The sequence below is a fragment of the Lactobacillus sp. wkB10 genome (genome assembly GCF_000760615.1).
In the GTDB taxonomy this organism is placed as follows: domain Bacteria; phylum Bacillota; class Bacilli; order Lactobacillales; family Lactobacillaceae; genus Lactobacillus; species Lactobacillus huangpiensis.
The window spans coordinates 1-57,671 of sequence record NZ_JRJB01000014.1; the positions used below are offsets into that span (position 1 = coordinate 1).

Annotated in this window: 55 protein-coding genes, 2 tRNA genes, 1 pseudogene and 1 riboswitch (1 of these 59 running past the window's edge); of the genes and pseudogenes, 10 read left to right on the forward strand and 48 right to left on the reverse strand. The window is 34.5% G+C overall.

Translation table 11 applies throughout. The features are described 5' to 3' along the window. Positions 1 to 784: 784 nt before the first annotated feature. The gene (locus LACWKB10_RS08895; RefSeq protein WP_034981405.1) at positions 785 to 1,483 is read left to right on the forward strand and encodes a hypothetical protein; all 699 of its coding nucleotides are present in this window, start codon (positions 785 to 787) and stop codon (positions 1,481 to 1,483) included. A 1,239-nt stretch (positions 1,484 to 2,722) separates the two neighbouring features. Here LACWKB10_RS08895 and LACWKB10_RS08900 read toward each other — a convergent pair. The 3 genes from LACWKB10_RS08900 to LACWKB10_RS08910 form a co-directional block, all read right to left on the reverse strand. After that, a complete protein-coding gene (locus tag LACWKB10_RS08900) occupies positions 2,723 to 2,914 on the reverse strand; it encodes a hypothetical protein (RefSeq protein WP_034981408.1) in 192 nt (63 codons plus the stop codon). 338 nt (positions 2,915 to 3,252) lie between these two features. Beyond that, a tRNA-Pro gene (locus tag LACWKB10_RS08905) sits at positions 3,253 to 3,326 on the reverse strand. A gap of 44 nt (positions 3,327 to 3,370) precedes the next feature. After that, positions 3,371 to 3,442: transfer RNA gene (locus LACWKB10_RS08910), tRNA-Gly, on the reverse strand. Positions 3,443 to 3,636: 194 nt separating this feature from the next. Here LACWKB10_RS08910 and LACWKB10_RS10225 point away from each other — a divergent pair. Further along, entirely contained in the window at positions 3,637 to 3,810 is a 174-nt protein-coding gene (locus tag LACWKB10_RS10225; protein WP_161779317.1) for a hypothetical protein, read from the forward strand. 54 nt (positions 3,811 to 3,864) lie between these two features. After that, complete coding sequence (locus tag LACWKB10_RS10415; protein WP_369792496.1) at positions 3,865 to 4,098, forward strand: DUF2785 domain-containing protein; 234 nt, start codon at positions 3,865 to 3,867, stop codon at positions 4,096 to 4,098. A 33-nt stretch (positions 4,099 to 4,131) separates the two neighbouring features. Here the strand turns inward: LACWKB10_RS10415 and lysS are convergent, their stop codons facing one another. The 12 genes from lysS to pth form a co-directional block, all read right to left on the reverse strand. Continuing rightward, on the reverse strand, positions 4,132 to 5,673 hold the full coding sequence (gene lysS, locus LACWKB10_RS08920) for a lysine--tRNA ligase (protein WP_034981411.1): 1,542 nt from the start codon (positions 5,671 to 5,673) through the stop codon (positions 4,132 to 4,134). 17 nt (positions 5,674 to 5,690) lie between these two features. Further along, a complete protein-coding gene (dusB, locus tag LACWKB10_RS08925; protein WP_034981413.1) occupies positions 5,691 to 6,710 on the reverse strand; it encodes a tRNA dihydrouridine synthase DusB in 1,020 nt (339 codons plus the stop codon). Positions 6,711 to 6,823: 113 nt separating this feature from the next. Next, a complete protein-coding gene (locus LACWKB10_RS08930; RefSeq protein WP_034981416.1) occupies positions 6,824 to 7,450 on the reverse strand; it encodes a histidine phosphatase family protein in 627 nt (208 codons plus the stop codon). Positions 7,451 to 7,566: 116 nt separating this feature from the next. Beyond that, complete coding sequence (locus tag LACWKB10_RS08935; RefSeq protein WP_081945385.1) at positions 7,567 to 9,147, reverse strand: ABC transporter ATP-binding protein; 1,581 nt, start codon at positions 9,145 to 9,147, stop codon at positions 7,567 to 7,569. Between the two features lie 63 nt (positions 9,148 to 9,210). Continuing rightward, positions 9,211 to 10,089 carry an Hsp33 family molecular chaperone HslO gene (hslO, locus tag LACWKB10_RS08940; RefSeq protein WP_034981421.1) on the reverse strand — a complete coding sequence of 293 codons (879 nt, stop codon included), beginning with the start codon at positions 10,087 to 10,089 and terminating at the stop codon, positions 9,211 to 9,213. Between the two features lie 119 nt (positions 10,090 to 10,208). Continuing rightward, positions 10,209 to 12,395: an ATP-dependent zinc metalloprotease FtsH gene (gene ftsH / locus LACWKB10_RS08945; protein ID WP_034981423.1), complete on the reverse strand. Its 2,187-nt coding sequence runs from the start codon at positions 12,393 to 12,395 to the stop codon at positions 10,209 to 10,211. Positions 12,396 to 12,481: 86 nt separating this feature from the next. After that, positions 12,482 to 13,738 (reverse strand): tRNA lysidine(34) synthetase TilS, encoded by a 1,257-nt coding sequence (gene tilS, locus LACWKB10_RS08950; protein WP_034981425.1) that lies wholly within the window; start codon positions 13,736 to 13,738, stop codon positions 12,482 to 12,484. Continuing rightward, positions 13,728 to 14,093: a S1 RNA-binding domain-containing protein gene (locus LACWKB10_RS08955; protein ID WP_034981428.1), complete on the reverse strand. Its 366-nt coding sequence runs from the start codon at positions 14,091 to 14,093 to the stop codon at positions 13,728 to 13,730. Before LACWKB10_RS08955 ends, tilS begins: the two co-directional genes overlap by 11 nt. Continuing rightward, complete coding sequence (locus LACWKB10_RS08960) at positions 14,093 to 14,470, reverse strand: septum formation initiator family protein (RefSeq protein ID WP_034981521.1); 378 nt, start codon at positions 14,468 to 14,470, stop codon at positions 14,093 to 14,095. Before LACWKB10_RS08960 ends, LACWKB10_RS08955 begins: the two co-directional genes overlap by 1 nt. Before the next feature lie 74 nt (positions 14,471 to 14,544). Then, entirely contained in the window at positions 14,545 to 14,787 is a 243-nt protein-coding gene (locus LACWKB10_RS08965) for an RNA-binding S4 domain-containing protein (protein WP_034981430.1), read from the reverse strand. 10 nt (positions 14,788 to 14,797) lie between these two features. Then, the gene (gene mfd, locus LACWKB10_RS08970) at positions 14,798 to 18,292 is read right to left on the reverse strand and encodes a transcription-repair coupling factor (RefSeq protein ID WP_034981433.1); all 3,495 of its coding nucleotides are present in this window, start codon (positions 18,290 to 18,292) and stop codon (positions 14,798 to 14,800) included. 2 nt (positions 18,293 to 18,294) lie between these two features. Beyond that, the gene (pth, locus tag LACWKB10_RS08975) at positions 18,295 to 18,861 is read right to left on the reverse strand and encodes an aminoacyl-tRNA hydrolase (RefSeq protein ID WP_034981436.1); all 567 of its coding nucleotides are present in this window, start codon (positions 18,859 to 18,861) and stop codon (positions 18,295 to 18,297) included. Positions 18,862 to 19,084: 223 nt separating this feature from the next. Here pth and cbpA point away from each other — a divergent pair, with 223 nt between their 5' ends. Next, positions 19,085 to 19,792: a cyclic di-AMP binding protein CbpA gene (gene cbpA, locus LACWKB10_RS08980; RefSeq protein ID WP_034981438.1), complete on the forward strand. Its 708-nt coding sequence runs from the start codon at positions 19,085 to 19,087 to the stop codon at positions 19,790 to 19,792. A 57-nt stretch (positions 19,793 to 19,849) separates the two neighbouring features. On the opposite strand, the gene alr is transcribed toward cbpA, so the two are convergent. The 11 genes from alr to rbsK all read right to left on the reverse strand — a co-directional run bounded on the left by alr (position 19,850) and on the right by rbsK (position 30,025). After that, positions 19,850 to 20,977, reverse strand: coding sequence for an alanine racemase (gene alr, locus LACWKB10_RS08985; RefSeq protein ID WP_034981440.1), 1,128 nt, complete (start codon positions 20,975 to 20,977; stop codon positions 19,850 to 19,852). A 1-nt stretch (position 20,978) separates the two neighbouring features. Beyond that, entirely contained in the window at positions 20,979 to 21,332 is a 354-nt protein-coding gene (acpS, locus tag LACWKB10_RS08990; RefSeq protein WP_034981441.1) for a holo-ACP synthase, read from the reverse strand. A gap of 78 nt (positions 21,333 to 21,410) precedes the next feature. After that, positions 21,411 to 22,892, reverse strand: a complete 1,482-nt coding sequence (locus tag LACWKB10_RS08995; protein WP_034981443.1) for a DEAD/DEAH box helicase — start codon at positions 22,890 to 22,892, stop codon at positions 21,411 to 21,413. A gap of 10 nt (positions 22,893 to 22,902) precedes the next feature. Continuing rightward, on the reverse strand, positions 22,903 to 24,270 hold the full coding sequence (gene murF / locus LACWKB10_RS09000; protein WP_034981444.1) for a UDP-N-acetylmuramoyl-tripeptide--D-alanyl-D-alanine ligase: 1,368 nt from the start codon (positions 24,268 to 24,270) through the stop codon (positions 22,903 to 22,905). Between the two features lie 131 nt (positions 24,271 to 24,401). Then, positions 24,402 to 24,650 (reverse strand): type B 50S ribosomal protein L31, encoded by a 249-nt coding sequence (locus LACWKB10_RS09005; protein WP_034981446.1) that lies wholly within the window; start codon positions 24,648 to 24,650, stop codon positions 24,402 to 24,404. Positions 24,651 to 24,765: 115 nt separating this feature from the next. Further along, entirely contained in the window at positions 24,766 to 25,611 is an 846-nt protein-coding gene (locus tag LACWKB10_RS09010) for a transporter substrate-binding domain-containing protein (protein WP_034981447.1), read from the reverse strand. 10 nt (positions 25,612 to 25,621) lie between these two features. Continuing rightward, the gene (locus tag LACWKB10_RS09015; protein ID WP_034981449.1) at positions 25,622 to 26,362 is read right to left on the reverse strand and encodes an amino acid ABC transporter ATP-binding protein; all 741 of its coding nucleotides are present in this window, start codon (positions 26,360 to 26,362) and stop codon (positions 25,622 to 25,624) included. 5 nt (positions 26,363 to 26,367) lie between these two features. Next, positions 26,368 to 27,045 carry an amino acid ABC transporter permease gene (locus tag LACWKB10_RS09020; protein ID WP_034981451.1) on the reverse strand — a complete coding sequence of 226 codons (678 nt, stop codon included), beginning with the start codon at positions 27,043 to 27,045 and terminating at the stop codon, positions 26,368 to 26,370. Then, positions 27,026 to 27,685 (reverse strand): amino acid ABC transporter permease, encoded by a 660-nt coding sequence (locus tag LACWKB10_RS09025; protein WP_034981453.1) that lies wholly within the window; start codon positions 27,683 to 27,685, stop codon positions 27,026 to 27,028. Before LACWKB10_RS09025 ends, LACWKB10_RS09020 begins: the two co-directional genes overlap by 20 nt. A gap of 366 nt (positions 27,686 to 28,051) precedes the next feature. Continuing rightward, positions 28,052 to 28,960 carry an L-lactate dehydrogenase gene (locus LACWKB10_RS09030; protein ID WP_034981455.1) on the reverse strand — a complete coding sequence of 303 codons (909 nt, stop codon included), beginning with the start codon at positions 28,958 to 28,960 and terminating at the stop codon, positions 28,052 to 28,054. Positions 28,961 to 29,110: 150 nt separating this feature from the next. Continuing rightward, complete coding sequence (gene rbsK / locus LACWKB10_RS09035; RefSeq protein WP_034981458.1) at positions 29,111 to 30,025, reverse strand: ribokinase; 915 nt, start codon at positions 30,023 to 30,025, stop codon at positions 29,111 to 29,113. Between the two features lie 387 nt (positions 30,026 to 30,412). Between rbsK and LACWKB10_RS09040 the strand changes: the two genes are divergently transcribed. Further along, positions 30,413 to 31,720 carry an APC family permease gene (locus LACWKB10_RS09040; RefSeq protein ID WP_034981461.1) on the forward strand — a complete coding sequence of 436 codons (1,308 nt, stop codon included), beginning with the start codon at positions 30,413 to 30,415 and terminating at the stop codon, positions 31,718 to 31,720. A 25-nt stretch (positions 31,721 to 31,745) separates the two neighbouring features. Here LACWKB10_RS09040 and LACWKB10_RS09045 read toward each other — a convergent pair whose 3' ends face one another. Further along, positions 31,746 to 32,660 (reverse strand): LysR family transcriptional regulator, encoded by a 915-nt coding sequence (locus LACWKB10_RS09045; RefSeq protein WP_034981464.1) that lies wholly within the window; start codon positions 32,658 to 32,660, stop codon positions 31,746 to 31,748. Positions 32,661 to 32,770: 110 nt separating this feature from the next. On the opposite strand from LACWKB10_RS09045, the gene LACWKB10_RS09050 reads away from it, so the two are divergent. Beyond that, positions 32,771 to 34,225 (forward strand): FAD-dependent oxidoreductase, encoded by a 1,455-nt coding sequence (locus tag LACWKB10_RS09050; protein WP_034981467.1) that lies wholly within the window; start codon positions 32,771 to 32,773, stop codon positions 34,223 to 34,225. Between the two features lie 157 nt (positions 34,226 to 34,382). Here the strand turns inward: LACWKB10_RS09050 and LACWKB10_RS09055 are convergent, their stop codons facing one another. The 7 genes from LACWKB10_RS09055 to LACWKB10_RS09085 are packed head-to-tail and all read right to left on the reverse strand — an operon-like array spanning position 34,383 to position 40,637. Beyond that, the gene (locus LACWKB10_RS09055; RefSeq protein ID WP_034981470.1) at positions 34,383 to 34,853 is read right to left on the reverse strand and encodes a hypothetical protein; all 471 of its coding nucleotides are present in this window, start codon (positions 34,851 to 34,853) and stop codon (positions 34,383 to 34,385) included. Positions 34,854 to 34,877: 24 nt separating this feature from the next. Further along, positions 34,878 to 36,953 carry a glucose-specific PTS transporter subunit IIBC gene (ptsG, locus tag LACWKB10_RS09060; protein ID WP_052060377.1) on the reverse strand — a complete coding sequence of 692 codons (2,076 nt, stop codon included), beginning with the start codon at positions 36,951 to 36,953 and terminating at the stop codon, positions 34,878 to 34,880. A gap of 22 nt (positions 36,954 to 36,975) precedes the next feature. After that, positions 36,976 to 37,944, reverse strand: a complete 969-nt coding sequence (locus tag LACWKB10_RS09065) for a dihydroxyacetone kinase subunit DhaK (protein ID WP_034981473.1) — start codon at positions 37,942 to 37,944, stop codon at positions 36,976 to 36,978. A gap of 1 nt (position 37,945) precedes the next feature. After that, positions 37,946 to 38,587: a dihydroxyacetone kinase subunit DhaL gene (gene dhaL / locus LACWKB10_RS09070; protein ID WP_034981476.1), complete on the reverse strand. Its 642-nt coding sequence runs from the start codon at positions 38,585 to 38,587 to the stop codon at positions 37,946 to 37,948. A gap of 12 nt (positions 38,588 to 38,599) precedes the next feature. Next, positions 38,600 to 39,169, reverse strand: a complete 570-nt coding sequence (gene hxlB, locus LACWKB10_RS09075) for a 6-phospho-3-hexuloisomerase (RefSeq protein WP_052060378.1) — start codon at positions 39,167 to 39,169, stop codon at positions 38,600 to 38,602. Positions 39,170 to 39,174: 5 nt separating this feature from the next. Further along, positions 39,175 to 39,807 carry a 3-hexulose-6-phosphate synthase gene (hxlA, locus tag LACWKB10_RS09080; RefSeq protein ID WP_034981480.1) on the reverse strand — a complete coding sequence of 211 codons (633 nt, stop codon included), beginning with the start codon at positions 39,805 to 39,807 and terminating at the stop codon, positions 39,175 to 39,177. A 2-nt stretch (positions 39,808 to 39,809) separates the two neighbouring features. Beyond that, complete coding sequence (locus LACWKB10_RS09085; RefSeq protein WP_034981487.1) at positions 39,810 to 40,637, reverse strand: glucose-6-phosphate isomerase family protein; 828 nt, start codon at positions 40,635 to 40,637, stop codon at positions 39,810 to 39,812. Positions 40,638 to 40,852: 215 nt separating this feature from the next. Here LACWKB10_RS09085 and LACWKB10_RS09090 point away from each other — a divergent pair, with 215 nt between their 5' ends. Further along, positions 40,853 to 41,602 carry a DeoR/GlpR family DNA-binding transcription regulator gene (locus LACWKB10_RS09090; protein ID WP_034981489.1) on the forward strand — a complete coding sequence of 250 codons (750 nt, stop codon included), beginning with the start codon at positions 40,853 to 40,855 and terminating at the stop codon, positions 41,600 to 41,602. 163 nt (positions 41,603 to 41,765) lie between these two features. On the opposite strand, the gene LACWKB10_RS09095 is transcribed toward LACWKB10_RS09090, so the two are convergent. The 10 genes and pseudogenes from LACWKB10_RS09095 to guaA all read right to left on the reverse strand — a co-directional run bounded on the left by LACWKB10_RS09095 (position 41,766) and on the right by guaA (position 51,163). Beyond that, complete coding sequence (locus tag LACWKB10_RS09095; RefSeq protein WP_034981501.1) at positions 41,766 to 42,155, reverse strand: DUF3021 family protein; 390 nt, start codon at positions 42,153 to 42,155, stop codon at positions 41,766 to 41,768. Position 42,156: 1 nt separating this feature from the next. Beyond that, a complete protein-coding gene (locus LACWKB10_RS09100; protein WP_034981503.1) occupies positions 42,157 to 42,609 on the reverse strand; it encodes a LytTR family DNA-binding domain-containing protein in 453 nt (150 codons plus the stop codon). 1 nt (position 42,610) lies between these two features. Continuing rightward, positions 42,611 to 43,456: a hypothetical protein gene (locus LACWKB10_RS09105; RefSeq protein WP_034981504.1), complete on the reverse strand. Its 846-nt coding sequence runs from the start codon at positions 43,454 to 43,456 to the stop codon at positions 42,611 to 42,613. Beyond that, positions 43,457 to 44,311 (reverse strand): ABC transporter ATP-binding protein, encoded by an 855-nt coding sequence (locus LACWKB10_RS09110; protein ID WP_034981506.1) that lies wholly within the window; start codon positions 44,309 to 44,311, stop codon positions 43,457 to 43,459. 169 nt (positions 44,312 to 44,480) lie between these two features. Next, positions 44,481 to 44,666: pseudogene (locus LACWKB10_RS10320) on the reverse strand (ABC transporter ATP-binding protein); the annotation flags it as partial. A 150-nt stretch (positions 44,667 to 44,816) separates the two neighbouring features. Then, positions 44,817 to 45,164, reverse strand: coding sequence for a hypothetical protein (locus LACWKB10_RS09115; RefSeq protein WP_052060379.1), 348 nt, complete (start codon positions 45,162 to 45,164; stop codon positions 44,817 to 44,819). A 119-nt stretch (positions 45,165 to 45,283) separates the two neighbouring features. Beyond that, a complete protein-coding gene (locus LACWKB10_RS09120; RefSeq protein WP_034981507.1) occupies positions 45,284 to 47,293 on the reverse strand; it encodes an AAA family ATPase in 2,010 nt (669 codons plus the stop codon). Positions 47,294 to 47,371: 78 nt separating this feature from the next. Further along, positions 47,372 to 48,082, reverse strand: coding sequence for an acetolactate decarboxylase (gene budA / locus LACWKB10_RS09125; protein WP_034981508.1), 711 nt, complete (start codon positions 48,080 to 48,082; stop codon positions 47,372 to 47,374). 291 nt (positions 48,083 to 48,373) lie between these two features. Further along, on the reverse strand, positions 48,374 to 49,456 hold the full coding sequence (locus tag LACWKB10_RS09130; RefSeq protein ID WP_081945387.1) for a hypothetical protein: 1,083 nt from the start codon (positions 49,454 to 49,456) through the stop codon (positions 48,374 to 48,376). Positions 49,457 to 49,612: 156 nt separating this feature from the next. Beyond that, the gene (gene guaA / locus LACWKB10_RS09135; RefSeq protein ID WP_081945389.1) at positions 49,613 to 51,163 is read right to left on the reverse strand and encodes a glutamine-hydrolyzing GMP synthase; all 1,551 of its coding nucleotides are present in this window, start codon (positions 51,161 to 51,163) and stop codon (positions 49,613 to 49,615) included. Positions 51,164 to 51,353: 190 nt separating this feature from the next. Then, a riboswitch (purine riboswitch) is annotated at positions 51,354 to 51,451 on the forward strand. Between the two features lie 80 nt (positions 51,452 to 51,531). On the opposite strand from guaA, the gene LACWKB10_RS09140 reads away from it, so the two are divergent. Then, positions 51,532 to 52,110: a xanthine phosphoribosyltransferase gene (locus LACWKB10_RS09140; RefSeq protein ID WP_034981511.1), complete on the forward strand. Its 579-nt coding sequence runs from the start codon at positions 51,532 to 51,534 to the stop codon at positions 52,108 to 52,110. Then, positions 52,110 to 53,423 carry a nucleobase:cation symporter-2 family protein gene (locus LACWKB10_RS09145; protein ID WP_034981512.1) on the forward strand — a complete coding sequence of 438 codons (1,314 nt, stop codon included), beginning with the start codon at positions 52,110 to 52,112 and terminating at the stop codon, positions 53,421 to 53,423. The genes LACWKB10_RS09140 and LACWKB10_RS09145 overlap by 1 nt, the downstream gene beginning before the upstream one ends. 73 nt (positions 53,424 to 53,496) lie before the next feature. On the opposite strand, the gene LACWKB10_RS09150 is transcribed toward LACWKB10_RS09145, so the two are convergent. Both LACWKB10_RS09150 and LACWKB10_RS09155 read right to left on the reverse strand, forming a co-directional pair. Beyond that, on the reverse strand, positions 53,497 to 54,381 hold the full coding sequence (locus LACWKB10_RS09150) for a phosphotransferase (protein WP_152560591.1): 885 nt from the start codon (positions 54,379 to 54,381) through the stop codon (positions 53,497 to 53,499). Positions 54,382 to 54,940: 559 nt separating this feature from the next. Further along, positions 54,941 to 55,111, reverse strand: a complete 171-nt coding sequence (locus LACWKB10_RS09155; RefSeq protein WP_255358056.1) for a helix-turn-helix transcriptional regulator — start codon at positions 55,109 to 55,111, stop codon at positions 54,941 to 54,943. Positions 55,112 to 55,314: 203 nt separating this feature from the next. On the opposite strand from LACWKB10_RS09155, the gene LACWKB10_RS09160 reads away from it, so the two are divergent. Next, positions 55,315 to 56,730 (forward strand): C69 family dipeptidase, encoded by a 1,416-nt coding sequence (locus LACWKB10_RS09160; RefSeq protein WP_034981514.1) that lies wholly within the window; start codon positions 55,315 to 55,317, stop codon positions 56,728 to 56,730. Positions 56,731 to 56,847: 117 nt separating this feature from the next. Here LACWKB10_RS09160 and LACWKB10_RS09165 read toward each other — a convergent pair whose 3' ends face one another. Further along, on the reverse strand, positions 56,848 to 57,561 hold the full coding sequence (locus LACWKB10_RS09165; protein WP_034981516.1) for a GntR family transcriptional regulator: 714 nt from the start codon (positions 57,559 to 57,561) through the stop codon (positions 56,848 to 56,850). A gap of 32 nt (positions 57,562 to 57,593) precedes the next feature. Continuing rightward, positions 57,594 to 57,671 carry the 3' end of an SIS domain-containing protein gene (locus LACWKB10_RS09170; RefSeq protein WP_034981517.1) on the reverse strand. The gene runs 1,014 nt beyond the window's last position, so 78 of the gene's 1,092 nt are visible here — the last part of the coding sequence; its start codon lies beyond the right edge, outside the window — the gene reads right to left on this strand; its stop codon occupies positions 57,594 to 57,596.

The window sequence follows — 57,671 nt, forward strand, 5'->3', positions numbered from 1 at the left end:
CCTAAATGGCTTAATAATTACGGAAAACATGTAAAAAAACGAAGTTTTATTTGACGAAAAGTTCAGCCTTAAATAATTAAGCCCTTAGGGATTTTATAGATAAGTAGTTATGCTAACAACTGCTAACCATATTCATGATTTACTTAGCTGTGTAACCAAAACAGGTACACAGCTTATAGCATTGCAAAGAATGATATAAAGAGAATGATAGACTTTTTCATACAATGAATAATACAAGTCATGAGTGTATTAGCTGCAAAATTTTAGGGTGCGCTTTTGCACATCTTTTTATTTATAAGAATTCCTATACAATAGTCGTTTTCCTGATTTCATTTGCACCCTAAATGCTGGAAAATGCTTGCTTTTTTATTCAATAATCATGATTTATTCCAATATTCACCACCGCTACTTCTTTATATAGGAGAAACGTCTCGTTTAATTTCATTATTATCATTGATAAATAGGTTAAATATATTTCTAGGGATGCTCTAAGTGGCTCAGACCCACTTAGAAAATCCGTTATGGCTGTGACCCATTTCAAAATCGTTTCAAACGATTTGTTTTATAGATATACCTATAACCATCCATTTTTGAATTGGTTATGATAACTCCTTTCTTAAATATCTATCAAAATATTACTTTGGTTCCTGTATAATTACTTTCGAGGTGATTAAAATGAACAATGTAGAAAACGAAACAATTTTTAGAAATTTTTTTACGTATTTACATGCTGATAATGATAATCAAAAAGAGCTTTCTAATTTTATAAAAAGATAACTATAGTGTGTTAACAAATCATCTTACGCTTATGTACAGCATAGTAGCTAGTGATTTATATTGGTCTTCTAATTTAGTATCATATTTTTATATTCATGATTCAAAAGATACTTTTAAACAAAAAATGATTTTTATTAATAATAACTATCAAGAACTGTATTATGCTTTAGTAATCTGCAGTACTATATTATATTCTGCTAACGCTAAAGAAATGATTGACCATCTTGATACAAATGAAGTAGAGCTATCTAAAAAATACAAAAAATTAGAGAAAAAACAGTCTTCACTATCTGAAAACATTGACGATCAAAAGAAAATAATTGAAAGCCAAAAAGAAATAATTAATAAACAAAAAAATAGTCTAAATAAAACTACTACGAAAATAGATAATATCTATTCGGAATTTGTAGCAATTCTAGGTATCTTCACAGCTATAACATTTGCCATCTTCGGTGGAATGAATCTACTTACTGATTTATTTAAAAATATTGGTAGTACACCAGCTTCATTGGGTCAAACTCTAATTCTTGCCGCAATATTTGGCTTAATTATGTGGGGAATTATTGAGTTGCTATTTTATTGGATTTCGAAAATCAAAGGAATAACAGACAGCACAAAAGATAAAAATAAAAAATATTTTAATTGGATTGCAATGAGCGTCCTAACAGTGATATTAATTTTAGGGATATTGTTATTTATAAAATAATCAAATAGTTTGCAGTGACAAAACACGCTATATATCGACATTTTTGATAGTTTTTGTTAAATAAATACCCAGTAAATGCTAGTATTAATTTCTTTAATCAATCATAGTTACAACTACACTTGTAATCTTCTGTTTTTAATCATTCAAAACGATTTAGGAGCAAACTAAAACTCTACATAGTTGTCTATAATAGTTGGGAACCTGAACATCTTTCCTAAGGTCATCTTAAGGCTTCCCAATCCATTCTTGGACTTCATAGTCAAAGCGCAATTTTACACTACGACCTATCATTGAACACTAACTTGTTTTTTAGCATTTAAACATATTTAGTAAGTAGCTAAGAATTCAATCATAAATCATGGTCGCTTTTTATGCTAATAAATGCTAACCTTATTCAAAGTTTGCTGTTAGCTCCTTCAAACTAATGGACGTTAGGTAGACAAAGTTTCCATTAAAATAAAAAATTATGAATGCTTCAATGATAAAATTTTTGTGTGCAATGTGTGCACACATTTTTATTATAAAAAGGCTTATACATCAGTATTTATGATGAATTAGTATGCAGTAAAAATGTTGGAAAATGTTCGCTTTTTATTCAGAAGTCGTAGCAAATTATTACTATTAATATTCATTTCTTTTTATGCCTGATCCACATTTGGTTCGGGAAGCAAAATAAGTTAAACAATCTATATTTTATTTCAATTGCAATAACTACCATGAAAGCGCTAGGACAATCCAACTTTGGTTTCTCCCTATTGATTAAAAAGGGATGCCCATTTCGTTCACCCTTCTGAATAAAGCATAAAAAAGTGTGCAGTTTTCAAAAAAGTGTGCAGTAACAGAATACGCTATATATCAGCATTTTTGACAGTTTTTGTTAAATAAATATCCTAGTAAATGCTAGTATTTGCTAGGATTACTTCTTTTTAACAAGTTGAAATGGTCGCCTAATAGTAGATTAAAAACCTGAAAAAACTTGAACACTTTTCCAAAATCAAACTTTTCAGTCTAAATAAAAAGCTGTAGTACATAGAATGGTACTGCAGCTTATTTTATAAACTTAAATGACGGGTTTAGATTCATTTCCTTTTGGATTTTAGCAAAATTTTCCATAAACTCATCAATTGCTATGTGCTTTAAATCGTAATAACGTGATTGTTTGTAACCAACATCCCTCATTACTACATGATTAGGTTTATCAAATATATACACTCCAGTTAAGATTTTTCTTGATTTATCTTAACAAGCATTAATTGCTTTAACAACACATGTGGTAATGTTCTTAGCGTATTCAATTCTATTGTTAGTTTTAATGCCTTTAAATCTATCTATGGGACCTTTTACTAAATCAGCTTTATGTTGCCCTGAACGAGCTGTAAAGACGCTGAAATCACGTTTAAGAAAAGTTCTTACATCTTCTTTATATTCCATTTTATGTTTCTCTTTTTGGTTAACACTTTATTTTTAACTACAGTTTGCAGTTCTATCCAAAATATGAAGTCTTTTTTACTAGTACTACTGTTTAATTTAACATTTCTTAAACAACTTTCAATTTACTAGTCATCCCTTTAAATTACCTATGTATCAGCATTTTTTCTTCTATTTTAGCTAAATATCTAAGATTAGCCCACTTACACGTCTGCTTAAAATATGAAGTCTAATATGAAGTTTTTTAGCTCATTTTGAGCTAGTTTCAGAAAATTCGAAAAAACAAAAATGCCTTTATACCAGCGTTTAAGCCATCTGATATAAAGGCAAAATCTCATTTATCGGGAAAACAGGATTCGAACCTGCGACCTCTACGTCCCGAACGTAGCGCTCTACCAAGCTGAGCTATTTCCCGTTTATTAAAAAAACTCACCAAAAGCGGTGAGTCTTTTTCTTGAGAGCGGAAGACGGGATTCGAACCCGCGACCCCCACCATGGCAAGGTGATGTTCTACCACTGAACTACTTCCGCAAGACAAATATTATTATAGCAAACCAATCTAAATTTGCAACCTTTTTTATTAAAAAAATCGCTGAAATGAGCATCCTAGCAGGAAAACTGACCTTGTGAGAATTTCTAAAACATAATTTCTGATAAGTGATACTATTCTGTTATACACAGATATTAAATTTTAGAGTCATTAACGTAGAAAAGAGGCTACAAAATTGCAAAAAGAACTGGAAAAACTGGTTAATTTAAATTCTGGAAAAATCACTTTTAAAGATAGTCAAATCGACTATATGTTGCAAAATATCGGAAATCTTAATCCACATCTTCGAGATGACGTTATTTATACACTCTTTGCTCGTGTTTTTTTTGAAAATTCCCTTACTTTATAGCAGAAAGCAAAGATTGTTACCAGTTTTATTAATTCAAAAAGTCTGTTTAAGGGAATCGAACAGCCAGAAAATGATTTAGTTTTTCTCAGAACATTCAGTGCATTACTGGGTTCTTTAATTATAGAGGATGATAAAAAGCATTCTATTTTAGATACAACTGAACGAAATACTATTTTTAATTGGAATATTTGCTATTTGAAGGCAGAAAAAGCCCTTCGCGGATATGTTAAAGATAATTTCCTTAAAAAAATCGTTGACTATAACAAATACATGGGATTTTCAATTTAAACAAAAAATAAGACCAAATTAATGGTCTTATTTTTAATTACTCTTTTTCTTCAAATCTTCTTTAACTTCCCGATCAATGTCTTCGACCCTCTCAGGACGCATAGTTGGGAATAAAAGCACATCCCTAATAGCAGGCGCATCAGTCAGAAGCATCACAAGACGGTCAATTCCGATACCCAATCCACCTGTTGGCGGCATGCCGTACTCCATAGCACGCAAATAATCTTCATCAATCATATCAGCTTCATCGTTTCCGGCTTCACGTTCTGCCATTTGCGCTTCAAAACGTTCACGCTGGTCATCCGGATCATTTAATTCAGAAAAGGCATTACCATATTCTTCGCCCATGATGTAGATTTCAAAACGATCAGTGAAGCGTGGATCATCGGCATTTTTCTTAGCCAATGGTGAAATTTCAACTGGATGACCATAAACAAATGTTGGGTCAACAATTGTTTCTTCACAATACTTCTCAAAGAAAGCATTGATGATATGACCCACTTTCCAGAAGCTTTCAACCTTAATATCGTGGTCTTCAGCAATCTTAGTAGCTTCTTCAACGCTCATCTTTTGCCAAAAATCAACGCCAGTCTTCTCTTTAATCATATCTACCATATGAACGCGACGGAAAGGTTTGCCCAAATCAATGTTTGTACCCTGATAAGTAACTTTACCATCTTCTGATACGACTTTGGCAGCCGCACGAATAATGCCTTCGGCTTCATCCATAACATCATGGAAATCCCAATAAGCACAGTAAGTCTCAAGTTCTGTGAATTCAGGGTTATGGTGAGTATCAATACCTTCATTCCTGAAAACACGGCCGATTTCATAAACTCTTTCCATGTCACCAACGATCAAACGTTTCAACGGCAGTTCAAGGGCAATTCTCATATAAAGGTTAATATCTAAAGCGTTATGATGAGTAATAAATGGACGAGCTTCTGCACCACCTGGAATATTATGCAAAACAGGCGTTTCAACTTCCAAAAAGTCCTTACTGTTCAAATAATCACGGATAGCTTGGATAATTTTAGTTCGATTTACAAAACGCTCGTAACTTTCACGGTTGGTAATTAAATCAAGATAGCGTTGGCGATAAATTTGTTCAACATCTTTCAAGCCGTGATATTTTTCAGGTAAAGGACGCAAAGCTTTTGATAAAAAGGTGACATGTGTAGCACGGATTGTCAATTCGCCCGTGTCAGTTTTCATAACTTCACCGTCAATACCTAAGAAATCACCGATATCTGACTTCTTGAAAATCTTGTAGTTATCTTCGCCAACAATATCTTTACGAACATAAATCTGTACTTTACCTGTGCGATCATATAAATCAGCGAATCCAACTTTGCCCTTACCTCTTTTAGCCAGCATTCTACCTGCTATTTTAGTCTTAGGCAATTCTTCATTCAGTTCATCTTTGTCATCTTGAGCGTATTTTTCATTCAATGACCGAGCTAAATCTTGTCGATCAAACTTTCTCATTCCAAAAGGTTCGATGCCATTTTCTCTTAATTCATCTAATTTTTGGCGTCGAACAATTAATTGGTCATTCATTTCATTTTTAGCCAATTATACTTCCTCCATTATTATTTAACTTCACTTCTGGCAGCCTTTTGCTTTTGTCTTTTTTCATAGTCTTCAACAAAATTATCAAGCAAATCATAAACTTCTTGTGCTGTCCAAACCTCATTTATTTTAGCACGAGTACGTGCAGAGCGGGGAACTCCCTTTAAATAATAGGCAGCTTGTTGACGAAATTCAGGTACAGCAATTTTTTCCCCTTTTAATTCAACCAAACCTCTAAGTTGGTGTTTGGCAGTTGCTACACGTTCACGCACTGTTTGTGGTGCAAGTTTCTCTCCGGTTTCCAAATAATGCACCATGTTTTTAATAATCCAAGGATTTCCTAATGCCGCACGGCCAACCATAACTGCAGTTGATCCGATTTCATCAAGTGCCTTCTTTGCCAGTTCTGGTGTCGCAACATCGCCATTGGCAACAAAAGGAATATCAAGCACTTGAGCCACATCATGCAAAGTTTCCCAATCAGCTTCCCCCATGTACATTTGCTTACGGGTTCTGCCATGCATTGCGATCATGCTGGCACCTGCTTCTTGAGCAGCTAAAGCATTTTCAACTGCAAAAATATGCTTGCGATCCCAGCCAATACGCATTTTTACAGAAACTGGCTTTTGCACATTTTGTACAACTTTATGCACCATTTGGTAAATTTTATTAGAATCAAGGAGCCATTTAGAACCTGCATCTGTTTTAGTAACCTTGGGAACCGGACATCCCATGTTAATATCAATAATATCTGCAGCAGTATGCTGGTCAATATATTGTGCTGCTTCAAGTAATGTATCCTCAGTTCCACCGAATATTTGAATACTCATAGGATGTTCTCGCGGATCAACTTTCATCATTGACATAGTTTTCTTATTACGATAAATGATGCCATGATCCGAGATCATTTCACAAACAACTAACCCAGCCCCAAATTCCTTACAAATCATTCTAAAAGCAGAATTTGAAACTCCAGCCATTGGAGCAACCACAACACGATTGGGAATAGTTATATCACGAATTTTCCAACTATTATCCACTAAATCACCCTTTCAAAACACCATATTATCTTAACAAAAAGGATTCTATAAGCAAAATTCATGGTACTTTTCGTAATAAAAAGTTAACCCTTGATATCTGTATAAATCTTTAATTACTTTTCGATAAAAAATTCACCAGGTGCAACTCTATTATAATAACGCAAAAACGGTTTTTTGCTAGCTTCATCAACTGAAATGTTAATTACTCCAGCATTTTGTATTTCACCAACCAAAGTTATTTTGGGAATGCCTAAAACATTCTGAACCAGTGAACGAGAAGCTGTTCCGTGAAAGACCAATAAAACTGACTCGTCTTTGTGATTATTAATTAAGTCATGCCAGAAATCCATTAATCTATCTGCTAAATGCTGGTATGTTTCTCCTGAACAATAATCACTATAATTTTCTTTAAAATAGCCTAATTCATCAAATACTTGAGGATATTTTTTGATTATATTTTGAACATCTTGACCATCCCAGTTGCCGTAATTCATTTCAGATAATCGGTCATCAACAATTATTTCATGCTTGCTCTGGTTTAAAATTTCTGCAGTTTCAAGTGCTCTTTTTAAGGGGCTGCTATATACACAATCAATTTTATTAATGTCAAAACTGTCTCTTAAATTTTCAGCCTGTTTTTTACCTTTTTCATTCAGTGGTAGATTTGTTCCTGACCCGTTAATACCAAAAGTTTTATTAGTATCTGTTTGGCCGTGACGAACAATATACACATTCAGCATTTAATTTTCTCCTTTACTTTTCATTCATCTCTTTCATTATAGCAAAATTGGTACTGACCGCATCTTTAATCTTAAAAAAGCCTAAAAACTATAATTTTATTTGGTTGATACTTAAATTAGTCTTTTTTTAGATTAACAACTTCATCATAATATTTCAATTCTGCAAAACGGTGTACAACACTAATTATTGTGACATTAGGCAAATATTTCTTTATCATTCGGTAAACAATAGCAATAGTATTTTCATCTAAATTACTAGTAAATTCATCTAACAGTAATATTTGCGGTTTCGAGATGATTGCCCTTAAAAATAAAATTTTTTGTTTTTCGCCACCAGAAATTTTATTTTTAATATCTCCAGGTGTTTTGACCGTCAAGTCCTTTTCAGTATGAATTAACGTATTTAAATTGACTTCTTCAATCAATTTAAATACTTCCTTAACGGCAACTTTATTATTTGGATAACAAATATTTGCCATAATTGAGCGGTTAAATAATTGTGTACTTTGAGGCAAATACATTAAATCCGGCTGCTTAGCAAAAGGCAAAATAATTTGCCCAGATTGTGGTTGATAAAAACCAGTCAAGAGTTTAAGCATAGTACTTTTACCAGTTCCATTTGGTCCTACTAATGCGGTCATTTTTCCTTTTTTAAACTTTAAATCCAAATCCTTAAAAATGTCTTGCTTATTTTTATAGGAATAGCTGATATGTTTAAAATCAATCGTTTTTCCATTTGGATCAAACCAAAAAGCCGATAAATCGCCAGCCGTCTTTTTCCCATATTCCAGTTCAGACAGTCCTGAACTAATTCTGTTTAAAAATTCTTCAATTGCCAAGTATTGAGTACCAAAACCAGATAAATTAACAATAGAGTACAACAGAATCAGTATCAAAGAAAGTGCTTGACTTTCTTTAGTACCAATCAGAAATTGACCTAAAATCGTAATAATACAGGCCAAAATGACAATTAAAAATTGCTGAAATAGAGATGCCCGATTTGTAATACCTTGAACTTTTGTAAAAGTCTTTTGTTCATTATTCAAAATTTTATCCATATTCTGTTCTTCAAAGTTTTTAGAATTAGTGGATAAAATTGTTTCAATGTTACTGTAATAATCAATGATATATTCATTGACTTTAGAAGAACTTTTCAATGATGCAGCAACGTTATCCCTATTTTTTCGCGCCATCCACACCGAAATCAACATATAACCAACAAAGAATAATAAATACAAAATACCAACAAAGATATTTTGCATACTCAACATTATGGTATACATGATGAGCATAACAAACATTTGCACCACAACTCCTAAGCTGGACTGCTCCAACTCCCGACATGCAAATGAAACATCCTTGATATAGCTTTGAACCTTTCCTACCGGTTTATCCGAAAAGTAGCTGAAAGGCTTATCAACAACAGATTCCCATAAAATTTGTTTAGATAATTTTCTCACCGCTTGAATAAATGTATTATTGCAACTATTTATCAATGGCATCATCATTAGTGAAACTGCAAGAGCAAGGACTAATAATATTTGAAACTTTTTGTTTAAATGTGGCCGAAATAATTCAGTAATCAAATAAGGTTGTGCAAAATACACTGCATAACTGACAAAAAGGAACACGCAAAAAACCGCTATTTTTAGTATTCCAATTCTGTCAATTATTTGTCGTATGTATTTCCAAATCATTTTTCAACCCAATATATAATTTAAAATCAATAAAACTGCATTCTAGTGGCAAAATAAACAATATTAATCAGACTTTTTAGACAAAATTGCTTTTAATTCTTCTTCAGAATAATGGTACTTATTGCCACAAAAACTACAAGTCAGCTCTGCTCCGTGATCTTCTTTTATCATGATTTCTATTTGACTTTTTTTCATTGTTCCTAAAATCTTACCATACTTTTCTTTAGAACAATCACACTTGAAAGCAACTTCATCTTTTTCTAAAATCTTACAGTCATCGCCTAAAATCATGGTTGCTAATTTTTCAGGAGTCAGGCCATCCAGAAAGGCTGTAGAAAGTGCTGGTAAATTGTTGATTCTATCAATTGTTTTCGTAATTAATTGGTCTGAAGCACCAGGCAATGCTTGAAGCATGAATCCACTTGCTTCTCCGATAGTATTATTAGGGTTGACAAATACAGATAAACCAACAGCTGAAGGTATTTGTTCTGATTTTGTTAAATAATAGGCAATATCTTCAGCAATTTCACCAGAAACAATAGGTACTTGACCCGTATATGGCTCCTTTAAGCCCAAGTCTTTAGTAACTTCAAGCCAACCTTCGCCAACTGCTTTTTTAACATCAATATGACCATTCTTTTTTGGAGGTAATGCAATGTGAGGATTTTTAACATAACCCTTAACAGTTAAATCTGATTTAGCTGTCACAATTGTGGAGCCCACGGGTCCATTACCTAATAGTCTGATGGTCAGCTCCTCCTTATCGGTAAGCTCTGCGCCAGCTAGTAAAACTCCTGCTAGTAAACTACGTCCAAGAACAGCAGAAGAAGCTGGCCAAGTATCATGACGAGTTTGTGCCTCTTGAACCAAATCTTTGGCAGTTATTGTTAAAAGACGTAAATTTTTCGATTTATCAATTGCTTTGATTAAATAATCATTCATTTTATTCTCCTAAAAAAATAGAGCCTAATCGTAGGCTCTATTAAATATTACTCTTGAGGATGATCATTTTCACTAGGTGACTGATCAGTATCATTAGAATTTTGCTTTCCCGTAGAATCTTAGTTTTTAGATTCTGAAGAATTTAACTCATGCTCTTTTTCTTCTTTATCTAGCTCTGACTCTTTTGGAAATTCATTCTTTTCTGGATTCTCAGGATTGCTTTCCTCTGCTTCCTCATTCTTTTGTGCAGGTGATTCTAAAGAATTATCTCTTTCCTCCTGTGCTTTTTCAGAATTTACGATATTCTTTTTCTGAGAATGATTCTCTTTCTTTTCAGCAGCAGCTTTAGCCTCCTCATAAGTTGAAGCTTTCGATTCGCTAGGATATTCCTGCTCAGTTTTTTCTGGCATCTTGCCTGTAGTGTAGAGGGACATAATCTGTTTCTCATCTAGAGTTTCATACTTAAGCAAAGCTTCAGCAATAATGCGATGTTTTTCGCGATTATTTTTCACAATCTCAACTGCTTTGGTATGAGCTTCATCAAGTAGATTCTTAACTGCTTCGTCAATTTTGGCAGAGGTTGCTTCACTATAAGGTTTAAAACCATATGGATTGGTTTCTCCTTCTTTTTCCAACTCTACCATACCCAATGAGTCCGTCATTCCGTAGTTGACTACCATACTGTGAGCAATTTGTGTTGCCTGTTCGAAGTCGTTAGAAGCACCAGTTGACTGATCACCTACGACAACTTCCTCACCGGCACGGCCACCCATCAAACCAACGATTTGTTCCATTAACTGTTTCTTGGTTAACAAGAATTGATCATCCTTAGGCAGCATCAAGTTATAACCACCTGTCCTGCCATGAGGCACGATAGTTACTTTACGCACCGTTCTTGAATCACTTAAAACTAACCCACAAATAGAGTGACCTGCTTCATGGAAGGCAACTCGACGCCGTTCTTTTTGAGAAATCAAGCTATTTCTCTTGGCAGGACCGGCAATAACACGATCTTCAGCTTCATCCAGATCTGCAGCAGTAATATTTGTACCATTGCGTCTTGCTGCAAGAAGAGCAGCTTCATTAAGTAGGTTGGCCAAGTCTGCACCGACAAAACCTGGCGTTTGGCGAGCAATTTCCTTTAAGTCAACATCATCCGCCAAAGGCATATTCTTAGCATGAACACGTAAAATAGCTTCACGACCGCGAACATCAGGAGTTCCAACCAAGATTTTTCTGTCGAATCTACCAGGACGAAGCAAGGCTGGATCAAGGACATCGGAACGGTTAGTAGCTGCAATAACAATTACGCCTTCATTACCTTCAAAACCGTCCATCTCAACTAACAACTGATTTAAAGTTTGCTCACGTTCATCATTGCCACCGCCACTGGCATTGCCACCACGTCTACGACCAATGGCATCAATTTCGTCAATGAAAATAATACTTGGAGCATTTTTCTTAGCATTAGTAAATAAGTCACGTACACGACTAGCACCAACACCAACAAACATTTCAACAAAGTCAGAACCCGAAATTGAGAAGAAAGGTACATTTGCTTCTCCTGCTACGGCACGAGCAAGCAACGTTTTACCAGTACCCGGAGGACCCTCAAGTAAAACTCCAGACGGAATTTTAGCACCGAGTTTAGTAAATTTAGCTGGATTCTTTAAGAATTCTACTACTTCTACTAATTCTTGCTTCTCTTCTTCTTCACCAGCAACATCAGAAAAACGAACTTTATTTTTCTTTGGATCCTCAGGTTTAACGTGAGATCGCCCAAAGTTCATGATGCCACCGTTGCCGCTACGACCACCGCCACTTTGACTGACCATCATCCAAAGCATAACGATGAAGAGAATTGTCGGCACAAGCATCACAATTGTAGAAATCCAGTTCCCAGACTGTGACTCCCCTTGAGTCGTCATCTTAGTGCCACTCTTTTGAGCTAATTCTTGCACATTAGATACACTTGAATCGTTTTGCAACATTGTAGTCGAAAAACGCGATACTTTTGATCCTGAATTGCCGTTAAAAAAGTCAAAACTGTTTTTTGACTGGCTTTTGCTTTCCTGTGTTTCCTTATAACTACCTGAAACAGTATAAACACCATTTGCAGGCTGAACGTTAAAATTCTTAACTTTTCCCTTGCGCAAATTACTGACAAATTCAGAGTAGCTAATATTTTCACTGCTACCAGAATTATCTGATCCACCAAGTGCCCAGTTGATTCCCCCTAATAGTAAGAGGAAAACAACTATATAGAAAAGACCATTTGAAAACAGCCGATTCCGGTTATTTTTCATAAAAAACCTCCACAAAGTTTCTAGAGATATACGAATAAAAGTTTATCACAAATTTAGGTTGTGCTCTAATAATTTAAAATTTCTTATTAAATGTCTTCGTACAAAAAGTAATTCGTATCATTTGAATTGACCAGCTGATTAGAATACGTTCTTTCAATAAAAACGACTTTATCACCAGCATAAATAGTTAAGCAATAGGGTCGTAATATATTTGGAATACTACTTTGAGCGAATTTCTTCTTACTCTTTGTATGATTGCCATTTTTCAGTAACAATTTCGTCCCAGGTCTGATTGGACCTGCCCAAATTTGTTTTTTATTTTCTGCAACAAATTGACCAATTAATTTTTTGGACTTTTCTGGCTTTAGTGAAATCAAAAATTTACGATTATTAAATGAAAATTTTTGTCCCAAATTGACTTTTTGGAATATCGGTAAAGAAGGTAATTTATTAAAAAGATAAAAAAAGCCTTGATACACAATTAAGGTGAAATTGGCTAAATTCTTATTAACACGTTCATGCCATTTTTGCCAAATAAAGTTTTGCCAAAAAGCACATTTTTCATCACTGGACAAACCTTCTAATGCGTTTGTTTGCAAACGGTATGCTATACCTAAAAAAGGTTCCGGTTGCTGCAATTGAGCAAAACTTTTATTTGCTATTGCAGTTAACAAACTAACTTGTTCACTAAACCTAAGAGCATTTTGACCTACTTGCTTGTTTTCAGTTTTAAGCAATGGGATTACATGGTGGCGCAACTTATTCCGCAGAGTGTCATCTTCGTAGTTAGTCTTGTCAATCACGTAAGATATTTGTCGTTTCTGGTCGTATAACAATAAGTCATCTTTTTTCTTACTTAAAAGTGGCCTTAATAAAGTCATGCCTTGAACTTTGCCAACTGCCCTTAAACTATTCATTTCGTTAGGATTTCCAGAGCGTATAAACTTGAGCAAAATATTCTCAAGCAAATCATCCATATGATGTGCTGTTAATAAGTAATCTCCCTGATTTTGCTGCATTACGTTTACCAAAAAATTATAGCGATATTTCCTGGCAGCAGCTTCTATCCCAGTCACAGGATGTAAATTTTGAGGCCAAATTCCATTAACTGACTGAATGCTTTTATTCAAGCAGTATGCAGAGATCACTTTTTCCTCTTCCAAAGAATCAGACCTGAGTTTGTGGTCTAAATGGGCTGATATCAGCTTAAAATGATATCGTTTCTTTATTTGATAAAGCAGATCAAGCAGAGCTAAAGAATCTGGTCCTCCGCTAACTGCAACAACAAGGGTTTTACCGGTTAATGGCAAATGATTTTCTTTAAAAAAGTTATCAATTTGCATAACTAATCAAATCTTTTTCTAATTTTTTTATTTCTTTTTTAGCATCAGATACTGTTTTAGACAATACTCTAGTAAAATCAGCTTTTTTAGTGTCTGAAAAAGAATTAGTATGATCAATTAAATCGGGGTCATTAACTCTCATTTTAGAGAGTCCAATTTTACCTTTATAGTTATGAATAATTACTAGTCGTATCTGTTCACCAATATGATAATTGCCTTTTTCACGTAGCCAATTATTGCCAAAATCACTATGGTGAACTAATCCTGTCTTATGATGAGAAAGCGTAACAAAAATGCCTAAGTCACTAATGTTATTAATAGTTCCTGTCACTCTCTGTCCAACTTGGTATTTCATTAATTATTATTTTTTCCTTCAGGTAAATTGTAAATTGTTTCGTTTGGTTTAGAATACAAAAATTTGAACCGCACTAGTTTAGCCACGTAATCAGGATCTTTCAAATCGTTTCTTTTTGTTATTAAAACCTGCTTTTGATTGTTTATTTTTTTAAGAGCCTTTTTAGAAGTTTGTACTTGACTATTAATATGCTCAGTTTGAGCATGAGTAACTCCAATTTGTATTCCTAAAAATGCAAAAATAGCCACAAAAACTGCGATAATACGATTGCGCCTAACACGATGTACTTCTTTTTCTCTTTTTTCCTGTTTACGTTTCAGACGAGCAACCTGCTCTTCCGGACTAAGTGAATTATATATACGTGGACCGTTCATAATTTTGACCTCTATTACCAGAACAAATACTATTTTAATTATAACAAGACCACTTATAAATGTCATTAAAGATAAAACTAATTTATCAATTCGTATAGTTCACTTGCTTCAGCTTTTTTCGTGGTTTCTTTAATAGCACAGACTTTTGCTTTGACTTCTTTCGAGCCATATCCAACTTCAATAATATCTCCAATCTTAACATCGTAGCTGGATTTTACCACATGGTCATTTACCTTGATTCGACCTTGATCTGCCATTTCTTTAGCTATTGGACGCCTTTTAACTAATCTTGAAACTTTTAAAAATTTATCAATTCTCATTTCTTTCTCCTTATTTTTGTATGATATCACTGACTGCTGACATAAATGTTACTAAATTAGCAAATAGTTGCCGGTGATTTATGTTTTCGGGTAATTCCAGCAATACAACTAGTCTCTTAACTGGAGAGAGACTGATTTTAACCTTATATGATACATGTTCTAAAGCTTTGAAAATATTTGGACCTTGCAATTCACTAGATGCCTCTTTAGCAAACTCAACTTTTACCTCATGATCATTAACTTTAGTTATATTTCGTGCTTGAGCCAAATCTGCTTCAGCTTTTAGTTGTGAAACAGCTAGCAGATTTTCAACTGGCTCAGGATAATTGCCAAAACGATCAATTAATTCATCTTGAATTTGTTCGATATCATCAGTACCAGCCGTTTTGATCTTTTTATAAAACTCTATTTTTTCCTCCTGGTCGCTAATGTAGTCATCAGGAATATATGCTTCGAGTCCTAAATTGATTTCAGCATTACTTTTTTTAACTTTCTTTTTACTTTTACGGTTTTTAATTGCATCAGACAGCATCTGAGAGTACAAATCGTAACCTACGCTGTCAATAAAGCCATGCTGCTGTGCACCTAACATATTGCCAGCTCCACGGATTGATAAATCTCGCATAGCAATTTTGAAACCGGAACCCAGTTCAGTAAAATCGCGAATAGCATCCAATCTTTTTTCACCGACTTCTGTTAATACTTTATTAGGCTGGTATAAAAAATAAGCATATGCTAAACGAGCACTGCGTCCGATTCTGCCACGCAATTGATAAAGCTGACTTAAACCATAGTGATCTGCATTTTCAATCAACATAGTATTGACATTAGGCATATCAATACCAGTTTCGATGATTGTTGTGGTAACTAAAATATCAAATTCTCTGTTTAAAAACCGATACAAAATATCTTCCATTTGATTTTTGCTCATACGGCCGTGGACACTAACAATTCTAGCACTTGGCATTAGATTCTCTAATTCTGTTACTACGTCATCAATGTCACCGATATGGTTATGCAGGTAAAAAACTTGACCACCGCGCGCAATTTCTCTCATACAAGCTTCCTTAATTACACTCGGTATTTGTTCCATCACGTAGGTTTGAATAGGATAACGATTGGATGGTGGAGTTTCCATGACTGACAAGTCTCTCACGCCAATCATTGACATGTGCAAAGTCCGTGGAATTGGTGTTGCAGTCAAGGTTAAAACATCAATATTTGCTTTTAGTTCTTTTAGCCTTTCTTTATGCTTCACGCCAAATCTTTGTTCTTCATCAACAATGAGCAACCCTAAGTCCTTAAATTTTACATCCTTTGAAAGCAACCGGTGCGTACCCACCACTAAGTCAATTTTGCCTTGTTTCAATCCTTCTGTTATCTTTTTAGCTTCAGCAGGTGTTTGAAAGCGAGAGAGAACAGCATAATTGACAGGAAAATTTTTAAACCTGTCCTGAATCGTTTCATAATGCTGTTGCGCCAAGATTGTTGTAGGTACTAAAAACGCCACTTGCTTGTTATCTTCTATTGCCTTAAATGCTGCTCTTAAAGCAACTTCTGTTTTTCCAAAGCCTACATCCCCCACAAGCAAACGATCCATCGGTTTTTCCTGCTCCATATCGTGCTTAATTTCTTTAATTGAGCGCAACTGATCAGGCGTTTCAACATAAGGAAAAGCATTTTCGAATTGTCGCTGCAGGTCATCGTCTTTCGAAAAAGCAAATCCCTTTTCTGATTCTCTTTTTGCATACAAATCAATTAAGTCATCGGCTATATCTTCAACTTTAGATTGGACCCTGCTTTTTGTCTTAGCCCACTCGCTACCGCCAAGTTTATTGACGTGTGGTCTCTTGCCCTCTGAAGAAACGTATTTTTGCACCAATTTTAGTTGATCTGCTGGAACAAATAACTGATCCCCGTGCTGGTAAGTAATGGTAATATAATCTCTTTTTACACCATTATTTTCTAAGGTCTTTATTCCCTCAAAACGTCCAATTCCGTGATTAACATGAACAACATAATCTCCTGGCTTTAGTTCAGTGTAACTCCGTAATCTTTGAGCATTCTCCATAGTTTTGATTCGTCGATTATGGTGAGTTACCTTATTAAAAAGTTCTCGCTCAGTTAAATAAACTAGGTTATTATTAGGGAAACTAAAGCCGCTAGCAAAACCGCCAACCTTAATTTGAGTTTGATTTTCCACTAAATTATTTGACTGTACGATGGGGACATCCATGCCAAACTCAGCCATTGTTTGGCTAATTTGATTGGCTCTTTTGCTGTTATCGGCTTGTAAAATTACTGTCTGATTTTTTTTCTGATATGACTCTATTTCCGACTTGATCAAAGGCATTTGGCTGAAAAATTGCTGAGGTTCTCTAGTCTGCCAATCAAATAACTGCCCTAGTTTTATACGGCCGATACTGCGCTGAAATAACGAAAAATAAATATGATTATGTTTGTCTTGTGACCAATTTTTATGAAAGTCACTGCGCAATTCTTGTCCCGGAATCATTGCTCCTGTTTTCAATTCATCGTCAATGAAACCTGCGTTTTGTTCATTGACACACTTAACAGACTGCTCAATTAAAGGCCAGTCATCCAGCATTACTATTCCTGAATCTGACAAGTAATCTAATAGATTTTTAGGTTCAGCTATTAAAAAATCTGCCAAAAAAGCGTAATTTTGCGGTAAAGACCCATTTTCCAAAGCATCTAAGGATTCTGAAAAATGATTATTAACATCTTTTTCAGGTGCAGGAGAATCTGCTATAGCTTTTCTTATCTTTTGTGCTGCTTGTTTGAAATTATTAGCTGAAAAAACTCGATCTTGGGCGGCAGTTACAACTAATTGGTCAATTTGCTTTTGACTACGTTGACTAGTTAAATCAAATTCCTTAATGGTATCAATTTCATCACCAAAAAATTCAATTCTAACAGGGTTTTCTCTATCAAGAGGATATATGTCTAAAATATCTCCTCGTAACGCAAACTCTCCTGGTTTAGCGACCAGATTTTCGCGGTGAAATCCTACTTGCACAAGCCAGCTAGTAAGTTCATCCAGGTCATATTCATTCTCTGGAACGAATTTGCGTCTTGCTTCCTTATATTTTTCCGGAGCAGACAACTTGTATTGCAATGCCTGTGGTGTGGCAACGATAATGCCCGGTTTTTGACTTAGTAAAAAATTAAGTGCTTGAATGCGGCTGCTTAATTCGTCAGGTGAAGTGACAGCAGTTTGAGTTGCAATTGATGCGTCAACAGGAAAAATTTGTATGCTCTCTTCAGGCATAATAGCATCTAATTCACTGTAAATTTTTTGCGCCTTATTTTCGTTTTCCTCAAGCAAAATTAACGGCTCATTCAAAGTCTTTACTATTTGGCATAAAAGCAAGTCAAAAGCACCGGCATTTGCTCCGGTGATTAAAGAATTTTTTACTTTGCTAATATTGGAAATAAAATTTATCAGATCATGATCTTTTTCTAAAATATTTGTTAAACGCATCTTTAATTATATTTGTTCATTAAATACTGTGAGCTTTTTCCAGCAATAAAGTCAGTTATAACTTCACTTGCTTTCATAAAAGCTTCATCCATCAACTTTTTTTGCTCAGTATTAAATTGTGATAAAACCCATGAAACGACGCTGGCTTCTGTAACATTATCTGGATGTCTAATACCAATTTTCAACCTGTTAAAGTCGTTAGTGCCCAGATCACGTATAATACTTTTAATACCATTATGACCTCCGGATTTGCCATTTGCACGTATGCGGATTTTCCCTAAAGGCATGTCCATATCGTCATGAATAATCAAAATATCCTGTGGATCCACTTTAAAAAAGTGGGCAAATTGCGCAACAGATCTTCCTGAATCATTCATAAAAGTTTGTGGTTCCAACAAGATAACATCAGTGCCAGCGATCTTTTGCTTCGTATACTTTCCTTCAAACTTTTCTCTTTCAAGGCTTAACTTATTTTCTTGTAAATAATGGTCTAAGGCCATAAAACCGGTATTATGTTTTGTTCCATCATATTTTTTACCTGGATTGCCTAGTCCTGCTATAATTTTCATCTAATTTCCCCTTATTTTTTTATCGTAATAATGATAGCACAATCAACAGATTTAATTTTTTCAAAGACTATTACACTTTGATTTCATTAGCCAATTTAGCTTTTTAAATTGTACTGCAAGTGCTAAAATCTATCTGAATAGTTATTTTCCTTTCATATTTATTTAATCCACTATCTTTTTATGATATAATTGTTGGGATTATTTTTACAACGGAGGCAGTTTCATGCTTATCAAATCTTTAGTTAGAAAAAAAGATTATTTAACTACAGTTAACGAACACGCTACGCTTGAAGAAGCATTAAAAATTCTGGAGGATTCTGGGTTTAGATGTGTACCGATTTTAGATGATACCGGCACTATTTTCCGCGGTAATATTTATAAAATGCACATTTACCGCCATAAATCTCAAGGTAAGGACATGAGCCTGCCAGTTACATATTTATTAAAAAATGCAACGAAAACTATCAAGGTTAATTCACCATTTTTTAAAGTTTTCTTCACAATTAAGGATTTACCTTACATTTCGGTTTTAGATGAAGAAAATAAATTTTATGGCATTCTAACTCACTCGAAATTACTTGGTATGTTATCAGAGGCTTGGAATATAAAAACAGGATCCTACGTACTCACTGTTTTAACTGATGACTCACAAGGAAATCTGGCAAAGATGACTAAAATCATCAGTAAGTTTTGTGCTATAGCTGGTGTAATGAGTCTTGACGCATCTACAGCCGGTGAAACAAACAATGCTGTGAGACGTATCTTATTTACATTACCGGCAGGACTTACTGAAGACACCTTAAAAGAAATTGTTAGGCGTCTTGAACGTAAAAGTTATGTTGTGGCTGAAATTGAGGATCTTCAAGCCGGGATGACACTTATGAGTGATGAAAATCCTGGTGTTTATATTAATCAAGAAGATAACAATTAAATATCACCATTATAAAAAGAGCACATCAGCTTGATGTGCTTTTTTGCTTGCCTATTACTAATTATAGTATTTTCGCGGCAAGCGATCATCCAGTAAACAGGCAACTTCATAATGAATGCTGTCAACATAATCTGCTGCTTTTTTGATACTGTTTGGTGCATCTGGATCATTTGAAATCAAAACAACTTTTGTTCCCACAGGCATTTCATAAGGCAATTGCACCATCAATTGATCCATGCACACTCGACCAACTATGGGACAATACTCAGAACCCACCTTAATTTTGAAGCCCTGAAATTTACGAATAAAGCCATCAGCATATCCAACTGGTACTGTACCAATAATTTGATCTTTATCAGCAATGTATGTAGAACCATAACCTACTCCCTGCCCTTTATGAATGGTATGGACCTGTACCAGCTCACTAACAAAGGACAGTGCCGGTTTTAATTTGATTACAGTCTCTAAATCAGGACTTGTCGGATTTGATGAAGGATTTAAGCCATAAATACCAATGCCAAAACGCACCAAATCACTGTGAACCTTCTTATCAAACACACTGGCTGCAGTGTTATCAACGTGAATCCACCTTGGCTTTAATTTCAACAAACTTTTAAAATGATCAAATCGGTCAACTTGACTCAAAAAGTATGAATCATCGCTGCTGTCTGCAGAAGCAAAATGTGTGAACATCCCTTCAACGTTGAAATTCGGATTATTCAATAAAAAATCGTTTGTAGCAATAAATTCTTCATCCTCGCTAAAGCCAATGCGTCCCATGCCAGAATCGACCGCCAGATGTATTTTTAATTGCAGATGGTTCTGACTTAGTTCTGATTCAGCTTCTTGCAGCCATTTTAAATCAGGAACTGCCAAAGAAATACCATTGACAGCTGCTAGCGAAGCATACTTTTCAGGAGTCACCCCCAAAACTAAAATTGGCTGGACTATCCCAGCTTGTCTTAATTCTATGGCTTCATCTAAAATAGCAACGCAAAACCCGCTGGCGCCGACTTTGACTGCTTCTCGAGCTATTCGTACTGCCCCATGACCATAGGCATTTGCTTTAACTACAGCAAACAACTTTTGTTCAGGTCTTAAATGTTTAATTTCTTCTTTGATATTCTGTCTGATTGCAGCTAAATCAACATATACTGCTGCAGGTCTATGAATTCCAGGAACCATTTTATTTCTCCAAAACAATTAATGTGACTATTTCATGTCTATCATGAGTAATACTGGGGAAAATCTTGCCGTTAAACTTAGTCGATGTTGTTATGGGGTGCCCTAATTCATCCCACAATGTTTCTATATCTTGCAAGCCTATACCTTTGCCAAATCCTGTTCCAATAGCTTTGACAAAGGATTCCTTGATAGAAAAGCGACCTCCCAAATATTCGGCTTTACGTCTGCCTGAGAGTTTTTGGTACTGCTCAAACTCCTTAGGAGTTAATACTTTACGAGCAAAATTATCTCCTTTAGCAATAATTTTTTCTACACGTTCAACTTCAACAGCATCAATACCGACTCCAACGATCATTTTGTTTTCCTCTTAATATCAAAAATATAATACTAAAAAAGAGTTGTAAATTGCCACAACTCTTTTTTAGTAAAAACGTTAACCTTTTTTATTTTTAATAACGAAGTTTTTGCCATTACCAGAACGTCGTGAATGCCCTCCACGGTAATTGCCACGCCCGCGACTGCGGTCGCCGCGATAGCCACCACGACTGTTTTTACCGCGACTATAACGGCCACGACCACCGCGACCACTACCTTTATAAGGAAGAGGTTTTTCAGAGCTAATTTTAACCTCTACATTCGAAGAGTCCTTAGACAAGTTCTTCAAAAAGGCAGACACCAAATCGACAGCTGAATAATTTTCCAACAATTCATTTGCGTCATCAGTATATTTTGTTAAATCCTCTTTCATTAGATCTTCAATCTTAGACTTAGCAACCTTAAGTTGACCACGCAAAGCCTGATCATCAGATGGCGGACGTAATGGCGTCATCTTTTTCTTAGTTAACTGCTCAATTGTCCTCATATAGCCAATTTCATTTGGCGTAACAAAAGTTATGGAACTGCCATTTTGACCAGCACGGCCTGTACGACCAATACGGTGAACATAAGAATCTGGATCTTGTGGTATATCGTAATTGTATACATGTGTTACACCTGAAATATCCAGACCACGTGCAGCTACATCAGTCGCCACTAAAATATCCAATTTTCCGGCACGGAATCTTTTTAACACAGTAATTCTACGTGCCTGTGATAAATCGCCATGAATCCCTGCGGCATTATAACCACGTGCCTGTAAGCCTCTGGTAACCTCGTCAACGCGCCGTTTGGTTCTGACAAAAACCACTGCCAAATCAGGACTTTCAACATCAATCAAGCGACACATGATGTCAAACTTTTCTGAATCTTTAGCACGCACAAAATACTGGTCAATTAAGTCAGCAGTCAATTCTTTAGTCTTAATGCGCACAATTTCAGGATTGTTCATGAATTTTTCACTAATATTCAAAATTGGTTTTGGCATTGTGGCACTAAATAATAAGGTCTGTTTACGGTTCTTAACGTAACTCAAAATACTTTCAATGTCTTGGATGAAACCCATGTCTAACATTTCATCAGCTTCATCTAAAACAATGGTATTAACATTTTCCAAATCAATCGTTTTACGTTTTAAATGATCAAGTAAACGTCCCGGTGTACCTACCAAAATTGCTGGTACATGATTTTTAAGAGAACGAATTTGACGACCAATATCGGCACCACCATAGACAACCTGAACTCGCGCATTCTCGTCACGACCAAGTCTGAAAAGCTCTTCTTGTGTTTGAATAGCTAGTTCACGAGTCGGTTCAATAATTAATGCCTGAATTACTTTATTGTGTTTATCTAAATTTTGCAAGATCGGTAAAGCAAAAGCTGCGGTTTTACCTGTACCTGTTTGAGCCTGCCCAATTACATCTTTGCCAGCTAAAGCTAAAGGAATAGTTTGTTCCTGAATTGGCGTAGCCTCCTCAAAGCCTGAACGCTTAATTGCCTTTAACAGCTCATCTTTTAATCCTAATTCTGAAAATTTCACAAAATTCTCCTTATCTAAGCCGTTCTACTACTTTTTCCAGGTGCATCCCATGCGAACCCTTCAAAACCACAATATCGTTCGGCTTTATATCATTTTTCAAGTCAGTAATCATATGTTGCATTTGATCTTGGGTATAATAATGCAAGTTTTCCGGTTTATAACTCTCTTTAAGTACAGCTGCTAAATTTTTCATCTCTGTACCAAATAAATAAACTTCATTAATTACCTGGGGGTCGAGACAATCTGCCAGACCAGCATGAAGTGCAGCCGACCTGTTTCCTAATTCTAACATATCACCCAGAACAGCGATTCGCCGACTACCTGCAGGTACCTGAATCTGACCAAAACTAGTTATCACAGCACGGACGGCAGTAGGATTAGAGTTATAAACATCGCTCATGATGTCTTCTCCAACGTCACCTTTTTCCCATTCCATTCTGTCAGCCGTCGGAGTAAATTTTTCCAAAGCAGTAGCTATTTCTTCATCACTTTCACCAAAGTGCCTGCCGACACAAAGAGCAGAAAGTGCATTAGAAACATTGTGTTTACCAATCATAGGTATAGTAAATTTATGATCAGAGTTATTAATCGTAAATGTAGCATGATGTTTGTAGCTGCGATAGCCCGTTGCATAAACTGTATCATTTTTTGCAAAACCAAAGGTAACTTTTGCCTGTGTTATTTTATCAGCTCTTTCACGCAGAAGTGATTCATCACCATTATATATTAGTTCGCCATCTTCACGTAAAAAATCAGTAATTTCCATTTTAGCATCGGCAATTCCTGCACGCGAACCTAAAAATTCAATGTGTGCTTCGCCAATCATGGTGATAACTGTAACGTCAGGATGGGTCAATTCACTTAGTTTATGCAATTGTCCCGCATGATCCATACCCATTTCTAAAACCAAGATTTCTGTATTTGGTTTCATGTCTAAAATAGTCATGGGTACGCCAATTTCATTATTGAAGTTGGCATCAGTTTTATGAACATTAAATCTCTTTGCTAAAACAGCTGCCGTCATATCTTTAGTAGTGGTTTTACCATTTGATCCGGTAATACCCACAACAGTAGGGTTAACTTTATTTAAATAATACTGTGCCAGTTCCTGCATGCTAGTTAACGGATCATCAACTTCTATAACTGCAATACTATCAGGTTTATTAGGATGATCCTTTTGCCACAATGTAGCACTTGCTCCGTTGCTAATTGCACTATTGATAAAATCATGACCGTCTCTATCGCCTTTTAGCGGTACAAATAAGCCGCCAGCAGCGATTTTTCTAGAATCGAAGGCAACAGAAGTAATAACGGTCTGATCATTGCCTTCACACTTTGAATTTATTGCTTTGGATATTTCTGCCAGTTGCATTTTCATCTTTTTATCTCCTAGCCGAAAAGAGTTTTTTGCTAAAGTAATAATTATACTCCTTATTTAGGTAGTATAACAATTATGCTTTACATAAAAAAGCAGCCCCAATGGGACTGCCTTCCACCAGATTGAAGATATTACTTGTTGTTCATGCCATACTTCTTGTTGAACTTTTCGATTCGACCATCGGCCTGAGCAAACTTTTGCTTGCCAGTGTAAAATGGGTGAGAATCTGAAGTGATTTCAACACGAACTAGTGGGTAAGTTTTACCTTCATAATCCACTGTTTCTTTTGGCTTTAATGTTGAACCAGCAACAAATTTAGCACCAGTTGCTGAATCCATAAAGACTACTTGTTGGTAATCTGGATGAATATCTTGTTTCATAATTATTACTCCTTTGCCATGACTCCTATTTCAAGTCATAGATTAATCGATTAACGTTTAATACCTTATCATTTTTGATAATAAAATTCAAGACTTATTTATTATAGCAGCTGCATCAATTTAAAACAATGTCGCTTGGCTTAACTTCTTTGCCAAAGTATGGTTTGAGTTCCTTATTATAATCATCAGTGAAGAATTTTTTATTTGCTAATTTAGTAATTTCTTTATTCGTCCAATTTAAAAGAGACTTATTACCCTTTTTGACCGCAGGAGAAATGAATTGATTAGGTCCGATGTTTTTAATTCCAACAGTGTAATTAGGATTCTTCTTTACCCAAGCATAAAGATATGAATTATCATCTGCTAAAGCAGCAGCACGTTTGTTTTTAAAAGCGTTGAATTGCTGCGTTTTAGAGTCAAATTTCAACAAGTCTACACCGCCCTTTTTGGTAAAGTAATTTTCTGCCGTTGTGCCCTTGTTGACAATCAAGTTTTTACCCTTTAGCTGAGAAGCGCTTGTAATTGGTGCATTCTTAGGAGAAATAACTCCAACTGATACCTTCATGTATGGCTTAGCAAAGTCAACAACTTGTTTACGCTCAGGTGTTTGTGTAAAGTTAGCTAAAACAATATCAGCTTTATTTGAATTAAGAGTATCTACGCGATTATTCGCATTAACCTGGGTAAATTTCACTTTTACACCCAAATCCTTAGCCATTTGACGTGCAAGACGGACATCATAACCAACACGGTTGCCATGATCATCAACCCAACCATAAGGAGGCAAATCACCAAATACGGCAACTCGTAAAACTCCCCGCTTTTTAATCGTAGTCACGCTGCTTTCATTGGCATTACTGCTATTATTTTTTGAGGACTTAATACCAAAAAATGCGGCAACTGCAATAATTAAAACTACTAAAACACCAATAATAATATTTCTGCTTTTATTTTTCTTCATTATTTACTCCTTAAAAGTCCATACTAGTCAAGAAATCTCGAGCACGATCTGTTTGGGGATGTTCAAAAAATTCTTTACCAGGTGTATTTTCCAAAATTTTTCCTTCTTCCAGAAATAAAACCTGATCTGCTATTTGGCGTGCAAAGTTCATTTCGTGGGTTACGATAATCATTGTCATATGATCAACACGGGATAAATCAGTCATAATTTGTAAAACTCCCCGAACCATTTCTGGATCAAGAGAAGCGGTAACCTCATCAAAAAGCATTACTTCTGGGTGCATTGCCAATGCTCTGACGATAGCAATTCTTTGTTTTTGTCCACCAGACAATTCACGAGGATAAGAATCAACGTATTTTTCCAATCCTACTCGTTTTAACAGCTGCAGAGCCTCTTTTTTGACTTCTTCTTCAGATCTTTTTTGTACTTTTACTGGTGCCAGCAAAACATTTTCGAGAACCGTAAAGTTAGGAAACAAATCATAACTTTGAAAAACCATGCCGATTTTTTGGCGTAAGGCCTGCCAATTTTTAGCATCAGTCTCAATCTTTTGTCCTTTAAAGTAAAGTGAGCCACTTTTAAAATCTTCCAAGCCGTTTAAGCATCTAATTAAAGTACTTTTACCAGAACCGGAAGGACCTAATAATGTCAGCACTTCACCTTGATGAAGCGTAAAACTAATATCATGTAAAGCTTGCCAATCACCATAAAACTTGTTTAGATGTTCAACTCGTAAAACTTCTTTTGTCATTTATCTCACCTGTCCTGCTTTGCTGCTAGCCGTTTAGACCATACTGATAATGGATAATCTATTATGAAATATAGAAAGAAAATCAGACCGTAAATCCAAAAAACAGCTGTCGGATATTTTTGGTTATTAGCTTCAATAATCTGTTGTCCAATCGCGATGACATCCATAATACTGATCATCATTAATAAAGAGGTAGTTTTAATAACTCTTGTAGCCAGATTAATAGTTGCTGGTAACTCAAGTTGCACGGCTTGGGGCAATAAAACATAGCGAAAAAGTTGTACTTTGCTCAAGCCCAAAGCTAAGCCTGATTCTTTTTGGGCAATAGGAACTGATTCTATCGCTCCACGAACTATATCACTAAACTCAGCAGCAACCCATAGGGCAAAGGCTAAAACTGCCATCCAACTGGCAGGCCAATTGATATGAAAACTGCGCGGTAAAATATAGTAGAACAAAAATAATAGTACGATCGTGGGAACTATCCTGAAGAATTCCAGATATAGCCGCAAAATAAACCGAATTATTTTATTGGGTAAAGTGCGCAATACACCAAGTAATGTACCTAAAACAAGACCAATAACCAGACTAACACCTGCAATCCAAACGGAAGTCCACAAGCCTTGCAAAATTCTGCTAAAGTTATTGCCTGCAAAGAAAACATTAATCGCCGAATGTGCCATAGCGTACCTTCCTTTCTAAATAATTTAAAAGTAAAATAATTGGAATTAAAATAATTGCGTAGGAAATCACCAAAATTAACAAATACTCATTTGTCCGGTAGTACATTCCAATTAGGTCCAGAGCTGTATTGGTTAATTCAGGAATAGCAATTACTGAAAAAATAGAAGTCTCTTTAATCAGGAATATAATATTTGCTGTTAAGGCAGGCATACTTAGCGCAAAGCCTTGCGGAAAGACAACATAACGAGCTAATTGCAGATTGTTCATCCCTAAAGCTTTACCGTCATCAATCTGTGTTGCACTGACACCGGCAAATCCACCAGTAAAGCCTTCAGCCATATAAGCTCCACCAAGAAACACCAGACCAATAATTCCACACGTTTGGGCTGACATTTTTAGTCCAATAACTGGAAAAGCATAGTACAGAAAAAACAATTGAATTAATAAAGGTGTATTTCTTGCTAACTCTACATAAGCTGTTATTAGTTGACTCAAAATTGGTACTTTAAAATATTGAATTAAACTGCAGAAAACTCCTACTACAATAGAAAGAATTATTCCAACAACAGACAACCAGATAGTCAGCTGAAAAGCTTTTGCAAAAATAGGCAAACTTTGATTAATAATTTGCCAGTTCATTTTTAACCCCCTCTGCAGTACTTAAAAGGACTCATAAGTCTGCTTATTTATCACTGTAGTTCTCCCAAAACAAAAGGCCTGCGAACACTTTATTCGCAGGTCCTAAATACTTATTATTTTAAATTAGAGCGCGAATAGTTGAGAAACAATTATTTGCAAATGTCCTACTGAAATAAATTTCTTTTCGATTCTTTGCATTTGTTTCATTAACTGCACTTCTTTCTAAAATAACTATCAGTGCCTCTTATGCTATTCTTTTACTTACTTTTTGTCAATAACTTTGCTTAATATTACTCTCATTTTCTATCTTCAGTTTAATTAAAAAACGCACTTGATCAAGTGCGTTTTATCTATTTGTTTGGTCTGTTAAGCTTGTGATTTTTCTTTAATTGCCTTAGCAGACTTCTGTAACAAGTTTTCCTCATTAGGAGTTAAATGCAAATCAATTTTGTGGACAATACCTTCACGCCCAACAATTGCGGGATAGGACATGTAAGTCCCATATTTTTCTTGATAACTTGAAACAGGTAATTCTGTCCGTGAATCTGTTAAAATAGCTCGCACAATTCTAACCGCAGCCGCCGAAACACCATAATTAGTATAATGCTTGCCCATAAATACATTTTGACCACCAAATCTGATTTCATCTTCCAGATCTTCAGGTTCCCACGATTCATTTTTAGCCAGTTCAATTAATGGCTGTTCAAATACTTTTACTGTTGACCAGGCTGTAAACTGAGTATCACCATGTTCACCTAATGCAAAACCACTCACAGAACGAGGATCAACTTTAAACTTTTTAGCAACAACTTTTTTCATTCTTGCTGTATCAAGTAAAGTACCAGTACCCAAAACATGTTCTTTTGGCAAACCAGTTAGTTGCTGGTATAGACTGGTTATTGCGTCTACAGGATTAGAAATAACAATCAGAATACCGTTGAAGCCACTATTTTTAATAGATTCAGTAATCGGGCTTAACTGTTTTTTATTATATTCAAGTTCTTGGAAACGATCACCTTTGGTTTCTAATGATATTTTTCCTAAAGTACTAATCACAATGTCAGCATCTTTCAACGCTTCGTAATCATTAACAATGATGTTGGTATGATATGGCAGGTTGGCCATTGCATCTTCAAAATCAATGGCATCAGCGTTTACCTTACCCTCATTTACATCGATCATTACCAAATCATCCACTAAATCTGAAATAATCAATTCATGGGCAACAGTACAACCAACGTGACCATCACCAATAATACCTATTTTTGTTGTCATAATAAGTGCCTTTCTTTTTAAACCTGTTAAAATATTTCAACAAACTTTTTGAATACATCATCATTATACTAAGATAAGACAGCAAAAAATACTCTAAAAACATTAAATAAAGCATTCTTAATTTCTGAAACTAAAATTCAAAATCAGACATTAGTTACCAAGTTTGATATCTTTTGCATAAGGAATTGAAGGTTGAGCACCATATTTTTGCACAGTAATTGATGAAGCTTTATTAGCAAAAAGAACTGCATTTCTTAAGTTAGAAAAATCTGGCTGCAATAAACTTGTCATTGCGCCAATAAAAGTATCTCCGGCAGCTGTAGTATCTACAGCCTTGACTTTAAAAGCCGGAACCAGTTCACTTTCATTTTGATAGTCGTAAAATGCTCCTTTAGCACCGATTGTGATAATAACTGTTTTTACGCCCTGATTATGTAATTTGACAGCAGCCATTTGAGCAGTTTTTTCATCAGTCACCTTAATTCCAGTGATGGTTTCAGCTTCTGTTTCGTTTGGGGTAATGATATCAGTAAGTTTTAACAAATCAGCAGGGATTTTAGCCATTCCTGGAGCTGGGTTTAAAATTGTTTTTACCCCTGCCTCATGAGCAATTTCAAAACCTTTAATTGTTGCAGCAAGTGGAGTCTCGAATTGAGCAATAAGGAAGTCAGAATTTTTAATCAAATCCTGATTCTGCTCAACTTCAGCTGAGCCAAAAGCATAATTTGCACCTGCATATATAGTAATTGAATTCTGACCGCTATCATCTACTGTGATAAACGCTTGTCCAGTTGATTCTTTTTTAGCTGTGATAATACCTTGGGTATTAATGCCTTCACTCTTAAGTAAGCCCAGCATCTCTTTTCCTGGTGCATCGTCACCTACACCACCAATAAAGCTAACTTCACATCCTGACCTTGCCGCAGCCACCGCTTGATTTGCACCTTTGCCACCCGCAGCTGAATAATGTCCGGAAGCATGTACAGTTTCACCTGGTCTAGGCATCTGTTTTACGCGCAAATTAGTATCTAAATTAATACTGCCAATAACTGTAACTTTATTCATTTAAACTCTAAAACCTCTTAATTAGCATAATTTTCAAATAATTTATTTCTACCAAAAATAATAACACATTTGAAATTACCCTCAAATGTGTTATTAGTTTTATTTATGTATATCCCCTAAAATATTTATCTAGGTAAAGATCCAATCTCTGTTTGTGAATTAACCTGACTCATACTAGTTTGATCCGAATCAATATTCTTATTATTTAAAATGATCACAATTACATCGGTTTCCTTGCCTGCATCTTTTGCCTGCTTATAATCGAAATTGGCAAGTATTGCGTAACGCTTTCAGAAAAGATTTTTTAATTTTCAAATCATCATCTTTTAATTTGGTTCCCCAAAGCATATAATTACTTTTATCATTCAATTTAAGTAAGGTAAAAATATGAAGAGACAACTTAACTTTTTCGCTGCTTTAGCAACTGTCATGGGCACCATGATTGGTGGCGGGGCTTTTTTCAAAATTGCTAACATTTCGGCTTTAACTCATAATGCCTGGCTAAGTATCATAGTGTGGCCCTTTGCCGGCTTAATTACTCTAATGGCAGGATTAAGCATAGCTGAATTGGCATCAATATATCCCAAAGATGGTGGACCTGTCAGATATCTGGAAGAAATATACGGTCCCAAAGTTGCCTTTCTGTTTGGCTGGTCATTAATAATTGTCTATTATCCGGCAAATATCGCCGCACTTTCAATCGTATTTGCGACCCAACTAAAAGAAATACCACATTTCAAAGACTTATCTACTACAGTGATTGCTCTAATCGTGATGCTGGCAATACTTTTAATCAATTGGATCGGGTCAAAATTGAGTGGTCAGGTACAAAAAATAACTTTGGTTATTAAGCTCTTGCCGATTGCTGCAATTATAATCTTTGCTTTGTTTTATAGTGGGCCTAATCAATTAGCAGGTACTCCAGCGCCTAAAATAACATCTGCTTCAGGAGCAATGGCCTTCGGACAGGCTCTTTTAGCTGTGCTTTTTGCTTATGATGGCTGGTTAAGTATCGGTAATTTAGCCAGTGAAATAAAAAATCCCGCAAAAACTTTAGCCAAAGCTATTATTTGGGGACTTTTAGGAGTAACGATCATTTACACTCTTCTTAACTGGAGTTATGTTAGAGTCATTCCCTGGTCAAAAGTTGTAGGTAACCAGACAACTGCTCTACTTACCGCCAAAAAATTATTCGGCAGCGTTGGTGGTACTTTGGTTGCTACAGGAATTTTAGTTTCAGTGTTTGGTGCCATTAATGGCCACCTTCTTTTAGGATCCAGAATGCCTTACGTTTTAGGCAAAGAAAAGAAATTGCCAGCTTCAAGCTTTTTCAGCAAATTAAATTCTAAAACAATTGTGCCTACTAACAGCATGATTTTTGAATGCGTAATTGCTACCATTATGATTTTTTCTGGTACATTTGATTCATTAACAAACATGCTTGTTTATGTTTCCTGGATTTTTTCGATTTTATTATTTTTAGGTGTCCTTATCCTACGCAAAAGGCAACCAGATCTTTTACGACCGTACAAAACTCCTTGGTATCCTCTTCCACCTATTCTTGGGATCTGTGGTGCTTTATTTATTGTTGTTACCACTACGCTAACCCAGCCACTTTTGTCACTTACAGGTATTTTATTGACTCTTAGCGGCTGGCCTGTTTATGTTTATGTGCAAAAGAGAAATCAAACTTAAAAGCATAGTTATATTGCGTAAACACTTATACTTGGAACTCTCTTACTGAGCTAACAAAGCTTTTAAGTGCTTGAGAATGATTGTTTTTTAAGTAAATCATTTGCATAGAATAATTCTGATTTTGTTTTTGTGAATGAAAACGACGATAAACTATTTCTGAATCAGGTTGCATTATATGATCAATTAATCCTTTTGGTATATATGCTATTCCTTGATTCAAAGCTGTACTCGTCATTAATTGTTCAATTGATGATACCCTTTTAATTTCATATTTAGTTTCGCTTTTATGCAAAGTTGCAGTGAAAGTCTTTCGCATAAAATCTGAATTTTCATTGCTGTAATAAAACAAAGTTCTACCTTCTAGGTCCTTTTCATCAATATATTTCTTTTTACTTAAGCTGTTTTCTTTGCTTATGCCTAGGACCATCTCATTTGAGTAAACCGGTAAGAATTCATAAAGAGAAGCTTGAGGAATGTTATATGAACCATAATGATTGACGTATGCACAATCAAGTTTATTTAAGACAAGATCAGCAAGAATATGTTCTACACTTTCTTCTACCGTAATAAATCGAATTTCAGGTAGAAGTTTTTTTCTTTTATAATTAATAATTTCTTTTTCCATTATATAAGCATCAAAAATGGAGAAATAACTCAGATAAAGAGTGCATTCGTCCGAATTTGAAATATTTTGCAACTCAGAAATTGTTGAATCGAAATTATTAAGATATTCCTGTGCCCTACCAGCAAAGTACTTTCCTGCTGCTGTGAGACGAATACTATTAGTAGTACGGGTAAATAATTTTACTCCAATTTCGTTTTCCAACCGGGAAATCTGCCGTGATACTGCTCTTTGAGTAACGTAACGTTCCTCTGCTACTCTGCCAAAACTGCCCTGTTGGACAACTGCCAAAAATACTTTTAATTGTTCACTGTCCATTTTACCTAACCTTTCACCTGTACATTTGTGTTCTACTACGTCTAAATTAACTATAACACCACTTTGATGTAAGCGATTATAATTTTTATGTAAAGTATAGGAGGATAAAAATGGAAGTTAAAGACAACTATGATGTAATTATTGTCGGTGGTGGTGCAGCTGGCTTTACAGCTGCATATGAAGCAAGCCACAACGGTTTGTCAGTTTTAGTAGTTGAAAAAGGCAGAAATACTGGAGGTAGTGGAGAATACATTGAAGGTGCTTTTGCAGTAGATTCATACTTGCAAAAGCAACATAATGTAAAACTAACAAAAGAAGATGTCCTATCTGAAGAGCTTAATTACTCTCATTACCGTGCTGATACTCAAGTTTGGAAAGAGTATATAGATGCTTCAGCTGGAATAATAAAATGGCTAAAAGATTTGGGTGTCGAATATTTAGATGTTGCTCCCTTAGGTAGTGGTTACAGGACATGGCACTTATTCAAGGGCTTAGGTAAGTCGGTAATTCATGATGTTTTGGAACCAAAAGCTAAAAAGCAAGGGACAGATGTCATTACATCAACTGAAGTAACCAAAGTCAATTTGAGCAATAACGGACAGGTTGAAAGTGTGAATATTGAAAGTTTAGCAGATCACTCTACTAAAACTATTAATACTAAGGCTGTTGTTTTAGCAACAGGTGGATACCTAAATAACAAGGAACTAATCAAAAATGAAACTCATTATGATGTCGATCAGCTTATCCCAGTAAATTCTGAAAAAAATACGGGCGATGGTTTACAACTTGCCTGGAAAGTAGGAGCACAAAAATATGCAATGGGTACAGCAATGCTTTTTGGCGGTTATTTAAAAGACCATACTAAGCCGGGTTATGTTTACCGCTATTCCGAACTTAATAGCGCTGCTGATCAGCAATCGTTACTTTGGGTTAACGAGAATGGCGATCGCTTTGTTAACGAAGAAGTTGTAGACAATTTTGCATTGGCAGGAAATGCTTTATTTACTCAAGGTAAAGTATTTACAGTTTTGGACCAAAGTACGATAGATCATTTGGCAAATGATAAGTTATACAAGCCAATGGGCACTTGGGATTACCATGATACTAAACTGCCTCATCTCAAAGAAGAGATGCAAAAGGCATTTGCAGAAGGTGCGTCTTATCTTACAAAAGCTGATTCAATAAATGAATTAGCAAATAAAGTCAATTTAGCTAATCTAGAAAAAACGGTTGACCGTTACAATCAGCTTGCTCATAGTGGCGAAGATGTTGATTTTGGTAAAAAAGCGGATTTCATGATTCCAATTGAAAATGGTCCTTTCTATGCTATAGAACTGGGAATTGGAGCATTTTGCACAATGGGAGGATTAAAAACAAATACTGAACACAACGTTATAGATCAAAGTGGCAAACCAATCGCAGGTTTATACGCAGCAGGAAATGATGCTGCCGGAATGTTGATTGGTGATACCTATGGACCTAACATGCCAGGTACTGAGGCAGGATTTGTCTTTTATTCTGGTAAACATGTTGCTGATGTTATTTATCAACAAATAAAAGGATAATTAAAATTATAAAAAACGAGTCATATTGATGTGACTCGCTTTTTGTATACCAATTCTGAAAATAATAATATTCATTCTATTGACTGTCAAAAAGTTAATAAAAAATTTCTAATAATTCATGAAGTTTCAGTTCTTTAATTTTATTTATAAATTGTTTTTAGTTTAATAATTTCAAGATAAGATAAAAGCATAGAAGATAAATACCTAAAACAAATAGCAAAAGAATAAAACTAAGTATAGAAAATGAGGCTTTTTCATTAAAATTTTTATGATTTAGCACAACACTTATTAACAATAGTATTGACTCTATTGTTACCACAAGGTTTAAGAGGAATGCTTGACAAGAAATCAAAACGAATAGCCATAAACAGGTCTTTCTTAGGTCCATCATAAAAATTCTTTCATTTGACCATAAATACCATCCCACTAATGCATTAATTGATGCAAGCATAATAACAACTGCAAATTTTGGATTAAGTTGTAAAATTTCAACAAAATTATTAAAATTATAAATTTTTGACGTATTAAGATAAATATAAACTAAATAAATTATTGCAGAAGCAAACAATAAAATATAATTTAATTTATATAAATAATTTAAATGATTTTTTATCCAAACTTTTGACATTAAAAAGTCCTCAAAAAAGATTGATCAGTGGGCGGAGTTAACTGTTAAAATATTTTCTTCGCCTGCTTTAACTTTATTTGTTTCTAAAGGCTTAACTGTATATCTTTCTTTGCTTAAATTAGTGAAAATCATTACAGAAATAGGAGATAAATTATTTTCTTTGATTATATCTAAATTTACTTCAGCTATTTCTTGTCCTTTAACAATATTATCTCCAGGTTTAATTAAAATATTAAAACCTTTCCCTTTTAAATTTACAGTATCAATTCCGATATGAAGCAATACTTCATTGCCAAAATTATCGGTAAATCCAAGTGCATGTTTAGTTGGAAAAACAGTCGTTACTTTACCAGAAATAGGGGAAACTATTTTACCATCAGTTAAATTTACCCCATACCCATCACCTAAAGTTTTCTTACTTAATACCTCATCTGGAATTTTAGACAATTGAATAAACTGACCAGTAAACGGAGAAACTACATCATTTAAAGCATCAACATTTTCAGAATTTGTTTTATCTTCTTCACTATTCAATAAAGAAGAACTGGCAATGCTTTCGCCTCTTAGCATTTTTAAAACTTCATCTTTAATAGCAGGAGCTTTGTTGCCATATATAATTTGAATATTATTGCCCACAGAGGTTACACCTGACGCTCCTAAATTAGTAAATGATGATCTATTAACTCTACTAATATCATTTACATCCACACGAAGGCGAGAATAGCAAGCATTAACGTTTTGTATATTATTTTTCCCACCTAAGTTCTCTATAATACCGGAAATCAGTTTGACATTGGAAATCTCGCCACTTGTTTCTGAAGCATCAGCACTATTTTCACTTTCAGCAGACTCGTCTTCTCTACCAGTTGTTTTTAGATTAAATTTTTCTATTGCAAATTTAAACATAAAATAATATAGGCCGAAAAATACTATACCAATTGGAATAACAATCCACCAATTTGTTCTATTAGTTAAAACATTGAAAAACAAGTAATCAAAAAATCCACCAGAAAATGATAAACCAAGGTGAGCTCCGACTAAATTAGCTACTGAAAAGCCTAAGCCAGTAATTACCGCATGAATTAAAAATAATACTGGAGCAGTAAATATAAAAAGAAATTCAAGAGGCTCTGTAACTCCAGCAACAAATGCTGTAATAGCTCCTGAGAGCATAATTCCTCCCACACGTTTTTTGTTTTTTGGATAAGCAGTTTTATACATAGCTAAAGCAGCAGCCGGCATACTAAACATTTTTAATATAAACTCACCATTCATAAAAGTACCGGCAGTTATTTTTGCATTATCAGCTAATTGAGCAAAGAAAATTAACTGATCGCCGTGAATGGTTTGCCCAGCTTTATTAACATAAGAGCCAGCTTGTAACCAAAAAGTGGGCCACCAAATATGATTCATCCCAAATGGAATGGTAAGTCTTTCAACAAAACCAAACATAAAACCAGCAAAAACGGAACTACTATTAGCAATTGCATCAGAAAGCCAATTTATTCCTCCTTGGATTGGAGGCCAAACCAAGCAAAGAACTAAACCCATTGCAAAACCAGCAAAGGCTGTGATAATTGGAACGCTCCTTTTACCTGCAAAAAATGCAAAAGCTGTGGGGAGTTTAACATCATAGAATTTATTATAAATGTATGAAACCATCACACCGACAAGAATGCCTCCTAAAACACCCGTTTGTAACGTCGGTATGCCTAAAATGTTTGCATAAGCATTAGATGATTGGACCATTTTATCACTTACGCCCAAAGTCCCTCCCATTGTCACGCACATAATTAAATAGCCGACAATGGAGGAGAGTGCAGCTACTCCAGCATCATTTGTCAATCCAATAGCGACACCAGCACAAAATATTAATGGCAAGTTACTAAAAATTATGTTCCCACATTGTAATGCCACATTAAAGATTCTTTCACTTGCTGGGTTTCGCATAAATGGCATCATAGCCAAAAAACTTTGACTAGTAAAAATAGTACCAAATGCTAAAAGTAACCCTGCAGCAGGTAAAATTGCAATTGGAGTTTGCAGTGACGCACCTATATTAGTGAGTTTTGCCACAAACTTCATTCCTAATTTTTTCATAAGCTATCCCCTTCTTTAAAAATTAACATTTATTTATTAGCCATTCTTTTAATTTGGAATCAAGTTTTAATATCGTTAATGCTGCCCCATTCATATTCAATGATGTTACCAAATTACCAACTTTAGTAGATACTACCTTAATATCTTGTTTTTTGAGCCAATACATGACATCTTGAAATAAGATGTACTGCTCACCAATAGGAGTACTACCAAGTCCAGATAACATAATTGCTACCTCAGCTTCTTCAGGAATATCTAAATCCTCAATCAACTCACCTACCATTTTTTTAGCAATCTCATTTGACGAACTTAAATTATACTTTTCTAGTCCAGATTCTCCATGATGCCCGATTCCTAATTCATACTTTCCATCCGGAATCTTAAAATTTGGGTGACCAACTGCTGGAATAGTCAGTTCTTTTAATCCAACACATATGCTGGCTGTATTGTCTGCAGCTCTTTGTGCTGCCGCACAAACTTCTTCAAGGGACCCACCCTGTTCAGCTACCTTTCCAGCAACTAGCCACATATAGTACAATCCCGCAATACCATGTCTTCGATCTTTTTCAGATTTTGGTGCTGAAGCAATATCATCACTAGATACAACACTTTTAACTTTTATTCCTTCATCTGCAGCATCCATAATTGCACTTTTGACGTTCATGTTGTCTCCAGAATAATTGCCAAAAATACATGCGACTCCTGCTCCTTGATCTGCTACTTTAAACGCTTCTCTGAAAGATTTAGCTGTAGGAGATGAAAAAATTTCTCCAATTGCAGCGGCATCAAGCATCCCAGGTCTTATGTAACCAATAAATGAAGGTTCATGACCACTACCTCCACCTGAAACCAAAGTTACCCGTTTAGGTATTTTTTTCCTTTTCACAACACGAGAATTATTTGGCAAAGTTTCTAAATCTCTATTATCCAGAAGATACCCTTTAACAATTTCATCAACAACGTCATTAGGATTATTAATAAATCGCTGCATTTTAAATTCCTCTTTCAAGACTAATTATTGATTCTGCAAAAGCTTGCAGAATCAAATTACAAGAGGCAGCACCTGCATCCAAATGACCAACAGTTTTGTCTCCTAAGCGTGCTGCTCTACCAATATTTGCTTTTAAATTACGTGTTGATTCGAAACCTTTTTTCGCTTCTTTTTGCATATATTGCAAACTAGAAATCAAGTTTTTATTAATTTGCCACTCTTGATCAAAACCTTTGACTGCGGGAATTAAAGTATCTAAAAGTGACTTATCACCTATCTTAGCGCTTGTAATGCTTTCAACACTATTCAAGGCATTATGCAGCATATCATTAACCGTATCACCGCTAATTTCCTCTTTGTCTGCTGTAGCCTTAATAAATCCCTTGAAAAACATGCCATATAAGGGTCCCATTGAACCACCTATGTGATCCATTAAGGCTGTTTTAATTGCTTGAAATCCTCCACTCATATCATTAATATGCTCATTACTAATAATTTTTTGTGCTAAGATCATTCCTTTGGACATATTAATTCCATGATCACCATCACCCAATGAATCTAGCTCACTTAAATAATCCCTATTTTTACAAATAGACTCAATTATACTTTTAGGAACTGAAATGGCTTGACTATTTTTAATCATCTTCCACAACTCCTATTCTAAGTTGGCATGTCTGTCAAAATACTTATTGGTTGCAATATTTTGATATTCACCCAGTGGAATGATCATTGAGTCCAAAAGAACAAGCATTGAAATTTCAAACATGCTTCCGCCTGGAAGTATGTTCTTTTTATTTTCTGCACTTTCCGGTAACTTATCAGTATAAGCAGGGATTCTCAAAAATTCATTAGCCATTTTTCCAAGAGTAGACTCGGGAAATATAGTCAAAACAAAAATTTGTCCACCAATTTCCTGCGCCTTTTTTGAAATTGAAATCAAGTTGCCGGTCTCTCCTGAAGCACTGCCAATAATCAAAAGATCATCTTTACTATAAGCGGGTGTGATAGTATCACCTACTACATAACTGTCAAAACCTAAGTGCATTAGTCGCATTGCGAACGCGCGCAGCATTAAAAGTGAACGTCCCGCACCAGCAACAAATATTCTTTTTGCACCTTTAATTTTATTCATTAATAATTCAATATCTTTACCCGATACTTTATTTTCTATATCAGATATTTCTTTACCAGCAATCGTAGCTATTTCTTTTGTGTTATATTCCATATTTTTTACCGATATTGTCCAATAATCTCATACATTTTCTTAGCAACTTCTCCTGGGTTATCAACTTTTGCTAGTCCACCACCAACAACGACATCATCAATATCCGCTTTGCATGCATCTTCAAACGTGCTCAGCTTGATGCCACCAGCCGCAGCTGTTTTACTTTTAGTGCCTTTCAAAAACTTAACTTCTTCAATTGGACTTACACCTGTGTTTTGTATGTCATAGCCTACATGGACACAAATATAATCCGGACCCCATTCATCAACGGTTTTGGCACGTTCAGCAATATTTTTTACAGAACACATATCTACCAGAACTTTGCCATTATATTTTTTAGCATTTTCAATAACTTCCTTAATTGTTGCGTCTTCAGAAGCTCCAAGGACAGAAACCATATCAGCACCGGCTTTAAATGCTACATCAGACATTGGCTGACCACCATCCATGATTTTTATGTCCGCAAAAACTTCTTTATCTGGATATAAGTCTTTTATTTCTTTTACTGCTTGGGCTCCTTCAGAAATCATCAATGGTGTCCCTATTTCAATAATATCAACATAGGGACCAACCTCAGCTAAAACTTTCTCTGCTTGTGCAATTGTTTCTAAATCAAGCGCTACGTGTAATTTTTTCATAATTAAAATTTCTCCCTTATATCAAACATTTTCATAATCGTATCAATATATTTATCCGGGTCTCCCAAGAAATTAAATTTGTCTGGAGATTCCAGAAAAGTTTTATATACTGGCTGATTAAATTTAATTCCGAGGCTTTCATTTTCAACCGGTAAAGCTATTTTCACTAGTGGTAGTTTTTTATAATGATCATTCTTTTTAAACTTTAATTTGTCATCTTCCATGCCAACATAGACACCTAGACCATGATGATATCGAACATTATCATAAAATATTTCACATGGTTGATAAGCTAAATTAGAGAAAACTAAATCCCCTTTGCCAATATTAATGGAACAGTGACCATAATCTGGCGGAACTATAATTGCTTGCCCCGCTTCTACTTTGACCAAAATGATATCGTCAACTTTTATGTCATTTTTTTCTGTCACATCAAAATTCATTGACTTTTGAAGCTCAAACATTGCCGTACCACTGAGAACTTCATATACCTCTGGATAAGAATGATTCTTATTATTTTCCCAGCCATGGTAGTGACCACTAGTCTTTTTGCATTCAAACCCAACCCGGCCTTGATGAATAACCGTGATATCATACTGAAACTGATAGCGCTTAAAAAGTTCTCTATCCTGATCGCAAATAATTCCGCGATAAACATCATATACATTTTCATGCTTATCATTATGTGATGAATCTTCATATAGGTCGCTCATTTGCAAAATATTTTTTTCACCATATCCTTGTAGCATGTATGGTGCTTCAAACAATAGCTTTTTTGATCCATTGTTTTGGTAAATGGGTAATCCGCTTTTTTGTAATTCTGCTAACATATTTTCCTCCTTTTAATCATGTTTTTAATTGTTTATGTTTAAAACAATTAAAAACAATTATTTACAAAGGTATAATACAACAATTTTGTAATCGATTTCAAGCAAAATTTTAAAAAATAACAGTAATTTTTGCTGTTTAAGGCAATTTTTTCAAAAAAAGATATAAGATATATAATAAAAAACAATATAAAACAATTAAGTAAGGTAGGATTTTGATGTTAAAAACCGAAAGACAACAAATGATATTGAAAATTGTGGAACAAAACGGGAAAGCAGAAACTAATGATTTAGTTAAAAAATTCAATGTCACTGAGGACACCATTAGAAAAGACTTCAATAGCTTAAGTAATAAGGGACTTGTAAAGCGTACACATGGTGGTGTCATGAAAATCCAAGGCGTATTAGATTATGACTATCGTCTAACTCAAGATGTTGCAACAAAGAAAAAAATTGCAAAAGTAATTTGTGATTACCTTATACAGTTCAAAACGATTTTTATAGACAGTGGTTCTACTAATCAAATTATCGCTGAGGAATTACTTAACAAATATCATGGAACAATAATAACTAACTCTCCTGCAATTGCCTTATCTCTCAGCCGTAACAAGCAAATTAAAATTGAAATTATTGGTGGCTCTTTAAACCCAAGAACAAAAGTAATTTTAGGAACAAAGAGTATTAATGAAATTTCACAACTAAATTTGGAATGTACATTATTAGGTGTTTCCTCTATAGATTTTAAAATGGGTATTACCTATCCAAACAATGATGAAGCAACACTTAAAACTACATTAATCAAACAAAGTAAAAATATAGTTGTTGCTATTAGTAAAGAGAAGTTAGAAACTTTTTCCACATTTAGTGCTGGGCAACTATCCGACGTAAACGCCTTATATACTGACGAAACAAATAAAAGTTTATTAAAAAAATACAAGCAAAAAATAGCTAGAGTTATTTCTTGCTAAATTATTGACAAAAAATCGCATCAAAAAAGACTAACAAATCAAAATTTGCTAAATTGATTTATTAGTCTTTTAACTTGTAAATATTAATCTATATGAGACAAAATTTTGTTTAACATTAGTAAACTTTACTTAAATAATAAAAACTAAAAATCTATATAAGACTTTATTTTTTCGCATTTCTTTTTTTAATACTAGAATTTATTTCTTTTACAGTCTGCACCTGTGACAAAATAACGATCAGCCAAATAACAATATAAGCTAATATAAATACGCCAATCAGCCAAAAATTAATCGGCCACTTATTTATCCAGGACATTAACAACACTAATAAAAATGTTCCTATAATATGAACGCTAAAAGCAATAGCAGGCGGCACATCCATTGCAAAAATCATTGATAAAATTCCTATTAATCCAGAAATAATAAAAACGGAAATAACACCTAAACGGGTAGGAACATCAGGAAAAGCAAAAGTCAATATTATCAAATAAGTAGCTGCACCAAAGCCCACACCGGTAAAGAAATAGTTAATGAAATTACTTAATTTTCTCATTTTAAAGACCCAACTCTCTTTTTAATGCTGGCAAATACAGTCTGGAAACATCAGCTTTTAGATTATTTTTTAAAAGTGCGATCATATTTCCTGCAAAACCTACTTCTATCGATTCCAGAAAATTAATATTGATAATGCCATGTTTTGAAACCTGGATAAACCCATCACCCAGTTTTTCTAGTACCTGATATAATCTACCAGTTGTTTTTATCATGTTTTTGGTAGTATAAAACGTAATATCTGTTGTCTGGATCTCTACTTTGATAATTTCTGTTCGTTTAATGGTTACTATTCTGTCTTCCACTTTAACTGGTAAAAGATCATATCTTTTTTCACCAAATTTGTGCAAATAATTAACTAAATCATTAACTGCTTCACTTTTTTGAGCTGCTTTAATTTCAACTTCAATTTCCTGTTCATTTAAATCAGAATCTGTTTTAAATTCAATTTTCACTTTACTTATTGCTCCTCCTATCAGTGATAAAAGAAAGCAAACCAATTACTAAAATTAGTATTGCAATCATTAATAGTAAAACGAGCATATTATTTAGCCGCCAATTATTCATCTTAAATTGCATTCCTAAATAATTTGTTAAATGTCGTTTTACATTAGCAGGAAAAGTGGCCAGTGTCTGCTTAAGTAAAAAATATCTTAAAGCAGCTGCTTCATAACTACTTGGTACTAATTTTACCAAACTTTGTGCTTGGGAGACTAATATCCCATATGGCAAATAGGTCGCTACAGCAAAACCAGCAGCAGCTCCTAAAACAGCGGAAAGTCTGCTAAAAGTAGTACTGGAATGCATGAAAAGCACGATTATTTCATCTAATAATGTAGCTGCAATTGCACCTACCAAGATATATAAAAGTCCTGGTAAATAAGCTGATTGAGGAATCGTAATATGATCAACTAATGAAAAGTATATTGCCATTACGATAAAGGTGATGATTTGCATAAAAAAGCTGACTGTTGTTCCTGATAAAATGTAAGCAAAATTTTCTGCAAAGCCTGATATGCCTGTTAATTCAAAATCAGCGTCAGCTCGACTTTCGCGGTCACTTACTTGTTGACCTAAGGCTTGAAAAGCGGTAGTAATACCAGAAACCGCAACTATACCAGCTATCATCCATAAATCTAATATCTTAGTCACATGAGGCAGTTGCTGCCAATTACTTCTTAAATTATTTTGCAAAAAGCCAATATAGATAAAGAAAGAAATCAGTGCACCCAAGCATGACATGAATACAGCAGGAATGTTAGAGAAATAAATTTTCAAATTTCTACGAAATAATGCAAACATTTAATGTATCTCCTTTCCGGTAATCTGAAGGAAGGCATCATTGATTGTTCCTTTGCGATATGAAAAATCGGTAATATTTTCTTGATTGTTTTTTAAAATTTCAATTGCTTCTTGAGGGGATAATATGTCAATCGCAACTTGATCTTGACTGAGTCGAATAACTTTTTGTTTAATCTGTAAAATTTTGGTTTCCTTAATAGTAAGAATCAATTTATTAGGGGCAAATTCGGTCTTAATTTCAGCTGCAGAGCCACTGGCAAGAATTTTACCATTTTCCAAAATATACATTTGGTCAGCATTTTCTGCCTCCTCTAAATAATGAGTTGTCAAAAAAATAGTAAGGTTTTGTTGCTGCTGCAGTTTAGTCAATAATTTCCAAATAGCATTTCTTGTTTGGATATCAAGTCCTGTAGTTGGTTCATCTAAAAAAAGCAAATCCGGATTACAAATCAATGCTCGAGCTATGTCTACCTTTCTTTTTTGACCACCTGATAAAGTGCTAAATTTTTGATTTAAAAATTCTTTGATGCCGATCAAATCAATTAGGTGTTCAAGCCACTCATTAGAAAATTTACGATACATCTGTGCCCTTAAATAAAGGTTATCCTTGACTGTTAAAACATTATCTAAAACGCTATTTTGAAAAACTACTCCAATTTTAAGATTTGAGGCTTTTGAAATGATACCTGAAGTTGGTTTTAATAGTCCTGTTAACATATTTATTGTGGTTGACTTGCCTGCACCATTCGTACCTAAATACGCCACTAATTGTCCTTGCTTTATTTGAATATCAGCTTTATTAACGGCAATTTTATTACCAAATTTTTTAGTTAACCCTTGTGTTTCAATTAACATAGCGATACCTCTTCCTTAATTTGAATTAAGCATACTAGTTCAAATAAAATTTGTAGCGCATTTTATAATAAGAGACAAAATAGTAATCACAAAAAGATGAAATTAAGACACAAAAATTAAAAAGGTGTTAATCAAATTTTGGTCAACGCCTTTAGTGTTCAAAATTAACTTATTTACTTAAATGAATCTCGCGGTCAAATAAACTTTGCAGTTTTTCATCGAAATTATGCGCGATAAAAATGACAGTACTCGGCATTTTAAGGAGTTCTTGCAAGATCGCTCTGGTTCCCTCCTGATCAATTGCACTTGTGCCTTCATCAATTAACAGAATCTTACTGTCATGTATCTGCGCGCGCCATTATTTTGAGTAAGCTTAAATCTATTAAAACAAAAATTGCAGTTAGTAAAACAAAAGACCAGTTTAAGCTAAAAAGGACACCGGCAGAAAGCAAAATGATGAACAAATTGCTAAGAACATTAACCCAGGGCAGAGCAAAATCGCTGGTTAAAGTATCGAGATTGCTTTGCAGATAATTCTGCATTTGCGCGACTGTCGCATCGTTTTCATTATAAAATGGTCTACCATTTGCCTTCTTAATTGATCAAGATATTCCTGAATCTGTGCGTTAAAAAGGTAAGTCGCTAAAGGCAAAATAAATACACCACAAACTACCGGGATAAATTCAATTAATTGCCAGCGAATGTAAACGGGCAAGTTACCCACACTAAGTCCGTTAACTGCGAATTGAAAAAAATATTGGTCAAGTGATCCTGTAACAGCAAAAATAAAATAAAGTAAGATAATAAAAATTGCTCGTTGTTTATTAGAGCCAATCAGTCCTTTTAATGTCATGTGTTTGCGTCTTTCATTTTATGCTAAATCAATTTTATTAAATTTATCTAATAATAAAATGAATGAGCAAGGGTGTCAAATTAGCAGGCAAAATATAATCGCTGGTTATAAATAATTTATTATCGTAAATTAATCCTTTTACGAAGATAATCTTTTATTTCCTTATTTACACTTATTCTTGCTATCGCATGCATAACATAATTACAGCAAAAAACTTTATTAGCAATTCCTTTAGACACTTCATTTTTTAAAGTACAAACTTTAAGTAGTTCAGAATAATTTTTTTCTCTTATTGCTTTTATTACTCTTTCAGAAACATTTTTATCAAGAGAAATAACATCCAACTTCTCTGGGATTTCGGATATACAAGTTTCTAACTTTTTGATAGTGTCATACTGATTTGAATCTATAAATTCTGTTCTTAATTTATAATCAATACGTGTTTTTACAATATCATATATAACTTGTTCTTTTCTATTCTGAATGGTGGAGATAAACTCACTCTTAAATTCATCAATTTCGTTATTAATTTCTTGATTTTGATTATCGTCAGGAAATTTTATGTCTTTTAGAACCCAAAAAATTAGTCTTTCATCGAAAAGTAACATCTCTATTTCATTATATGGAAGGCAGAATATTTTGTCTTTTTTCAGCCTTTTTTCTTCTGTCATTGACATTCCATCGTTATCAATGATACCTACTGCTGAATTTTCAATCCATTGGGGTAATTCATTAAAAGTTTTTGTATATTGAATAACCTTATCATGTCCTCCTACAGGTTTTACTGTATATTCTTTATAAACCTTTGAATATATTCGATAATCATAGCTCTCTTTCGTTCCCTCACAAAATAATATCCGTTTGCGACTTCCCACTAGTTCAGTAATTAATTCAATTGGAATTTCATTGGACAGTTTTTTTGTATCATTTAAAATTTCCAATTCCGGTTCAGCTACTATATGCTTATTTCCTAAGGTAAATTTCTTACACCAAATTAAAGTCGTATTTTCCCTTGCTGTTATAAAATCTGGATTATGAGAAGTAAATATAAATTGACAATCTGGTCTTTCTTCAATTAGCTTATCCCATAGCTTATTATAGGATGCTGGATTAAGAAATGTTTCAGGTTCATCAACAACTATATAACTTTCTTTTTTTGCTAAAATAATATTTCCAATATAAAATAAAATACATTTTTCTCCATCACTCATACTATTTATAGAATATTCTGAGTATTCATTATTTTCTTTCTTTATAGCTAATAAATGAGTATTTTGAGTTCCTGAAATTTTTAAAGTTATTTCAGGAATTATTTCTTTCCAAACTTCTTTTACTTTATCTAGCTTTGATTCTGTTCTCTTAATTTTACTTTTGTTTTCGTCAGCTTTTTGACGGTCTAATTGTCCAATATATATGTCATCATTTGCTAAGGCAGAAATCATTGCCGTAAAAGGTGACGCTATATCATTAATGTATTTTGTTTCATCTTTAAAATCATTATTAACTGGTTTTAAATCATTTTTTTGATATTTTTCTATATTATAATTTTGACCAAGCAATCTTATATCAAAATGTAAGACCTTCTGAGCTGGAATAACTGTAATATTATCAAGAAATGGACTAAACAAACTATTTACTAAAGTGGTTTTTCCACTTCCATTTTTTCCTACTATGATAATATTACTATGAACTTTTGCCATATAAGACATTAAAATGACGCGTCTTCCTTCACTAACTATTATTTTAGTGGTTTGAGTTAAATTTTCAACTATTCTCCGGTTATCACCATTCCTAATCGTTTGACTCAATTTTGCGCTCAGATTATCAGTATTAGATTTAATATATTCTGAATATTTAGATAAAAGGTTTCTGAATTGTTTAGATACTTCAGAACTACTAAGAGAGCAAAAAACAATTTTAAGCTTTTTTGCAACTATTAAAAGGCTATCTTTTATACTATAAGTTTTACTTTTATAATCTTCTATGTTTTTATTATCCACATCATTAGCAAAAAGCAATCCCGGACTTTCAAAATTTGAATTATTCCCTTCAAAAAAATCTATTAATTTACTACAAATATTGATTAGAGTTTCTATATTGTTTAATATAATTTTTTCGTAATCTTCCATAAAGAATCCTTCTAAATAACGTTATAACATTATTATCTTTTCACCTAAAAAAGAAAGCATATAACACATTGAAGAACATTATTCCGACTTCGAAATAACATTGTCCAACTTGCTGGTGTCACTTAAATTGGCATTTAAAAATTCCTGATTATCAACTGGCAAATGCAATTCCAAGTTTTCTAGTGGCTGAACGCTGACTGTTACATCTTTCATTGTAGCTGCCAAAACATGACCGCCAAAGCTTAAATCGTCAGCCAAAAAGTGATTATGAAATCCTGAAACTCCAACACCTTGAAAAACAGTTGGGGTGTAATAAGTAATCATTGTGCCTGAAATATTTTCAGCTTCAAACTCTACTTGATTTTCAGCTATTTTCCCCAGAGACGGATAAGGCTTATGAGATTTTTTAGAAGACCTTGTACGAATTTTTTGGAAAACACCTTTAGTCAATATTGCGAAAAATTGATTTTGGGCGTTATTTTTGGTCAAAACATTTTTTAGCATTTCCGCCAATTCGATATTTTGGTAGCTTTTGAATTTGTGATAATCCGCAAAACTAACGTCAGCATATGTTACTTTAAAGTCATCTGGCAGTTTCACTGCCGGACCACTAGCATCTATTTTGTAACCGACACCGTCTAACATAACTAATTCACCATCAACGCCATCACCAGTTCCGATACCAATATTGCCATGTTTTAACAATTCTCGCAGGGATAAAGTGCCTTCCAATAAACCTTCAACTAGCATTTGCATAGTCCCGTGTTGAAATAATGTGTTTTTCGTCATGTTTGCTACTCCTTTTTTCAATTACTTGTTATATTACTTGGAAACTCAGAATTTTTTTGTTATAGGTTTGCTGCTTTCCATAAATCATAGACATTAGACCATCGCCCATAGAACATTATTTCAGTAATTATTTTATAAGTTATATCATACCAGTATTTAATTAACGATTCTTCATTCTCTGAAAGTTGTTCACCATTATGTGTGATTCTTGACCTAATTTCATATGCTTCTTTTATTTTTTTATCCTTTTGTTTTAATTGTCTGTTCCTAGTTTCTGGATAACAAACTAAATTAATAATTGTAACTAATTGATACAAATAAATTATCATTCCATATTCCATCTTTTTTTAACCTACTTTTTAATTTATTAGGATCTTGTTCAATTACCGTTTCAAGCGAGATTATAATTTGTAAAAACTGTTTAGTTTGATTCGAATTAACAATTCCATCTCCAATCCAGTCAATTGCTCGCACACATTGCTTTTGTAATGCAGATAATTTTTCATCATTTTCTATTATACTGGGTATTTTATTTAGCCATCCATTATCAAAATATAATCCAGAATTTGGTCTATTATCAGGATGTCTTTTCTTCAAAATAGACCAAGAAAATTTACTATCTAACACTCCAGGGGTTTGCCTAACTTTAAAGTGTCCATTTTCATATTTAAACTGGTATAAATTGTTTTCTTGAATGATATATTTATTTAATTCTAAAACCTTACTAGGTTTATGATGAAAACTATTCAAAAAGTTAAATAGATTGTTCACTCTAACGGCTCTATCTAAAGCCTTATAATACCCTTGATATCCCTTTTCAGGTGCTATAACTGAAATTCCTAATAAAACATCCTCGTTTTGAATAATATTTCTATTCCGGGTATTTGGCTCAACTTTATGATTTAATCTATTAGGTATTTGATCCTTAATTTCTCTTCCTTTTATAATTCTAATGTGTTTTCCAAATTTAGTTTGATGTTTATAATCAAAATTATATAACCTAAAAAAATATTCCTTATATTCTGGTACTTTTAATTTTTCAATAAAAGATTCTATTCTTTCTGTTTCACATGATAAAAATTCTTCAATAGTCTGTAATATAAATTTACTTAACCTTTCTTCTATCTGTTCAGTATCATATTCTATATTCTCAGCATCGAAAACTATTTTAATTTTATCTACCAGCTTTAGAAATTCTTTATGATTGTCGTGTGTAATAGTTACTATTCCATTTTCATTAAATATTTCATTATAGAAAATATTGGTATGATCTTGAAAGCTCAAATCATGAAATCTTTCATTATCATTTTTTATGTGACCAATTAAACTTTTAATTCCTTTACATAAATTTGGTAATTGTTGTCTTTTTTTCATAAAAATTTCCTAATAAAAATAATAAAAGCTCCTAGTTTTCTCTAAGAGCTACATTTTAAGGGATACTTTTATATAAACTAAATAAGTCTTTACATAGGTTTTAAACTGATTAAAGTTTGTTATATTTGTATTCCAGTTTTATACAATATTACATTCTTACTCCCACTCAATCGTTGACGGTGGCTTACTGGTGACATCGTAGACTACGCGGTTAATGTTTGGCACTTCATCAACAATACGCGTTGAAATTTTTTGCAAAACATCCCATGGCAAGCGGGCAAAATCAGCGGTCATCCCATCAATTGATGTAACTGCACGAATACCAATAGTATAGTCGTAAGTGCGACCGTCACCCATCACGCCCACGGATTTGATTCCGGGTAAAACGGTAAAGTATTGCCAAACTTTTTCCTGTAAACCGGCTTTTTTAATTTCATCCCTCAAAATTGCATCACTGTCACGCACCAGTTTGAGTTTATCCTCAGTTACTTTGCCAATAACGCGAATGCCAAGACCAGGTCCTGGGAAAGGCTGACGCCAAACCAAATCATGCGGAATGCCTAATTTTTCACCCAGTTCACGCACTTCATCCTTAAATAACTTACGCAAAGGTTCAATTAACTTAAAGTGTAAATCCTTAGGTAACCCACCAACGTTATGGTGCGACTTGATTGTCTGGGCAGTATTCGTGCCGCTTTCAATCACATCGGTGTACAGGGTGCCTTGTGCTAAAAAGTCCACATCCTTAATTTTCTTTGCTTCGTCCGCAAACACCTCAATAAACTCTTTGCCAATGATTTTCCGTTTTTGCTCTGGATCGGTGACACCTTTCAGTTTATTTAAAAAGCGGTCTTGGGCATTTACCCGAATAATGTTAACGCCTAAATCCCGATTCAAGGCAGCCATTACTTCATCGCCTTCATTTTTGCGCAACATGCCATGGTCCACAAAAATAGCCGTCAGCTGGTTGCCAATCGCTTTGTGCAAAAGGGTGGCGGTAACGCTGGAGTCTACCCCACCTGATAGTCCCAGAATTACTTTCTTATCCCCCACAGTTTTTCTAATCTCAGCAATTTGCAAGTCAATAAAATCGGACATTGACCAATCGGCCTTAGCGCCGCAGACTTTAAAGGCAAAATTACGTAAAATATCAAGACCATACTGCGTATTGCGCACTTCAGCGTGGAATTGAATACCATACATTTTAGCTTGATCGTTAGCAATAGCAGCAATCGGGCAATTTTTACTTGAAGCAACCGTTTCAAAACCAGCAGGCGCACCAGTGACCAAATCACCGTGACTCATCCAGACGTATTCATCTTTGGGCAAACCGGCAAATAAAACGGAGTTAGTATCTTCAACTTCGATGTCGGCACGACCGTATTCAGAATTATCAGCTTTTTCGACCTTGCCGTTTAAATAAGAAGCCATTAGTTGCATCCCGTAACAAATGCCAAGAATGGGTATGCCCAACTTAAAAATTTCAGGGTCAACTTTCAAAGCATTTTGGTCATAAATACTGTTAGGACCTCCCGAAAAAATAATGCCCTTGGGTTTAATCTGCCTTATTTGGTCCATACTAATATCATGGGGCAAAAGTTCAGAATAAATACCAAAATCCCGCAACCGCCGTGTAATTAATTGATTATATTGACTGCCAAAATCGAGCACAATAATCTCATCAAAATCACTAATATTCTTTTTCACCGACATCCAAGCTCCTTTACTAACCTTATTTAATACAATATCAACTTTACTAAGAAATAGTTCAGTGGTCAACAATTTTTTAGCGTAGCACTATTAGTTCACGAATATTTTTAAAAGTAATCATATAAATAATTCGAGATTCACTTTTAAAATTGGTCTTGCACATATTATGCGACTCTGTTACAATGCTTGCAACAGGAAAATAAATATCTATATATTGCCGTAATGAGGTCGGCAGTTTCTACTCAGAACCGTAAATTCTGAACTATGGATAATTTGGCATTTTGTGTGGCTATTTGCTGCTTTAAAGGGCTTTTTTTACCATAGTTTTGGTAGAAAAAGCCCTTTTTGTGATGAAGGAGGAAAAAGTGAAATTATTAGAAGACCGGATTCGTAGTGATGGAGAAGTTTTACCCGGTAACGTTTTAAAAATCAACTCGTTTTTAAATCATCAGGTAGATCCCGAACTAATGAAGAAAGTGGGAGAAGAATTTAGCCATTTATTTAAAGACAGTGGCATCACAAAAGTTTTGACTTGTGAAGCTTCTGGAATCGCTCCCGGAGTAATGACAGCCTACGAATTGCATGTGCCTCTGGTGTTTGCCCGCAAGAAAAAACCTGCAACACTCAATGACGCGGTATATTGGGCAGATGTTTATTCTTATACTAAAAAAGTCACCAACCAGATTTGTGTTGAACAAAAATTTTTGGATCAAGATGATTGCCTGCTAATTATCGATGATTTTCTAGCAAATGGAGAAGCTGTTAAAGGCATGATTAATATTGCTAACCAAGCTGGTGCTCAGATTGCCGGTGTCGGTATCGTAGTTGCTAAAACATTTCAAGGCGGCAGCGAGTGGATTAAAAATCACGGGTATCACCTTGAAGCATTGGCAGAAATCGATAGTTTGGCCAATAATCAAGTACATTTTGTGGGGGAAAAATAATGGCAGAAAAAGAAGTTAGCCAGCAAAAAGCAGCGGTTTTAGGTTTACAGCACTTATTAGCAATGTATTCCGGGGCAGTCGCTGTACCCCTTCTAATTGGTAATGCACTAAAATTTTCTCCTGCACAAATGACCTATCTAGTTTCAATTGACATTTTCATGTGCGGCTTTGCGACACTTTTGCAATTAATGCGCAATAAGTACTTCGGCATTGGTTTTCCAGTCATTTTGGGCTGCGCCATTCAAGCAGTTGCCCCATTGCAAATGATTGGTCAAAAATTCTCAATCAACGACATGTATGGTGCCATCATTGTTGCCGGCATTTTTGTAGTTTTAATCTCAGGCGTTTTTGCTAAAATTAAAAAATTCTTTCCACCTGTCGTAACAGGGACTTTAATTACCACTATTGGTTTAACACTTGTTCCAGTGGCAATTCAAAATATGGGTGGTGGCAATTCTGCTGCTAAAAGTTTTGGCAGTGGTCAAAATCTCCTTCTGGCTTTTTGCACCATGTTCATTATCTTGGCACTGGAAATTTGGACTAAAGGATTCATCAGGTCAATCTCAGTTTTAATCGGCTTAGTTGCTGGAACAGTAATTGCAGCCTGTATGGGACTAGTCTCATTCACTCCTGTAGTAGAAGCATCTTGGTTTCACTTACCTCAACTGTTCTATTTTGGAGTACCGAAATTTGAATGGTCTTCCAGCCTGACAATGATCATTATTGCTTTAGTATCAATGGTTGAGTCTACTGGAGTATTCTTTGCAATTGGTGATCTTTTGCACCATGATGTGACCGAAGAAGACTTGAAAAAAGGCTATCGTGCAGAAGGCATCGCCCAAATTTTTGGCGGTTTATTCAATGCTTTTCCTTACACTACTTTCTCTCAAAATGTTGGTCTTCTGCAATTATCCGGTATTAAAACGAAGCGCCCAATTTATTGGGCTGGCGGATTACTCATGGCTATGGGATTGTTGCCTAAAATTGGTGCCATGGTAACAATTATTCCTACCCCAGTTTTAGGTGGTGCCATGCTGGTCATGTTTACCATGATTGCTGTTCAAGGTATCAAAACACTGGCCAAAGTTGATCTCAGTGACAATAACAATGTCTTAATTATTGCCATCTCAATTGGACTTGGACTTGGTGTTACTATTTATCCTCAATTTTTCAAAAACCTACCGGCTACTGTCCAATTATTTCTAAGTAATGGGATCGTAATTACCAGCTTGTCAGCTACTATCCTGAATTTCTTACTTAAAGGGGGTGATAGGAAGGCAAAACCAAAAACTCAAACTGCAAATATCATGTAAATAAAATTGTTTTTACCCTTGAGACAATTTTGTTTGCACCAAAAAAGTATCTTCTTAATAGGAAGATACTTTTTTAATTTGTAAATATCAGAGCACTCATGTTAGTCTTGTCGCTATTTTTCTTTTTGACGCCTAAAAATGAAAAACAAGTTGCCAGCATTTGTTCACCAATTTGCTTAAATGACTTGTCAGCAATTTTTTCAGTATATTTCATAATTCCAATCGCAGTTATAAAAATGAGAAAGGATTGCGTCAAAGGAGTAACTACTACTTCTTCACCACATTTTCTATACCCATTTATAAAGGAAGCAATTAGTTTTTGATTTAACCTAAAATCTTGGTAAAAGAGTTTAATGAAGTCCTGATAATTTACCCCCATGCGAGCGCGTTCAAAATCAATTAAACTCAGTTGACCCTCAACAATTTTATAATTACGTAAGCCTACATCCCCATGTAAAACAGTAGTGGCATGAGCCTTTAGGTCTTCTTCAATATCCGCTTTTTGCTCTGTAAATAAAATTAACGCCTGCAGCAGTCTGCTTTTTATTTCTTCATTCTGCAAACTACTAATGTCAAATTTCGCTTTCTCGAAAAGTTGGTTATTTAGGTATATGCCAGAAAAAGGTTTCACTTTTTGATGAAACTGTGACAATTCTATTCCCATGTCAAATGCCATATCAGGAGTGATTCCTTCTTTAATATCAATTGGCGCCAAATCTTTCATGACCAAAACAAATTGTTGAGTCTGTTTGATAACAAAAGAGCCTAATACACGAGTATTTAGTTGCTCATTAACAGCTTTTTCGGTTAAGAATTTACCTTCTTGAGAAAAAACTTTAATAAAAATCACTTGTTTATAAATTTCACTATAACCAAAAAAGGTGCTGTTTAATGACTGATGCGTTATTTGGGTTAAGTTCGCCTTTAATTTTTCTTGTAAAATTTCTTTAGTTTCCATATGTATATCTCTTTTAGTCTTTAGGCTTTCTATAATTCTTAATTCAAATTGGTTCACTCGATTTTCTTGCCAATCATGGTAGCAGTAAGCAAAGGCAAAAGCCCATTGACTTATAATGATTAGCCTGCTAATCACAATAATGCCCATAGCAGAAACTGAAATAGGTATCACGATTGATTGTGATGGTAACTTTTCAATAACTATTAAAATAAGAAGTAAACCAACGGAGCAAAATAAAGTTACTATACCACTAATATAGTTTGTTCACAGCATTAATTTCCATTCACGTTCATCATTATGTGACATATTGGCGGAATAACTATCGCTCTTCCAATCTCATATGCGTCTGTAGTTAAGATCTAGCTTTTTTCGCTCACACTTTCTAAGACATTGCATAACAATAGTAATAGTATGATAGTCAGTCTTAAAAAGAAAGGGAGATTTTAGGAAATCCCAAATAAAACTATCGAAGTAATCACAAATGTTTTTAAAAATGCACCATAAACAATGTTTTTCTTTGTTTTAATCATTTTTTTCACCCTCATATAAGAATAACTTGTCAACTGTTATCCCCTAATATTTGAGCCAAGCGAAAAGAGAGTCCTAAAGATGGGTCATACTTATCATTTTCAATGGCGTTGATCGTTTGCCGAGTAACATGGGCAGCTCCGGCTAATTGAGCCTGTGAGTATCTCTGCTTTTTACGCAATTGAGCAATTCTATTTTTCACTAGTTCACTCTCCTGTCAAACATATTGGACATTTTTAGTAAAACATCTTTTACATTTTAAGCCAACACCAAAAATATATTTTAGTTAAAATCTTTAAATCGAAAAAGTAATAATAATTTAGGCTTAAGTTTACTCATTTTTTTGCAAACAACCCGTTTTTTTTAATACAATATAGATTAAGTAATTTTGAAAGGACAGATAAGATGAAAAAAGCAGAATGTACGACTATTCTTGTCGGTAAAAATGCCACCATTGACGGCTCAGCTATGATTGCCAGAAGTGAAGACGGTGGTCGTGAAATAATTCCTGAAGGTTTTGAACTTATTACACCGGAAAAACAACCCAAGCATTATGAAAGTGTTATTAGCCACCAAAAGATTGATGATGAGGACTTAGCAGAAAAGCCTTTACGTTATACTAGTGCACCTGATGTCTCCGGTGAAAGCGGCATCTGGGGTGCAGCGGGAATTAACTCAGAAAACGTAGCAATGACTGCTACTGAAACTATTACCACAAATGCACGTATACAAGGCATTGATCCCCTTCTTGCAAAAGGGGGTCTTGGTGAAGAAGACTTTGTTACTTTAACGTTGCCTTATATTCACAGCGCCCTTGATGGCGTTAAGCGTATTGGTTATTTACTGGAAAAATATGGTACTTATGAAATGAACGGTATGGCTTTTGCCGACCACGATGAAGTTTGGTACCTAGAAACTATTGGTGGTCACCACTGGATTGCACGCCGTATTCCTGATGACGCCTACGTTGTTGCTCCTAACCGTTTAAACATTGATGAATTCCACTTTGGTAAAGATGGTTTCTTGGCAGATGATACCTTAGAAGACTTAATCAAGGAATACCATTTAAATCCTGACCGTGAAGGTTACAACATGCGTCATATCTTTGGTAGTTCAACTATTAAGGATGCCCACTACAACAATCCTCGTGCTTGGTTTGTTCACAATTACTTTGATCCAGAATTCGGCGGCAAGCCAACTGATCAGGATCAACCTTTTATTTGCCACGCAAACCGCAAGATTAGTATTGAAGATATATGTTTTGTTGAAAGTTCACACTATCAAGATACCCCATTTGATCCATATGGTGATCAGGGTACCCCTGAGCAAAAGAAAACCTACCGTCCAATTGCACTTAACCGCAACTTCGAAACCCATATTTTGCAAGTTAGAAATGATGTCCCCGAAGAGATTGCAGGTGTGCAATGGCTTTGCTTTGGTCCAAATACCTTTAACAGCTTTGTGCCATTCTATACGAATGTCAACGACACGCCAGCCAGCTTCCAAACTGGTCCTAAATTTGATTTGAACAAGATTTTCTGGTTAAACAAATTAACAGCACAATTGGGTGACACTAATTTTAAAGTCTACGGTGAACTTGAAAATGACTTTGAACAAAAATCATTAGCACAGTGTCACTTCATTCAACACGAAACTGATAAAAAAGTTGCAGGTCTGTCAGGCAAAAAAGCTGAAGACCTATTAACTGCAGCCAATCAAAAGATGGCTGACCAAGTATATAACAATACTATTGAACTGCTGGGTAACATGGTCACTGAAGGCCATAACCTGGCAACACTTAAGTTTGACTTGTTAGACTAATCTAATATTCAATCTCTAAAGAAGACTTAAAAAGGCTCAATTACGTTAATTAACGCTGTTGAGCCTTTTATATTGCTTATTTTCGCAAAAGAAATACAAATTTTTATAGAATTGTCGTTACCTAATTCTTATTTGATAAACATCAGGATCCACAAATTCTTCACTACACTGAACCATCTTGCCATCCTGATTTTTAAGTACATTGTCAATATTTAATAATGAACAGCCAAACGGCTTAGCCAACAAATCAGATAATTCTTTATCAGCTTCAGTTGCACTGACTAATGTTTCTTGAGGACTTAATTTTTTAATAAGTGGATTCTTTTTTAATGCTTTATATAAAGATACTTCAATGTCACTTTTTTGCAAAAATTCATAGAATGGAGCCAAAATATAACTATCATCAACAATTACTGGTTGCTCATCAAGAAACAGAACCCTTTTAATATTCAAACAAGTTGATGAATTTAAGCGAAAAATATTTTGAATTCTGCGTGACGGAATAATTTGGGCAAAATTGATTATCTTGGATGAAGGTAAAAAACCGTTCTTTTTAGCCGTGTATGAGAAACCTTCCACAGAATTAAGTCGCAGAAGCTTTTTTACTTTTCCAGGTTTCCTGACATAGCTGCCATTACCTTGAATTTTTTCGATTAGTCCTTCTGTTGTCAATTGATTAATTGCCTTTCTTAAAGTTACACGACTAACCCCAAATTCATCTTGTAATTCGCTTTCGGTAGGAAGCTTGGAATCGACCGGATATTCACCATCCTGTATTTTTTGCTTTAGTTTTAACATTACTTGATAATACAAAGTATTTTTTGCTTTCATTCTTTTGAAAACCAACTTCACTTCAATTAAAATTACTTAACGTTATTTGCTTTAGTTATTAAAACATCTTTTGTATCTGGATAATTCCTAACATTAAGGTCCTTACCTTG

Coding starts and splice junctions, on each gene's coding strand:
- LACWKB10_RS09020 (WP_034981451.1), bottom strand. CDS start 27,045: ATGGCACATTCGGCGATTAATGTTTTCTTTGCAGGCAATAACTTTAGC.
- murF (WP_034981444.1), bottom strand. CDS start 24,270: ATGAAAATGCAACTGGCAGAAATATCCAAAGCAATAAATTCAAAGTGT.
- LACWKB10_RS09085 (WP_034981487.1), bottom strand. CDS start 40,637: ATGTTAGCAGAATTACAAAAAAGCGGATTACCCATTTACCAAAACAAT.
- LACWKB10_RS09015 (WP_034981449.1), bottom strand. CDS start 26,362: ATGACAAAAGAAGTTTTACGAGTTGAACATCTAAACAAGTTTTATGGT.
- LACWKB10_RS08935 (WP_081945385.1), bottom strand. CDS start 9,147: ATGATTTGGAAATACATACGACAAATAATTGACAGAATTGGAATACTA.
- LACWKB10_RS09030 (WP_034981455.1), bottom strand. CDS start 28,960: ATGACAACAAAAATAGGTATTATTGGTGATGGTCACGTTGGTTGTACT.
- LACWKB10_RS09105 (WP_034981504.1), bottom strand. CDS start 43,456: ATGTTTGCATTATTTCGTAGAAATTTGAAAATTTATTTCTCTAACATT.
- LACWKB10_RS09045 (WP_034981464.1), bottom strand. CDS start 32,660: ATGGACAGTGAACAATTAAAAGTATTTTTGGCAGTTGTCCAACAGGGC.
- LACWKB10_RS08955 (WP_034981428.1), bottom strand. CDS start 14,093: ATGAAATACCAAGTTGGACAGAGAGTGACAGGAACTATTAATAACATT.
- LACWKB10_RS09130 (WP_081945387.1), bottom strand. CDS start 49,456: ATGAAAAAAAGACAACAATTACCAAATTTATGTAAAGGAATTAAAAGT.
- pth (WP_034981436.1), bottom strand. CDS start 18,861: ATGAAAATTATAGCAGGACTAGGCAATCCAGGTAAAAAATATGATGGA.
- dhaL (WP_034981476.1), bottom strand. CDS start 38,587: ATGATTAAAAATAGTCAAGCCATTTCAGTTCCTAAAAGTATAATTGAG.
- LACWKB10_RS09110 (WP_034981506.1), bottom strand. CDS start 44,311: ATGTTAATTGAAACACAAGGGTTAACTAAAAAATTTGGTAATAAAATT.
- ptsG (WP_052060377.1), bottom strand. CDS start 36,953: ATGAAAAAATTAGGAATGAAGTTTGTGGCAAAACTCACTAATATAGGT.
- mfd (WP_034981433.1), bottom strand. CDS start 18,292: ATGCGTTTAACAAATATTTTAGAAAAAGATCATGATCTGATAAATTTT.
- LACWKB10_RS09040 (WP_034981461.1), top strand. CDS start 30,413: ATGAAGAGACAACTTAACTTTTTCGCTGCTTTAGCAACTGTCATGGGC.
- hslO (WP_034981421.1), bottom strand. CDS start 10,089: ATGAATGATTATTTAATCAAAGCAATTGATAAATCGAAAAATTTACGT.
- alr (WP_034981440.1), bottom strand. CDS start 20,977: ATGGTTCCTGGAATTCATAGACCTGCAGCAGTATATGTTGATTTAGCT.
- LACWKB10_RS09050 (WP_034981467.1), top strand. CDS start 32,771: ATGGAAGTTAAAGACAACTATGATGTAATTATTGTCGGTGGTGGTGCA.
- LACWKB10_RS08900 (WP_034981408.1), bottom strand. CDS start 2,914: ATGGAATATAAAGAAGATGTAAGAACTTTTCTTAAACGTGATTTCAGC.
- LACWKB10_RS09010 (WP_034981447.1), bottom strand. CDS start 25,611: ATGAAGAAAAATAAAAGCAGAAATATTATTATTGGTGTTTTAGTAGTT.
- LACWKB10_RS09115 (WP_052060379.1), bottom strand. CDS start 45,164: ATGACATTAAAAGGACTGATTGGCTCTAATAAACAACGAGCAATTTTT.
- LACWKB10_RS09055 (WP_034981470.1), bottom strand. CDS start 34,853: ATGTCAAAAGTTTGGATAAAAAATCATTTAAATTATTTATATAAATTA.
- LACWKB10_RS09005 (WP_034981446.1), bottom strand. CDS start 24,650: ATGAAACAAGATATTCATCCAGATTACCAACAAGTAGTCTTTATGGAT.
- LACWKB10_RS09025 (WP_034981453.1), bottom strand. CDS start 27,685: ATGAACTGGCAAATTATTAATCAAAGTTTGCCTATTTTTGCAAAAGCT.
- tilS (WP_034981425.1), bottom strand. CDS start 13,738: ATGCAAATTGATAACTTTTTTAAAGAAAATCATTTGCCATTAACCGGT.
- ftsH (WP_034981423.1), bottom strand. CDS start 12,395: ATGAAAAATAACCGGAATCGGCTGTTTTCAAATGGTCTTTTCTATATA.
- LACWKB10_RS09165 (WP_034981516.1), bottom strand. CDS start 57,561: ATGAAAGCAAAAAATACTTTGTATTATCAAGTAATGTTAAAACTAAAG.
- LACWKB10_RS09065 (WP_034981473.1), bottom strand. CDS start 37,944: ATGCAGCGATTTATTAATAATCCTAATGACGTTGTTGATGAAATTGTT.
- LACWKB10_RS09145 (WP_034981512.1), top strand. CDS start 52,110: ATGGCAGAAAAAGAAGTTAGCCAGCAAAAAGCAGCGGTTTTAGGTTTA.
- acpS (WP_034981441.1), bottom strand. CDS start 21,332: ATGATCGTTGGAGTCGGTATTGATGCTGTTGAAGTTGAACGTGTAGAA.
- LACWKB10_RS09150 (WP_152560591.1), bottom strand. CDS start 54,381: ATGGAAACTAAAGAAATTTTACAAGAAAAATTAAAGGCGAACTTAACC.
- LACWKB10_RS09120 (WP_034981507.1), bottom strand. CDS start 47,293: ATGGAAGATTACGAAAAAATTATATTAAACAATATAGAAACTCTAATC.
- LACWKB10_RS08930 (WP_034981416.1), bottom strand. CDS start 7,450: ATGCTGAATGTGTATATTGTTCGTCACGGCCAAACAGATACTAATAAA.
- LACWKB10_RS09090 (WP_034981489.1), top strand. CDS start 40,853: ATGTTAAAAACCGAAAGACAACAAATGATATTGAAAATTGTGGAACAA.
- cbpA (WP_034981438.1), top strand. CDS start 19,085: ATGCTTATCAAATCTTTAGTTAGAAAAAAAGATTATTTAACTACAGTT.
- hxlB (WP_052060378.1), bottom strand. CDS start 39,169: ATGGAATATAACACAAAAGAAATAGCTACGATTGCTGGTAAAGAAATA.
- LACWKB10_RS09160 (WP_034981514.1), top strand. CDS start 55,315: ATGAAAAAAGCAGAATGTACGACTATTCTTGTCGGTAAAAATGCCACC.
- hxlA (WP_034981480.1), bottom strand. CDS start 39,807: ATGAAAAAATTACACGTAGCGCTTGATTTAGAAACAATTGCACAAGCA.
- LACWKB10_RS08965 (WP_034981430.1), bottom strand. CDS start 14,787: ATGAGAATTGATAAATTTTTAAAAGTTTCAAGATTAGTTAAAAGGCGT.
- budA (WP_034981508.1), bottom strand. CDS start 48,082: ATGACGAAAAACACATTATTTCAACACGGGACTATGCAAATGCTAGTT.
- LACWKB10_RS09095 (WP_034981501.1), bottom strand. CDS start 42,155: ATGAGAAAATTAAGTAATTTCATTAACTATTTCTTTACCGGTGTGGGC.
- rbsK (WP_034981458.1), bottom strand. CDS start 30,025: ATGAATAAAGTTACAGTTATTGGCAGTATTAATTTAGATACTAATTTG.